At 34.6% G+C, this 57,671-nt stretch carries 55 protein-coding genes and 1 other RNA gene (1 of these 56 running past the window's edge); 35 read left to right on the forward strand and 21 right to left on the reverse strand.

What is annotated here, in order from left to right:
* The 3 genes from KCG49_RS14815 to fahA all read right to left on the reverse strand — a co-directional run.
* The coding region (locus KCG49_RS14815; RefSeq protein WP_218547614.1) for a hypothetical protein at positions 1-914 on the reverse strand (914 nt) is incomplete at its 3' end.
* A 283-nt stretch (positions 915-1,197) separates the two neighbouring features.
* Entirely contained in the window at positions 1,198-2,379 is a 1,182-nt protein-coding gene (locus KCG49_RS14820) for a hypothetical protein (RefSeq protein ID WP_256260029.1), read from the reverse strand.
* 119 nt (positions 2,380-2,498) lie between these two features.
* Entirely contained in the window at positions 2,499-3,791 is a 1,293-nt protein-coding gene (gene fahA, locus KCG49_RS14825) for a fumarylacetoacetase (protein WP_218547615.1), read from the reverse strand.
* 113 nt (positions 3,792-3,904) lie between these two features.
* Between fahA and glyA the strand changes: the two genes are divergently transcribed.
* On the forward strand, positions 3,905-5,179 hold the full coding sequence (gene glyA / locus KCG49_RS14830; RefSeq protein WP_218547616.1) for a serine hydroxymethyltransferase: 1,275 nt from the start codon (positions 3,905-3,907) through the stop codon (positions 5,177-5,179).
* An 87-nt stretch (positions 5,180-5,266) separates the two neighbouring features.
* Here the strand turns inward: glyA and KCG49_RS14835 are convergent, their stop codons facing one another.
* From KCG49_RS14835 to KCG49_RS14850, 4 genes are all read right to left on the reverse strand, one after another.
* Positions 5,267-5,860, reverse strand: a complete 594-nt coding sequence (locus tag KCG49_RS14835) for a hypothetical protein (protein WP_218547617.1) — start codon at positions 5,858-5,860, stop codon at positions 5,267-5,269.
* Between the two features lie 77 nt (positions 5,861-5,937).
* On the reverse strand, positions 5,938-7,512 hold the full coding sequence (locus tag KCG49_RS14840) for a hypothetical protein (protein WP_218547618.1): 1,575 nt from the start codon (positions 7,510-7,512) through the stop codon (positions 5,938-5,940).
* A 167-nt stretch (positions 7,513-7,679) separates the two neighbouring features.
* Positions 7,680-8,447 (reverse strand): peptidase associated/transthyretin-like domain-containing protein, encoded by a 768-nt coding sequence (locus KCG49_RS14845; protein ID WP_218547619.1) that lies wholly within the window; start codon positions 8,445-8,447, stop codon positions 7,680-7,682.
* Positions 8,448-8,589: 142 nt separating this feature from the next.
* On the reverse strand, positions 8,590-9,618 hold the full coding sequence (locus KCG49_RS14850; protein WP_218547620.1) for a glutaminyl-peptide cyclotransferase: 1,029 nt from the start codon (positions 9,616-9,618) through the stop codon (positions 8,590-8,592).
* Between the two features lie 100 nt (positions 9,619-9,718).
* Here KCG49_RS14850 and ffs point away from each other — a divergent pair.
* From ffs to fsa, 3 genes are all read left to right on the forward strand, one after another.
* An RNA gene (gene ffs, locus KCG49_RS14855) (signal recognition particle sRNA small type) lies at positions 9,719-9,817 on the forward strand.
* Between the two features lie 159 nt (positions 9,818-9,976).
* The gene (locus KCG49_RS14860) at positions 9,977-10,780 is read left to right on the forward strand and encodes an SDR family oxidoreductase (protein ID WP_218547621.1); all 804 of its coding nucleotides are present in this window, start codon (positions 9,977-9,979) and stop codon (positions 10,778-10,780) included.
* Positions 10,781-10,884: 104 nt separating this feature from the next.
* Positions 10,885-11,538, forward strand: a complete 654-nt coding sequence (fsa, locus tag KCG49_RS14865; RefSeq protein ID WP_218547622.1) for a fructose-6-phosphate aldolase — start codon at positions 10,885-10,887, stop codon at positions 11,536-11,538.
* A 28-nt stretch (positions 11,539-11,566) separates the two neighbouring features.
* Here the strand turns inward: fsa and KCG49_RS14870 are convergent, their stop codons facing one another.
* The gene (locus tag KCG49_RS14870) at positions 11,567-13,036 is read right to left on the reverse strand and encodes a TlpA family protein disulfide reductase (protein ID WP_218547623.1); all 1,470 of its coding nucleotides are present in this window, start codon (positions 13,034-13,036) and stop codon (positions 11,567-11,569) included.
* Positions 13,037-13,168: 132 nt separating this feature from the next.
* Here KCG49_RS14870 and KCG49_RS14875 point away from each other — a divergent pair, with 132 nt between their 5' ends.
* On the forward strand, positions 13,169-14,794 hold the full coding sequence (locus KCG49_RS14875) for an ABC-F family ATP-binding cassette domain-containing protein (protein WP_218547625.1): 1,626 nt from the start codon (positions 13,169-13,171) through the stop codon (positions 14,792-14,794).
* An 80-nt stretch (positions 14,795-14,874) separates the two neighbouring features.
* Here KCG49_RS14875 and KCG49_RS14880 read toward each other — a convergent pair whose 3' ends face one another.
* On the reverse strand, positions 14,875-15,117 hold the full coding sequence (locus KCG49_RS14880) for a putative signal transducing protein (RefSeq protein WP_218547626.1): 243 nt from the start codon (positions 15,115-15,117) through the stop codon (positions 14,875-14,877).
* 213 nt (positions 15,118-15,330) lie between these two features.
* Between KCG49_RS14880 and katG the strand changes: the two genes are divergently transcribed.
* The 3 genes from katG to KCG49_RS14895 all read left to right on the forward strand — a co-directional run bounded on the left by katG (position 15,331) and on the right by KCG49_RS14895 (position 19,077).
* On the forward strand, positions 15,331-17,547 hold the full coding sequence (katG, locus tag KCG49_RS14885) for a catalase/peroxidase HPI (RefSeq protein WP_218547627.1): 2,217 nt from the start codon (positions 15,331-15,333) through the stop codon (positions 17,545-17,547).
* A 132-nt stretch (positions 17,548-17,679) separates the two neighbouring features.
* Entirely contained in the window at positions 17,680-18,150 is a 471-nt protein-coding gene (locus tag KCG49_RS14890; RefSeq protein WP_218547628.1) for an ankyrin repeat domain-containing protein, read from the forward strand.
* Positions 18,151-18,273: 123 nt separating this feature from the next.
* Complete coding sequence (locus tag KCG49_RS14895) at positions 18,274-19,077, forward strand: prohibitin family protein (RefSeq protein WP_218547629.1); 804 nt, start codon at positions 18,274-18,276, stop codon at positions 19,075-19,077.
* A 79-nt stretch (positions 19,078-19,156) separates the two neighbouring features.
* Here KCG49_RS14895 and KCG49_RS14900 read toward each other — a convergent pair whose 3' ends face one another.
* Positions 19,157-19,795: a peroxiredoxin gene (locus KCG49_RS14900; RefSeq protein ID WP_218547630.1), complete on the reverse strand. Its 639-nt coding sequence runs from the start codon at positions 19,793-19,795 to the stop codon at positions 19,157-19,159.
* A gap of 174 nt (positions 19,796-19,969) precedes the next feature.
* A complete protein-coding gene (nhaC, locus tag KCG49_RS14905) occupies positions 19,970-21,442 on the reverse strand; it encodes a Na+/H+ antiporter NhaC (protein ID WP_218547631.1) in 1,473 nt (490 codons plus the stop codon).
* 84 nt (positions 21,443-21,526) lie between these two features.
* On the opposite strand from nhaC, the gene KCG49_RS14910 reads away from it, so the two are divergent.
* Positions 21,527-22,549, forward strand: coding sequence for a metal-dependent hydrolase (locus tag KCG49_RS14910; RefSeq protein WP_218547632.1), 1,023 nt, complete (start codon positions 21,527-21,529; stop codon positions 22,547-22,549).
* Between the two features lie 134 nt (positions 22,550-22,683).
* Here the strand turns inward: KCG49_RS14910 and KCG49_RS14915 are convergent, their stop codons facing one another.
* The gene (locus tag KCG49_RS14915; protein ID WP_218547633.1) at positions 22,684-23,898 is read right to left on the reverse strand and encodes an aminotransferase class I/II-fold pyridoxal phosphate-dependent enzyme; all 1,215 of its coding nucleotides are present in this window, start codon (positions 23,896-23,898) and stop codon (positions 22,684-22,686) included.
* A gap of 166 nt (positions 23,899-24,064) precedes the next feature.
* On the opposite strand from KCG49_RS14915, the gene KCG49_RS14920 reads away from it, so the two are divergent.
* The 3 genes from KCG49_RS14920 (at position 24,065) to lpdA (ending at position 26,844) form a co-directional block, all read left to right on the forward strand.
* Positions 24,065-24,520 (forward strand): Lrp/AsnC family transcriptional regulator, encoded by a 456-nt coding sequence (locus KCG49_RS14920; protein ID WP_218547634.1) that lies wholly within the window; start codon positions 24,065-24,067, stop codon positions 24,518-24,520.
* 3 nt (positions 24,521-24,523) lie between these two features.
* The gene (locus tag KCG49_RS14925) at positions 24,524-25,150 is read left to right on the forward strand and encodes a CPBP family intramembrane glutamic endopeptidase (protein ID WP_218547636.1); all 627 of its coding nucleotides are present in this window, start codon (positions 24,524-24,526) and stop codon (positions 25,148-25,150) included.
* Positions 25,151-25,443: 293 nt separating this feature from the next.
* Positions 25,444-26,844, forward strand: coding sequence for a dihydrolipoyl dehydrogenase (gene lpdA, locus KCG49_RS14930; RefSeq protein WP_218547638.1), 1,401 nt, complete (start codon positions 25,444-25,446; stop codon positions 26,842-26,844).
* Between the two features lie 71 nt (positions 26,845-26,915).
* On the opposite strand, the gene KCG49_RS14935 is transcribed toward lpdA, so the two are convergent.
* The 3 genes from KCG49_RS14935 to KCG49_RS14945 all read right to left on the reverse strand — a co-directional run bounded on the left by KCG49_RS14935 (position 26,916) and on the right by KCG49_RS14945 (position 29,371).
* Entirely contained in the window at positions 26,916-27,506 is a 591-nt protein-coding gene (locus tag KCG49_RS14935; RefSeq protein WP_218547641.1) for a hypothetical protein, read from the reverse strand.
* 70 nt (positions 27,507-27,576) lie between these two features.
* Positions 27,577-28,308, reverse strand: coding sequence for a LytR/AlgR family response regulator transcription factor (locus tag KCG49_RS14940; protein ID WP_218547643.1), 732 nt, complete (start codon positions 28,306-28,308; stop codon positions 27,577-27,579).
* Positions 28,301-29,371: a sensor histidine kinase gene (locus tag KCG49_RS14945; RefSeq protein ID WP_218547644.1), complete on the reverse strand. Its 1,071-nt coding sequence runs from the start codon at positions 29,369-29,371 to the stop codon at positions 28,301-28,303. Before KCG49_RS14945 ends, KCG49_RS14940 begins: the two co-directional genes overlap by 8 nt.
* A gap of 269 nt (positions 29,372-29,640) precedes the next feature.
* Here KCG49_RS14945 and KCG49_RS14950 point away from each other — a divergent pair, with 269 nt between their 5' ends.
* From KCG49_RS14950 to KCG49_RS14970, 5 genes are all read left to right on the forward strand, one after another.
* A complete protein-coding gene (locus tag KCG49_RS14950) occupies positions 29,641-30,039 on the forward strand; it encodes a MotA/TolQ/ExbB proton channel family protein (protein ID WP_218547645.1) in 399 nt (132 codons plus the stop codon).
* A gap of 93 nt (positions 30,040-30,132) precedes the next feature.
* A complete protein-coding gene (locus KCG49_RS14955; protein WP_218547646.1) occupies positions 30,133-30,537 on the forward strand; it encodes a DUF2721 domain-containing protein in 405 nt (134 codons plus the stop codon).
* Positions 30,538-30,625: 88 nt separating this feature from the next.
* On the forward strand, positions 30,626-31,213 hold the full coding sequence (locus KCG49_RS14960) for an RNA polymerase sigma factor (RefSeq protein WP_218547647.1): 588 nt from the start codon (positions 30,626-30,628) through the stop codon (positions 31,211-31,213).
* Positions 31,197-31,376: a hypothetical protein gene (locus KCG49_RS14965; protein ID WP_218547649.1), complete on the forward strand. Its 180-nt coding sequence runs from the start codon at positions 31,197-31,199 to the stop codon at positions 31,374-31,376. The genes KCG49_RS14960 and KCG49_RS14965 overlap by 17 nt, the downstream gene beginning before the upstream one ends.
* Before the next feature lie 43 nt (positions 31,377-31,419).
* A complete protein-coding gene (locus KCG49_RS14970; RefSeq protein WP_218547650.1) occupies positions 31,420-32,253 on the forward strand; it encodes a mechanosensitive ion channel family protein in 834 nt (277 codons plus the stop codon).
* A gap of 274 nt (positions 32,254-32,527) precedes the next feature.
* Here KCG49_RS14970 and KCG49_RS14975 read toward each other — a convergent pair whose 3' ends face one another.
* A complete protein-coding gene (locus tag KCG49_RS14975; protein ID WP_218547652.1) occupies positions 32,528-33,883 on the reverse strand; it encodes a DEAD/DEAH box helicase in 1,356 nt (451 codons plus the stop codon).
* 156 nt (positions 33,884-34,039) lie between these two features.
* On the opposite strand from KCG49_RS14975, the gene pabB reads away from it, so the two are divergent.
* Positions 34,040-35,341, forward strand: coding sequence for an aminodeoxychorismate synthase component I (gene pabB, locus KCG49_RS14980; RefSeq protein WP_218547654.1), 1,302 nt, complete (start codon positions 34,040-34,042; stop codon positions 35,339-35,341).
* Between the two features lie 58 nt (positions 35,342-35,399).
* Here the strand turns inward: pabB and KCG49_RS14985 are convergent, their stop codons facing one another.
* Complete coding sequence (locus tag KCG49_RS14985; protein ID WP_218547655.1) at positions 35,400-36,089, reverse strand: hypothetical protein; 690 nt, start codon at positions 36,087-36,089, stop codon at positions 35,400-35,402.
* A 117-nt stretch (positions 36,090-36,206) separates the two neighbouring features.
* Here KCG49_RS14985 and tilS point away from each other — a divergent pair, with 117 nt between their 5' ends.
* The 12 genes from tilS (at position 36,207) to KCG49_RS15045 (ending at position 49,193) form a co-directional block, all read left to right on the forward strand.
* A complete protein-coding gene (gene tilS, locus KCG49_RS14990) occupies positions 36,207-37,526 on the forward strand; it encodes a tRNA lysidine(34) synthetase TilS (protein WP_218547657.1) in 1,320 nt (439 codons plus the stop codon).
* Entirely contained in the window at positions 37,523-39,145 is a 1,623-nt protein-coding gene (gene ade, locus KCG49_RS14995) for an adenine deaminase (protein ID WP_218547658.1), read from the forward strand. The genes tilS and ade overlap by 4 nt, the downstream gene beginning before the upstream one ends.
* A 67-nt stretch (positions 39,146-39,212) precedes the next feature.
* A complete protein-coding gene (locus KCG49_RS15000) occupies positions 39,213-40,172 on the forward strand; it encodes a YheT family hydrolase (RefSeq protein WP_218547660.1) in 960 nt (319 codons plus the stop codon).
* 127 nt (positions 40,173-40,299) lie between these two features.
* Positions 40,300-41,838 (forward strand): YifB family Mg chelatase-like AAA ATPase, encoded by a 1,539-nt coding sequence (locus KCG49_RS15005; protein WP_218547662.1) that lies wholly within the window; start codon positions 40,300-40,302, stop codon positions 41,836-41,838.
* A gap of 92 nt (positions 41,839-41,930) precedes the next feature.
* Positions 41,931-43,043 (forward strand): DUF2891 domain-containing protein, encoded by a 1,113-nt coding sequence (locus KCG49_RS15010; RefSeq protein WP_218547663.1) that lies wholly within the window; start codon positions 41,931-41,933, stop codon positions 43,041-43,043.
* Positions 43,040-44,269, forward strand: a complete 1,230-nt coding sequence (locus KCG49_RS15015; RefSeq protein ID WP_218547700.1) for an Nramp family divalent metal transporter — start codon at positions 43,040-43,042, stop codon at positions 44,267-44,269. Before KCG49_RS15010 ends, KCG49_RS15015 begins: the two co-directional genes overlap by 4 nt.
* Before the next feature lie 40 nt (positions 44,270-44,309).
* Complete coding sequence (gene pxpA / locus KCG49_RS15020) at positions 44,310-45,056, forward strand: 5-oxoprolinase subunit PxpA (RefSeq protein ID WP_218547665.1); 747 nt, start codon at positions 44,310-44,312, stop codon at positions 45,054-45,056.
* Positions 45,057-45,065: 9 nt separating this feature from the next.
* The gene (gene pxpB / locus KCG49_RS15025) at positions 45,066-45,797 is read left to right on the forward strand and encodes a 5-oxoprolinase subunit PxpB (RefSeq protein WP_218547667.1); all 732 of its coding nucleotides are present in this window, start codon (positions 45,066-45,068) and stop codon (positions 45,795-45,797) included.
* A complete protein-coding gene (locus tag KCG49_RS15030) occupies positions 45,790-46,641 on the forward strand; it encodes a 5-oxoprolinase subunit C family protein (RefSeq protein WP_218547668.1) in 852 nt (283 codons plus the stop codon). The genes pxpB and KCG49_RS15030 overlap by 8 nt, the downstream gene beginning before the upstream one ends.
* Positions 46,642-46,771: 130 nt before the next feature.
* Positions 46,772-47,161, forward strand: a complete 390-nt coding sequence (locus tag KCG49_RS15035) for a hypothetical protein (protein WP_218547670.1) — start codon at positions 46,772-46,774, stop codon at positions 47,159-47,161.
* A 43-nt stretch (positions 47,162-47,204) separates the two neighbouring features.
* Positions 47,205-47,717 (forward strand): hypothetical protein, encoded by a 513-nt coding sequence (locus KCG49_RS15040; protein WP_218547672.1) that lies wholly within the window; start codon positions 47,205-47,207, stop codon positions 47,715-47,717.
* 651 nt (positions 47,718-48,368) lie between these two features.
* Positions 48,369-49,193, forward strand: coding sequence for a sensor histidine kinase (locus KCG49_RS15045; RefSeq protein ID WP_218547673.1), 825 nt, complete (start codon positions 48,369-48,371; stop codon positions 49,191-49,193).
* Here the strand turns inward: KCG49_RS15045 and KCG49_RS15050 are convergent.
* Together KCG49_RS15050 and panB are read right to left on the reverse strand one after the other, a co-directional pair.
* Positions 49,190-49,888: an RluA family pseudouridine synthase gene (locus tag KCG49_RS15050; protein WP_218547674.1), complete on the reverse strand. Its 699-nt coding sequence runs from the start codon at positions 49,886-49,888 to the stop codon at positions 49,190-49,192. The two genes, KCG49_RS15045 and KCG49_RS15050, sit on opposite strands and share 4 nt — an antisense overlap.
* A gap of 47 nt (positions 49,889-49,935) precedes the next feature.
* On the reverse strand, positions 49,936-50,754 hold the full coding sequence (gene panB, locus KCG49_RS15055) for a 3-methyl-2-oxobutanoate hydroxymethyltransferase (RefSeq protein ID WP_218547677.1): 819 nt from the start codon (positions 50,752-50,754) through the stop codon (positions 49,936-49,938).
* Positions 50,755-50,863: 109 nt separating this feature from the next.
* Between panB and KCG49_RS15060 the strand changes: the two genes are divergently transcribed.
* The gene (locus KCG49_RS15060; protein WP_218547679.1) at positions 50,864-51,322 is read left to right on the forward strand and encodes a nuclear transport factor 2 family protein; all 459 of its coding nucleotides are present in this window, start codon (positions 50,864-50,866) and stop codon (positions 51,320-51,322) included.
* 64 nt (positions 51,323-51,386) lie between these two features.
* Here KCG49_RS15060 and KCG49_RS15065 read toward each other — a convergent pair whose 3' ends face one another.
* Together KCG49_RS15065 and KCG49_RS15070 are read right to left on the reverse strand one after the other, a co-directional pair.
* Positions 51,387-52,811, reverse strand: a complete 1,425-nt coding sequence (locus tag KCG49_RS15065; protein WP_218547680.1) for an L-serine ammonia-lyase — start codon at positions 52,809-52,811, stop codon at positions 51,387-51,389.
* Between the two features lie 113 nt (positions 52,812-52,924).
* The gene (locus KCG49_RS15070; RefSeq protein WP_218547681.1) at positions 52,925-53,422 is read right to left on the reverse strand and encodes a hypothetical protein; all 498 of its coding nucleotides are present in this window, start codon (positions 53,420-53,422) and stop codon (positions 52,925-52,927) included.
* Between the two features lie 214 nt (positions 53,423-53,636).
* Here KCG49_RS15070 and dnaK point away from each other — a divergent pair, with 214 nt between their 5' ends.
* From dnaK to KCG49_RS15090, 4 genes are all read left to right on the forward strand, one after another.
* Positions 53,637-55,544 (forward strand): molecular chaperone DnaK, encoded by a 1,908-nt coding sequence (gene dnaK / locus KCG49_RS15075; protein WP_218547682.1) that lies wholly within the window; start codon positions 53,637-53,639, stop codon positions 55,542-55,544.
* Positions 55,545-55,696: 152 nt separating this feature from the next.
* Positions 55,697-56,263, forward strand: a complete 567-nt coding sequence (locus KCG49_RS15080) for an RNA polymerase sigma factor (RefSeq protein WP_218547683.1) — start codon at positions 55,697-55,699, stop codon at positions 56,261-56,263.
* A complete protein-coding gene (locus KCG49_RS15085; protein WP_218547684.1) occupies positions 56,250-57,014 on the forward strand; it encodes a hypothetical protein in 765 nt (254 codons plus the stop codon). Before KCG49_RS15080 ends, KCG49_RS15085 begins: the two co-directional genes overlap by 14 nt.
* Before the next feature lie 27 nt (positions 57,015-57,041).
* A protein-coding gene (locus tag KCG49_RS15090) for a hypothetical protein (RefSeq protein WP_218547685.1) crosses the window boundary here: on the forward strand, positions 57,042-57,671 show its 5' portion. Its footprint extends 432 nt past the window's final position; 630 of the gene's 1,062 nt are visible here — the first part of the coding sequence; its start codon is at positions 57,042-57,044; its stop codon lies off the right edge, out of view.

Below are 57,671 nucleotides of genomic sequence, written 5' to 3' on the forward strand. Positions count from 1 at the left end.
TCCGACGGAAGGATGGAGGCGTTTCCTGTGGCATCGAGCTGTACGGTTATGTTTTGACATACTGCATTTGGGTCTACATTGTCCTCAACAGTAATGATAGCAGTACAGGTATCTGTTTGTCCTAAAGAATCTTCAACTGTTAAATTTACAGGTATTGCAGTTCCAATATCGTTACAATCAAAAGTGTTCACGTCGATTGTCAACAAAGGAGTATCGAAATCGTCGGTGGAACCACTATCTATATCTGCAGCAGTAATTGTCGCATTCCCAGATGCATCAAGTTGAACTGTAAGATTCGTAACACACATTGCTTCAGGCGGATTGTCTACTCTAAAAGTTGCTCTAAAATTATTTCCATTATTATTAACATAATGAGGATTTGTTTGTACTATTCCATTTACTGTGTAATCAGCTAGCGTAAATACTTCTAAAGTATAGTCACCAGAAGCAAGACCATTTAGGATATTGATATTCTGATTATTTGTAATCCAATCTTGATTATTTCCATTTCCACTACAAGCTGCCCCGGGAAAATCATTAACTATAGTATTTAGATTAATTCCTGTGAAAGTTGGACTTAATGGCCTATTGACAGTTTCATATATTGTGTAGTTTAAGTATCCAGATGTAATATCATCTGTGGCTATGCATTTAAAAACCCTGTTTTGACCACCTTTTAGAACCAGTGTTTCTGTAGATATGGCAAATACTCCTAAAGATGCACCATTAAAATCAGCAGCGGCAGTATTGGTTGCTAAATCTGTGGGCGAATACAGATCATAATCAATATTCCCGTTATTATTAATATCTAGTGTTACAAAGCTTTGATATATGCCCGATTGTTGAGCATGAAAAGCTATCGTGAAAAATAGCATTATGATTGAGGGCAGAAACTTTATGTAGGGATGTTTCATCAATTTTTGTTTATTAAAGTAGTATTATGTGTCCAAGCTAATTAATTATCGTAGGTTCTTGATAGAGCTTTGATAAAGGGGAAAGCTAAAGTACATATGACTAGAGGATAATGCTTAAAATAATCGTTGAAGGGCAGATAATAACTTTAAATTAAAAAGACTTACGATTTATTATATTTCCTACAGAGAAGAATACGGTATGAACATATTAATGTTCTTTGATTTAATATTTTCCTAAAAACAATTATAATAAAAAACCTCTCTAAATTGAGAGGTTTTTTATCTAGCTATTTAAACGATATGTACTTATGATATTTTTCAACTTAAGTTTTAGATCTTCACCAAAGTCATAGACCATTTGTTCATCACTAGGGAAATGAACTTCTCCTCGTCTTAATAGATTTCTATCATCCCTATTGAGTGCCCGCCTATCTCCTCTGTAATGTCCAAACAGATTTTCAAAAGTAAATCCGCTATCAATTGTATAGGTATCAATAATTTGGTTTAGTTTTGAATCTATATAAACTACATCTGCAATAACTTGAGATGACTTAGTTTGTAAAACTTCAAAGAAACGTGCCCTTACATTTATAATTTTATCGACTTTAATATCATTCCCAAGACTGTCTTTAGCCACATTGCCATTGTCGTCCAAGACATATTCCCAGCCGTCGACAATCTGTTTTTCTCTTAATAATTGACGTTCATTAATACGTTCTGGCGAGATATTAATTCGCTTTAGTTGTAATTCTATAGCGAAATCATAATTTATGCTATTATCTGTAGTTGCATGGTAGGTCGTCCAAAACTGATTTAAACCATAAGTGTTATAGTTTAGTAGATCTGCTTCTAAGCGTTCAGGTATAATTTGATGTGTTTCATTTTTTACCGATACAAGCACGTAATCCATACCCGCTTCATGCGCTTCATGCATTAAGCTTTTTACATTTTCAAAGCCTGGATTGATATTATCTATATAATCAAATAAGCTATAAGCTTCTCGCGCGTTGAGTTTATCTTCGGTGTCTAACAGATTCAAACCCTTGTCCATTAGGAAATCTGATGTTTTATATCTGTAATCGACTAAAGCTTCACTGTAATCTCTAAAAGTGAAATTTATATTTTTGCCATTTATTTTCAAAGGCATAACACGCTTTATAGCATTTTGTCTAGCCTCTAAATCTGCATAGCTTTCGTATATAGTTTTATACAATTCTGGATTTCCATCCTGCTTTAAATGTGCAATACGTGCCAAATCTTCTTCTAAGACTTTTTTATATGCATCCTTAAGCATTACAACATATGCTTGCTTACGCTTTTTATCTTTGTTGTGTTCTAATTTCCTTAAGGCTTCAGAAATAGCTTGGTCATAGTTTCCATGACTTATGGCTTGTTCTATTTGTTTTTTGGCACTACAAGATACGAGTACCGAAACAAGGACTGTAAAAAGTAAAATTCGTTTCATAATCTTGTGTTTAAAGGTTACAGCAATTAACAAATCCAAAGATTATGCCAAAAAAATAAAGCACTAATTGCTAGTGCTTTAAAAATTAAATTATACGCTGATGATTAAAAGTTTTGTGGTTACTTTTTCTTTTTAGGGTTAAACACGGGCAATAACTGTGTTTTTATTTGTCCAAAACCAATGCGTACGTCATCATTTTCACAATAACCTCTCATTACGACCGTATCGTAGTCATTAATAAATTTACGCTCAGTACCATCTTTCATTTTAATAGGTTTAGTACCTTTCCATGTCAATTCTAGCATAGAACCATAAGAATCTTCCGTAGGCCCGGAAATGGTTCCGCTACCCATCATATCACCAGAATTTACAGGACACCCGTTAACAGTATGATGAGCTAACTGCTGTGCCATATTCCAATACATGTATTTAAAGTTAGATTTACAAACGGTGGTTTCCTTGCCACCTTTTGGTATAATACCGGCTTCTAAATGAATATCGAAACTGTGCTTTCCTTTGGTCTGCAAATATTCCAAAGGTTTTGGATCTTGTTTTGGGCTAGCAACTCTAAAAGGTTCTAAAGCATCAAGAGTTACAATCCAAGGCGACATTGACGACGCAAAGTTTTTCCCTAAAAATGGGCCTAAAGGCACATATTCCCATTTCTGAATATCTCTTGCAGACCAATCATTAAAAACTACCAAACCGAAGATATATTCTTCAGCTTCTTCAACAGGAATAGGCTCACCTAAATCGTTTGCATCTGTAGTAATAAATGCCATTTCCAATTCGAAATCCACGAGTTTACTTGGCCCAAAAACAGGTTGGTCTGCACCTTCTGGCATGGTTTGTCCTTGTGGTCTATGAATAGGTATATGTGTGGTCACAATTGAAGAGCTGCGACCATGGTAGCCAACAGGAAGGTGTAACCAATTTGGCATCAACGCATTGTCTTTGCCACGAAACATAGTGCCGACGTTAGTGGCATGCTCTTTACTCGCATAAAAATCTGTATAATCACCAACATGCACAGGCATTTGCATTTCTATTTCATCTAATCTAAAACAAATAATTTCTTTATGCTTGGTATTGTTTTTTAAGGTTTCGTTGTTGGCATCAAAAATTTCAGCAACACGATTTCTAACAGCGCGCCAAGTTTTTCTACCATCGGCTATAAAATCATTTAATGAATCCTGAAGAAAGATATCGTCAGTTAACGGGATACCATCAAAATACCCTAATTGATGTAGAGCTCCCAAGTCTATAGCCGTGTCTCCGATTCGAGTTCCGATGGTAATAATATCTTCTCTAGTTAAGAAAACGCCGAAAGGAATATTCTGAATGGGAAAATCTGAGTATTTATTGACGTATAACCAAGAGGTTCTGTTTGGGTTATTTGCTGATAATGGCATATTGCTGTTGTTGATTAAATGTTCATTAATTTCTATCCAAACCTACATAATTTTTAATATTAAAACTAATGTAATTCGTATTTTTGATGCTCATTTAACATTAGACATCATATATGCAACGCGACGAACAAATTTTTGAACTTATAGAAGCTGAAAGAGAACGCCAGACTGATGGTATAGAATTGATTGCTTCAGAGAATTTTGTTAGCGACCAAGTTATGGAAGCGGCTGGTTCTGTATTAACCAATAAATATGCAGAAGGTTATCCTGGAAAGCGTTATTACGGAGGTTGCGAAGTTGTTGACGAAGTAGAACAGATTGCTATTGACAGAGCAAAAACCTTATTTGGTGCAGCTTATGCTAATGTACAACCGCATTCGGGTAGTCAGGCCAATACGGCTGTATTTCATGCGTGCTTAAAACCTGGGGATACTATTTTAGGATTCGATTTGTCTCATGGTGGACATTTGACACATGGATCTCCTGTTAATTTTTCAGGAAAATTATATCGTCCAACGTTTTATGGTGTTAAAAAGGATACAGGATATATTGATTACGATATGTTATCTGATGTTGCTGAAAAAGAACAACCAAAGTTAATTATTGCTGGTGCATCGGCCTATTCTCGAGATATGGACTTTGCTAAGTTTAGAGAAGTAGCTGATAATGTTGGAGCTGTATTATTGGCTGACATATCTCACCCATCAGGATTAATAGCTAAGGGTATTTTAAACGACCCTATGCCGCATTGCCATGTAGTGACAACAACAACACATAAGACGTTGCGTGGCCCAAGAGGCGGTATGATAATGATGGGTGAAAATATTGATAACCCATTTGGGATAACCCTAAAGAGCGGAAAACTTCGTAAAATGTCTGGCCTATTAGATTCTGGTGTTTTTCCAGGTAACCAAGGTGGACCTTTAGAGCATATAATTGCTGCTAAAGCGATTGCGTTTGGTGAGGCGTTGACGGATGAATTTATGCATTACATGTTACAAGTAAAACATAATGCAGACGCGATGGCCAAAGCATTCGTTACCAAGGATTACAATTTAATCTCAGGAGGTACAGATAATCATATGATGTTGATTGACCTTAGAAATAAAAACATTACAGGTAAAGATGCTGAAAATGCTTTAGTAAAAGCTGATATTACCGTGAATAAAAATATGGTGCCATTTGATACGGAATCTCCTTTTGTTACTTCTGGTATTAGAGTGGGAACTCCTGCTATTACAACCAGAGGATTAAAGGAAAATGATATGGCCTATGTCGTTGATTTAATTGATGAAGTGCTTATGAATCATGATAATGAAACAATTCTTGAAGGTGTGTCGGAAAAAGTAAATGATTTGATGGGTGGGAGACCTTTGTTTAATGCTTAATAGTATTTATGGTATCCTGAACGATTTTAGCTAGACGAATATAAAAATAAAAGCCTTTCAAACTAAATTGAAAGGCTTTTTTTAATGTTACAGTATAGCAAACAAGTCATTCAAAGATTTAAAATCTCTACGTTTATAATTAGAGTCATCTCTTTCGTTGATATAATTGATAATATCTTTTTTTGGGCCAGATGACCAAAAGTTATAGATATATTTTAGCTCGTCATCTTCCAATACGTAAACTCCACTCATAATTTTATTATCAAATGGTTTCTCCATAGAGTCATATATGGCAGTTTCATCGTCTTTTATGTAGAGTTCGCGAAATAATTTATCGTGTCCATCAAAAGATACAAATTTGGTTTCTAAGATCTTGCCTTTGTTTTCGTCAAATAATATTACTGAGTTTACATCTTTATTCGAAACATATATGTGACCTTTATCTGTTTTCAATAAGACAGCATATTGGTCATCATTAATGTGGTTTAGGCTAATTCGACCTTTAAGAGTTTCATTAGTCTTTAAATGTATTTCACCATTATAAAAACTATAATCATTACTATTTTCTATAACAGTGTTTAAATTAACGAGATTTATATCTAATTCTTGGGCGTTTATTACTGTTAAGACTGAAATAAAGAGTGTTAGAACAATACTTTTTCGAAAAATTTTATACATCATAATGTTTAGATTTTATGTTATAGAACTTTCACTAAACATCATCAAATAATATACCAAACTGCTGATTTTAAATTAGTTTAGTCTTCATCAAAAGTAATACTCTCGTAAGCACCAGCATCTGGTTCTGGTACATTTCTAGACATACCTAGGATGTCTTCTAAAAATGTAAAATCGGTATTAGCGAGTCCATTGGCACCAGAATCGTCACTAATACGCATCAAATTCTCAAATGGAGCTTCAAAATTAGGATCTTCGTTAAATAGGTTTTCTTCGTAGAACGTTGTGTCATTGAAGTCGTAGTTTCCTGTTCCGCTAAGATTATTGTTATTGAAGCGTATTAAGCAATTAGTGAATTTATAATTAAATATATTCCCTTCATCCTCCAACAACATCTCAGGATTATCATTGCCATAAATAATGCAATTCGTAAAGTTAGCTTCCGTGAGATCGTTAGTGACTGGAGTTCCGTTTTCGTCTAGCACAAAATCGTTTAGGAGTAGGGCAGGGAATTGTCTAAAACTACTGTTCCAGTAATTTGCAATGGTACAATGTGTAAAGTTGTATTTTCCACCTAAAGTCCCGGCAAAAGAGGATTGACCAGAATTATTAATAACCACATTCTGTGCAGAAACGGAAGTTGCTCTACCTAAAATTCCAAATCCACTGGAATTATAGATTTGACTATTGGTTATGGTCAATTTATCATTTGGCGCTGATTGATTACCTTCAGATAGAATGCCAATAGTTGCATTTTTTATGGTTGCATAATTAACACTGTTATTTTCGCTTCCATTAAATAACCAAATGGTGCCCCATTGTCCTGGCACATCTTCAAAAAGTGGTTCTAGGCGATCTCCTTCTAAAATGACTTCATTTTCTAACTCGTCTTGGTCTGTACTTAGTTCTCCATTAATATTGAGGGTTCCGCCATCGGTGATAATAATACCTGAATCTGCATGAAAGTGTACACGTGTACCTGCTTCCATAGTCAGCGTTTGTCCGGTGTCAACTCCAGCATAACCGTAAATAACATAAGGTTTTTCGTTGGTAAAGGTGAGCTCGTCATTTTCGAGAAAACGTCCTTGTAAAGTGGTTTCATCTGGTGTTCCGTCGCCATCAACATCAAAAGTTAGGGTTTCAATAATACCTGTATCTGCATCTCTGTTTGGATAGATAAATACGGCATCTTTGACTAAAGTTACTAAATCCACATCTTGCTGGTTATTTCCAGAATCAAACAAAATACGATCCGTATATAAAAACTGTGTGTCTGAATTGGATAGTATTTCTATATCTATTGTGGTCTCTATGAAAATGAACATGCTGTCTTTTGCCAGTAACTCAACATTTTCAAAGAATTTACCTTCTTGTGCGCCTCCCAGTCCCGTAGTTCCGTCCACATTCATTCTGTAAAAAGAGTTGACTCCGTTTTCGAGCTGTATAGTGGGAATCACAATATCATCATCACTTCTATTGTAGACTTTGAGGTTGTAAGTACTAGAACCTATGTTTGTAAAAACGGTATCTAAATACACCGTGTCCCTTTCAAATCTAAGATTTCCTTTGCTTGGTGAGAATTCAAAATCCTTTCGGCAAGAACTCCAAAATAATAATATAATTAAACAAATTAAGAATGTTAGCAATCGCTGCATAAGAGATAAATATAATTTTGGCTTAAAAATATAACTTTTGAAGTTAGGATTTATTATGAAGCGGAATTAATAATTTAATTTGTCGTTCTGAGGGAAGTATGACCGAAGAATCTTTGTATTAATAGCTATAGAGATTCTTCACTCGTACCTCGTTCTGAATGACAGGGCTAATCCTTGACTTTAGATTTCTCTCCATATTCTTCGAGTAGAATTAAAAACAATTGGCTGTTCAATACCAATTGCTCTAAGAGCTCCATTTTCTTTTCCTCTTTTAGCAATTCTGAGCTGATACCTTTGGCTTCACAAAAATTATAAAACAGTTTAACGTTAGTTTCTGGTATTTTTAAATCTTCAGTGACCAAACGTTTTTTGAAAAATGAGCTTTTATCGAATAAAGAATCTATCTGTTCATAGGTTATAGGCTGATAGGTTGGTGCTCTATACTTATCCTTTTTTTTGAATAATTTAGCCACCAAACCAATTATTGCTATAAAGTCTACACCATAGGTTGCATTAGCGGGTTGATAAAGTCCGGGATTGTTCTTTATGTCCTCTTTAATTAAGTTACGCAGTTCCGTATTGTAAGTCTCAGCTTCAAAAACAGGTTGTTCTGGTTCTGCTTTAATCTCAACTTCTTCTAATTCGTTGATGATCTTTTCGACCTCAAAAACATTAAGCTCTTCAAAATGAATTTGTTTTAGTACAATTTCTTTGGGGTAATAGAATACAGATTTAAACGAAATAGTATCATTTACTTTGCCTTCGATACTAAAGTTACCTTCAGCATTAGTGACCGTTAATCTGTTTTGTGTTTTATTTAAAACCTTTATGTTTTTTACTATAGATTTTGAATCGTATACCTTTCCTTTTAATGTCTGCCCAAAAATACTAGAGTGGGAGCACAAGAGAATTAATATACTAAATAAGTAACGCATTGAAAGTTGATTGATGCGTTAAAGAAAAGGCTTTAAAACAAGATACAATATGGCGTTAAATAAACTTTAACCTAAATAAATGTTAATCCAAAAGTTTAGAGGTTAAAAAATTAACACAGTGATTAAAACCATAGAATACAAATCACGGCTTCTTTATTTTTACTTCAAAAAGCTTATCCCAATTTTTACCAGTTACAAAAATGGTTTTACGCTCTGGGTGGTAGGCAATTCCATTTAAAACATCTAGTTTATCGTGTTGTTTTACAAGTTGTTTGAGTGGTTTAAAGTTTATAACACCTTCAACACCACCTGTTTTTGGATTAATAATAACAACTCCATTACGATGATAGATATTGGCATAAATCTTTCCGTCAATCCATTCGAGTTCATTTAAAGCGGGAATTTTACCTTTTTCTGTATAAACTTCGATATGGCCTTTTTCAGTTAGGTTGTCTGCATTTAATAGCCAAATTTTATCCGTACCATCAGATTTATAAAGTGTGTTACCATCGTTACAAATTCCCCAACCTTCCTTACTTTTTCCGTAATTAAAAGTGCTTACTTTTTCAAAAGTATCGACATTATAAATAAAGCCTCTATTTTCTTTCCATGTGAGTTGGTAAATCTTATCGTTTAAAATGGTTAACCCTTCGCCAAAATAGTTATCCTCTAAATCTAGATTTTGTAACACCTCACCAGTTTCAAAATCTAGTTTTCTTAACTTAGATTCTTTGTATTGTCCTGTACTTTCGTACAAGTCTCCATAATAAAATTCTAAGCCTTGCGTATAAGACGTAATATCGTGCGGATAGGTATTTACAACTTCATAGGTGTAAATCGCAGGTATAATGTTGTTAAATACTTTAATGGATTTAGTTAGCGTTTCGGTTTTATCACCATAACTTACGGTTGCCGTAATGGTTTTCTCACCAAGAGTTATATCATTTAAAACCTCGTCCTTATCGATTGATTTCCCATCAAGTTCGTAGCTTACGTTAGTGATGTCTATTTTTTTGGGATTGTCAATGGACAATGCTAACGTGTCCCCAAGCATTAATGATTTTACTTTGGTATTAATGCTAAGACCAGTTTTTTTTTGGGTATTTGCATCTCCACAACTGATTAAAATTGCACTTAAGTATAGGAGAATGAAATATTTAGAAATTTGCATAAGTAGTATCAGATTTTTTAGCAAGTTATTAAAAAAAATCAGTTTAAAAATCATTATGCAAATGGTTGTAAAAGTTTTAAAAGGTTGTATCTTTGCCGCCGGGCAAGTCCTACACAACCAGCTCCTGCTTAATCCTCCAGGACGGGAACGTAGCAAAGGTATGCGGTCGTAGCGGTGTGATGTAGGTAGCTTGCCCTTTTTTACGCAATATATCTAAATCTTGAAAGCTCTACAGATTCAAGATTTTTTTAGTTTAAACAGGTGTTAACATATTGTGCTGAATTTGTAGTAATAGCGATTTAAAATTTTATTATTTTGAAACTTTGTACATTTAACTTCAAACTTTTAACTCAAAAAAATGTCTAAAGTTGTTTTAATAACGGGAGGATCTTCGGGTATTGGAAAATCTGTTGGTGAGTTTCTTCAAACCAAAGGCTACAAGGTCTATGGAACGAGTCGAAATCCCCAAAACTATCCTAAAAGTCAATTTCCTATTATTGCTTTAGATGTAACTCAACCAGAAACCATTAAAGATTGTGTTGCAACGGTTCTAAAAGATGCCTCTAAAATAGATGTTTTAATAAACAATGCTGGGGCAGGAATTACGGGCCCTGTTGAGGAAATTCCAGATGCCGAGATTAAGCGCAATTTCGAAACCAATTTTTTTGGACCAATCAATGTTATTAAAGCGGTTTTACCAACTATGCGAAGTCAAAATTCAGGTTTAATTATTAATGTTACTTCTATTGCTGGCTATATGGGTTTGCCTTACCGAGGTGTTTACAGTGCTACTAAAGGTGCATTAGAGCTAATTACTGAAGCTTTTAGAATGGAGCTTAAAGGGTTCAATGTTGAAATGACTAATGTAGCCCCTGGTGATTTTGCAACTAATATTGCTGCTGGTCGTTACCACGCTCCGGTTTTAAAGGATTCTCCATATAAAGAAAAATATGGGGAGGCTTTAAAAACTATGAACGATCACGTAGATGATGGCAGTGATCCTAAGCAAATGGCAGAAGCGATATATAAAATTATTGAAACCAAAAAGCCTAAAATACATTATAAAGTAGGTGCTTTTATGCAAAAATTCTCCATTGTATTAAAGCGCATATTACCAGATAAGGTTTATGAAAAAATCCTTATGAAGCATTATGATATGTAAAATAAGGTTGTGTTAATATATTCTGAAAAATAATTATCCTCTAAGGCTGTTAAAATTCGTAAATTCGCGACAACTTTAAACACAACAATTCAAATTTAAATTAGATGAAATTTTTTATTGATACAGCTAATCTCGACCAGATTAAAGAAGCTCAAGATATGGGCATTTTAGATGGTGTTACTACCAATCCATCTTTAATGGCAAAGGAAGGCATTACTGGTACAGATAATATTATGAAGCATTATGTTGACATTTGTAATATTGTCGATGGTGATGTGTCTGCAGAAGTTATCTCAACGGATTTTGACGGTATGGTGAGAGAAGGTGAGGCTTTGGCTGAACTTCACGACCAAATTGTTATAAAATTACCAATGATTAAAGATGGCGTAAAGGCTTGTAAATATTTTTCGGATAGAGATATAAAAACCAATGTAACATTAGTGTTTTCGCCAGGACAAGCCTTATTGGCAGCAAAAGCGGGTGCTACTTATGTATCTCCATTTATTGGCCGCTTAGATGACGTCTCTACAGATGGTTTAAACTTAATTGCGGAAATTCGTCATATCTATGATAACTATGCATTTGAAACTCAAATTTTAGCAGCTTCGGTTCGTCACACTATGCATGTTATAGACTGTGCTAAATTAGGTGCAGATGTTATGACAGGTCCATTAAAATCTATTGTAGGATTGCTCAACCACCCACTTACAGATATAGGTTTAGAAAAATTCTTAGCAGATTATAAAAAAGGAAATTAATAAGATTGATATTTATTTGAGAAGCATCTTATTGTTTAGCGGCAATAAGGTGCTTTTTTCGTAATAATCCCTCAAGTGTTTCTTTAAATTCTGAACTAAATATATTGGCATTGGGATGAAGAATCATTGAGTTTTCATCAACAATAATGGCTTTATTTAAATAATTTACGGCAAGTATCTTACGTGCAGCTTTAGAGTTTTTAAACTTAAATTCGTTTATCGTCGAGAAGTTATAATTATTAATGATATTCTTCCAGAATTTATCATCATTATCATTAACGTTTATCGATATAAAATCCATCTGCGGAAACTGCGCTTTTAATTCCGTAACCATGTAATGACTGTTTCGGTACTGACTTTTAGAATTAGAAGACCAAAAGTAAATAATTGTTGGTTTGGTAATTATAGAATTTAAATAATGAACTGTATCATTATAATTTACAACCGCCAAATTTGGCAATGGATTTCCTTGGCGTAGAGATTTTAACGATGTCACCAAGTCTTTCATATAAGCCTTATCTTCTTCATTTGTACTTTTAGACAAGTAATAATTCAATATTTCATTGGCTTCAGACTCAGTATGGTTATGGCTAATAAAGTCTCTGGCTTTGTACTTTAATAAGTTATTCTTAATGGTTTTGTCCGTGATAATGCTATCAATCAAATCCATTTTAGAAATATTGTAATCCATAGCGTGCCTATCAAATTTACTATGGTAAGGATTATTCTTGTAATACGATTTAATAGCCAAATTATCTATATGCGAAAACAAAAACCTATTGTAAGAGAAAAAATGGCTTAGATGATTGGCATTGTAATCTATGTTTGCTCTATGGTTATAAAAATCTTCAGGTAGATCTTTAATATGAATAAGTTTATTGTTCCCAAAATAAGCGAAGGGATAAATTTCCTTATCTGCATAGCTGTTGTAATTAATGTTTGCTTCAATGACAGATTTAAAGAATTCTGATTCGTTACTCTTGCTCAAAAATCTATGGAATTCCTCAAGCTGATGTTTACGTCTTTTTTCAACAAACGCATTAAAATCTTCAGGATTCATCTTAGCATACTTCACCAACTTCTTAGCTTCCTTTTCGTTAGTGAGATAGGTTTTAATGAGGTAGTTGTTTTTTTTGGCACCATTTCCGGTAAAAACCAACGATTCGTCAAAATCATAGGTATTGAGCCTAAACATAATACTGTCCGAAGGTTCTAATAACACCGTTTGGTATTCACCTCCGTGTCTAATTAAATAAAGACCAGATTCTAAATTCTCTATTTTATGGATAAACCTATTGTTGGCATCAAGGCTAAGCGTGTCAAAAACTTTGCCCTCGGTATTGTGAAGTATGATGTTTTTATTCTTAGGATTTATAATTTCACCACCAATGTATGCGTAGTCACCATTACCACTACCGTTAATTTTACATCCAATGGTAATGGATAACAAAACACAAGTTATAGCTATATATCGAGTTAACATGGGCAATTTCATCATAGTTTAGCTAAACAAAAATATAGGTTGAAAACCTCAAGTCTTGTTAATGCCACGTTAAATCTTGTTATACGGTCTATTTATTTCGTCTAATGGCTATAATTTTCTACTTTTGCACTCTCAAAAAATAAAGATATGTTATCAGTTTCAAACCTTTCTGTTCAATTCGGAAAACGCATACTTTTTGATGAAGTCAATACCAGTTTTAATTCAGGTAATTGCTACGGAATCATAGGTGCAAATGGCGCAGGGAAATCTACATTTTTAAAGATACTTGCTGGTAAAATGGATCCAACATCTGGTCATGTACATTTAGAGCCAGGAAAGCGTATGTCTGTTTTAGAGCAAAATCATAACAAACATGATGAAGATACTGTTTTAGAAACCGTTTTAAAAGGTAATAAACCACTATATAAGTTAAAGTCTGAAATTGATGCACTTTATGCAGACTATACCGATGAGAATGCAGAAAAAATAGGAGAATTACAGGTAGAGTTTGAAGAAATGAATGGCTGGAACGCAGATTCTGATGCTGCTGCCATGCTATCAAATTTAGGGATTAAGGAAGATTTACATTATTCGTTAATGGCAGATTTAGATGGTAAGCAAAAAGTACGAGTATTGTTAGCACAAGCTTTGTTTGGAAACCCTGATGTGTTGATTATGGATGAGCCTACCAACGATTTGGATTACGAAACCATTTCTTGGTTAGAGAATTTCTTGGCAAATTACGATAACTGTGTCATTGTTGTATCTCACGACAGGCACTTTTTAGATGCGGTTTGCACGCATATTTCTGATATAGACTTCGGAAAGATTAACCACTATTCTGGCAACTACACGTTTTGGTACGAGTCATCGCAATTAGCCGCAAAACAGCGCGCGCAACAAAACAAAAAAGCTGAAGAGAAGAAGAAGGAACTTGAGGAATTTATCCGTCGTTTTTCTGCCAATGTAGCCAAGTCTAAGCAGGCCACAAGTAGAAAGAAAATGATCGATAAGTTAAACATCGCAGACATAAAACCAAGTAGTCGCCGTTATCCCGCCATTATTTTTGAACGTGAGCGAGAAGCTGGAGATCAAATTTTACATGTTGAAGGCTTATCAGCAAGTTTAGATGGTGAAACTTTATTTAAAAGTATTGACATCAATTTAGCAAAAGGTGATAAGGTGGTTGTATATTCCAAAGATTCTAGGGCTACCACTGCATTTTATGAAATTATCAACGGCAAGCAAAAGGCAGACTCAGGTAAATATGCATGGGGAGTGACCACTACACAGTCTTATCTGCCATTAGACAACAGTGAATACTTTAATAACAAACTATCGCTTGTAGACTGGTTGCGTCAATGGGCAACAACTGAAGAAGAGCGTGAAGAGGTTTACATCAGAGGGTTTCTTGGTAAAATGATTTTTAGTGGTGAGGAAGCTTTAAAAACTTCAGATGTTTTATCTGGTGGAGAAAAAGTACGTTGTATGTTAAGCCGAATGATGATGATTAGGGCTAATGTCTTAATGGTAGATGAACCAACAAACCACTTGGATTTAGAAAGTATTACGGCTTTTAATAATGCACTTAAAAACTTTAAGGGAACCGTACTCTTAACAACACACGATCATGAATTTGCCCAAACCGTTGGTAACAGAATTATTGAGTTAACACCAAACGGAGTTATTGATCGCTACATGACATTTGACGAATATATGAGTGATAAAAAAATCAAAGAACAACGCGAGAAGATGTATGCTGTTATAGCTTAGGCTATTCTTTTATTGTTAAAATCTTTTCATAGGATTCTTCATTGATGTAGTGATAGCTTTCTAGTAATGAAAAACAGCTACTAGGAGGAAGCCTCCATCTCGGCCTTAATCTGTTCCACTATGGCAATTGCTTTGTCTAATTCATCATTAAGCACAAAAACTTCTTGAAACCCTTGGTTCATACTACCATAACCAGCAAGTCGTTGCGATTCACCTTCGTCTTTTATAATGGGAATTATACCTATACGTTCTAATTCATTCTTAATGCGCGTGACTAAAATAAAGTTGCCGTTGTATACTTTTTTATATTCGGAAGTGCTCATATCTATAGGTTTTAAATTATAAGTAGAAGTTACAAAATTTTGCTAAGATTTCCTAGTGTAAAATAGCTTCAATATTTAATAACACTATTAAAATAACAGCTACAATAAGTTTTGGCTATTAAAATATAATTTTAAAAAATATTGGGACTGTGTTTAAAGCACATAATTTCATAATTTTATAGTCAAAGAAATACTAACTTAAAAACTTACAATATGAATAGTAATCATGGTGAAGCTTGGGACATTAATAATTCAGACGCAAGTCAGTGTCCTTTTCTAAGTGGAGACCAAAAGAAGACTGCAGGTCGTGGAACAAGCAATAGAGACTGGTGGCCAAACGAATTAAAGCTAAACATTCTGAGGCAGCATGCAGCTAAAAATAACCCAATGGGTGATGATTTTAATTACGCAGAGGCTTTTAATAGTATTGATTTTGCTGCGTTGAAGCAAGATGTAATTGAATTAATGACAGATTCTCAAGATTGGTGGCCAGCAGATTATGGGCATTATGGGGGATTTATGATTCGTATGGCATGGCACAGTGCTGGTACATACAGAGTAGGTGACGGTAGAGGAGGAGCAGGAACAGGAACACACCGTTTTGCACCATTAAATAGTTGGCCAGATAACGGTAACTTAGATAAAGCACGCTTATTATTGTGGCCAGTAAAAAAGAAATACGGCAACAAAATTTCTTGGGCAGATTTAATGGTTCTTGCCGGTAATTGCGCTTTAGAGTCTATGGGATTCCCAACTTTTGGTTTTGCAGGAGGACGTGAAGATGTTTGGGAACCCGAACAAGATATTTATTGGGGAAGTGAAACGGAGTGGTTGGATAATGATGAGCGTTACGATACATCCGATGGCGATTTAGAAGGCCATTTAGGTGCTGTTCATATGGGATTAATCTACGTAAATCCTGAAGGCCCAAATGGTGAGCCAGACCCTTTGAAATCGGCGCATGATATTAAAATTACATTTGGTCGTATGGCAATGAATGATGAAGAAACTGTAGCCTTAGTTGCTGGTGGCCATACCTTTGGAAAGGCACATGGTGCCGCAGACCCTGAAAAATACGTAGGAGTTGAACCTCATGGAGCCTCCATTGAAGAAATGAGTACGGGTTGGAAAAACACTTACGAATCTGGCGTATTACAGCATGCCATAACAAGTGGTATAGAAGGTGCTTGGACACCAAACCCAACAAAATGGGATGCCGACTATTTTAATGTATTGTTAAATTATGATTGGGAATTAACCAAGAGTCCTGCTGGTGCACACCAATGGACACCAACCGCAGAATCCAATGCACGCATGGCACCAACGGCTGATGGTAGCGGTAAGCAAGCTCTTATGATGACGACGGCAGATATGGCCCTGAAAATGGATCCGACATACAGAGAGATTTCTGAGCGTTTCCACAAAGACCACAAAGCATTTGAAGATGCCTTTGCAAGAGCATGGTATAAATTAACGCACAGAGATATGGGGCCGATTGATCGTTATTTAGGTCCAGAAGTGCCTACTGAAGAATTGATTTGGCAAGACCCGATTCCGAAAGTGGATTATACCTTGAGTGATTCTGATATTGAATCGTTAAAGAAAATGATTTTAGCTTCTGGTCTATCTGTTTCAGAATTGGTTAAAACGGCTTGGGCTTCAGCTTCTACATTCAGAGGTTCTGATATGCGAGGTGGAGCAAATGGCGGACGACTAAGATTGGAGCCACAGCGTAGTTGGGAAGTCAATAATCCTGAAGAACTAAACAAAGTATTGAGTGTTCTTGAAGGGATTCAAAAAGAATTTAACGGAACAATTTCTATGGCAGATTTAATCGTTTTAGCTGGTAATGCTGGTGTAGAAGAAGCTGCTAAAAATGCAGGTCATAATATAAATGTTCCTTATACGCAAGGTAGGGGTGATGCTTCACAAGAACAAACGGATTTAGAATCGTTTGGATATTTAGAGCCATTGGCTGATGGATTTAGAAACTATATGAGTGCTAAATTAAATGTGGCTGCAGAAGATGTATTAGTAGATAAAGCAAATTTATTAACACTTTCAATACCAGAAATGACAGCTTTAGTTGGTGGACTTCGTGTATTGGGTGCTAATTACGATAATTCAAATTATGGTGTATTTACAGATAATGTAGGGCATCTTACAAATGATTTCTTTACCAATGTTTTAGACTTTACGTATACATGGAGTGCAACTTCAGATGACGATGCCATTTTTGAAAGTCGTGACCGTAGAACTGGTGAAGTAAAATTCACAGGAACACGAGCAGATCTCATTTTTGGATCTAATACAGAATTAAGAGCAGTTAGCGAAGTTTATGGTGCAAATGATGGAGAAATCCGTTTTGTAAACGATTTTGTGGCAGCTTGGGCAAAAGTGATGAATTTAGATCGTTTCGATTTAAAGTAATTCAAATCTAAATTTTTTTAAGACCTGTCAGGTTTCAAAACTTGGCAGGTCTATTCTTGAACTCATTTTAAACTTTTTTAATTTTCGCTTAAACCCAAAAGTTGAAATGAGTTCATTTTAAAAGACAATAGTATGAATGCACAAGAACTATTTTTTAGAACCATTCAATCCGGAAACCTTGAAAACCTAAAATTACAATTGCAAAATAATCCGCATTTGGTAAATAGTGAAGATGCCAGAGGATTTACACCTTTAATCTTTGCAACGTATTTTGATAAGGAAGCGATTGCTCAACTTTTAATAGAACACAAAGCAAATATCAATGCTAAAGATGCTTCTGGTAATACGGCTTTAATAGGTGTTTCTTTTAAAGGCAATGTTAAATTGACACGCCTTTTAATTAAAAATGGAGCAGATGTAAATGCCCAAAACAACAAAGGAACTACAGCTTTGAGTTTTGCTACGCAGTATAATCAAGAGGCTGTTGTCAAAATTCTGCTAGAGTATAATGCAGACAAATCCATTAAAGATGCTGATGGTAAAATAGCTTTGTATTATGCAAAAAGCAAAGAATTTTATAACTTAATACCCTTGTTGGGTTAACAACCCCTGGCATGGGTTTTTAAACCTCAATTTTACTTAAAATTTAGGATATTTATAACAGTTCTAAATAGCGTTTTTCCCTTGTCTGGTGTATCTTTATAGAGTAATCAAAAAAAGTAGACTATGAAATCACTCTATTATTTATTATTGTTTTTATTCTTATTCAGTTCATGTGTTGTTGTACGTCAAGATGAGGTTGCTGTAAAACGTCGACAAGGAAAATTAATTGGCGAGCCCATAAGTCAAACAGCTAAAATTTATAACCCTTTAGTTACGACTTATATAAAAGTGCCAACACGTATTGTTAATTTCAAGATTAATTTAGAAATCCCTTCAAAAGAAGGATTAACAATTGGTTCTGAAATGTCAATTTTATATCGCGTAAAGTCAACTGAAGTAAAGTCTTTGCTTGAAAACGTAGGGATGAATTATGAGCAAGAATTAATTGCTCCTGTATTTCGTTCAGCGCTAGCAGATGTAAGCGCTAGGTTTATGGCAAAAGATATGCATACAGGAAACCGAGCTTCTATTGAAGAAGAAGTTAAAAACATGATTAATGAAACTCTAGATAAGAAAGGAATCGTTATAGAGCAGGTGTTAATGAAGCGTATAGTGCTTCCAGCATCATTATCAACAGCAATTGAACAGAAACTCACGGCAGAGCAACGCGCGCAACAAATGCAATTTGTTTTAGAAAGAGAACGTTTAGAAAATGAGCGTAAACTTATTGAAGCGCAAGGTGAAGCACAAGCTAACATTGTTGCTGCTGAGGGAAAAGCAAAGGCAAATGAAGTATTGAGCTTAGGTTTAAACGAGCTTATATTACGTTTGCGAGCTATAGAAGCTTTTGAAAAGCTTAGCAACTCACCAAATGCTAAAGTGATTGTTACTAATGGGGAAACACCTCTAATTATTGGTGATAAATAAAAAGACCAACATTTCAATACAATAGGCTGTCTCAAATGCGCTGGAAATCAGTTTGAGACAGCCTATTTATGATACGGTTCTAGTTCATGTGGTTTTCTAAAAATTGGGCAACACCTTCATGTGTGGCCTCCATACCAGAGTTTCCTTTATTCCAATTCGCAGGGCATACTTCACCATTCTCTTCTACAAATTGTAAAGCATCTACCATGCGCAACGCTTCATCAACATTTCTTCCCAACGGCAGATCATTCACAATTTGATGACGAACGATACCTCCTTTATCAATTAAGAACAAACCTCTGTAGGCAACCAATTCTCCTTCAGCTTGCAACATGTCATTGTCATCATAGTAATAATCTCCGGCCAAAACATCAAAATTCCTGGAAATGGTTTTGTTGGTATCTGCAACCAGAGGATAAGTAATACCTTTAATACCTCCCTTGTTCTTCTCTAATTGCAACCAGCCAAAATGTGACTGCTCAGTATCTGTAGAAACAGCAACCACTTCAGTATTTCTAGATTTAAATGCTTCTAATTTTTCTTGAAATGCATGAAGCTCAGTTGGACAAACAAATGTAAAATCCTTGGGATAAAAGAACAGCACAACGTGCTTTTTGTTAATAAATTGATCTAACGAGAAATTCTCAACAAATTCGCATCCATTAACTACAGCTTGCGCATTGAATTGAGGTGCTTTTTTTCCTACTAATACAGCCATTTTTATAATAATTTTTTAGTTAAATTTTAAAATCGGCTGCAAAGATACATATACACTCAACATTTAACAATGATAAATGTTTTAAAAATAAGAAGTCATTTTAGCTTTTTGTTTTTAGACGAATTTTATGTGTTTTTTAGGAAATAGAAAAGGTCAAGCTGACCTCTAATAAGTTTATACCGTTTTACCAGCTAGCATTCTAATCTTAATTCTAAATGCAGCAAATAGTAAGGTCGTAAATGGACTGAGCCAGTTAAATATAGCATAGAAAAAGTATTCACCAACTCCGACACCTAATACGCCGCTTTGATAAGCTCCACAAGTATTCCATGGAATAAGTACAGAAGTAACCGTTCCTGAATCCTCAAGTGTTCGACTTAAATTTTCTGGTGCTAGACCCTTATCTTCGTAAGCTTGCTTAAACATTTTTCCTGGGATGACTATTGCCAAATACTGATCTGAAGCAATAACATTCAAGCCCAAACAACTCATAACTGTACTGGTAAATAACCCAAATACCGAAGAAGCTATGGATAATAGGGCTTTAGTAATTCTGGCTAAAGCTCCAATACCATCCATTATACCACCAAATACCATAGCACAAACGATTAGGAATATGGTCCATAACATGCCTTCCATTCCGCCAGAACTAAATAAATCATTAAGTTTTTCGTTGTCTGTTGCAACTGCTGTATCTGTTAGGATTGAATTTATTATTGCATAGAAACTAGAATCAGATAGGCTTTGCAAAACTTCAGGCTGAAAAATAACAGCAAAAACAGCCGCAAGAATTACACCTGTAGCTAAAGCAACCAAAGGTTTTGTTTTTAATAAAATTAAGCCAATTACCGCAGCAGGAACAAGAAATAGCCACAGTGTAATACTAAACGTTTTATCAATCGAAGCTAGTAAATTACTAATATCTGCATTTCCTGTTGGCTCTATTGTAGTGCTTATAATTCCAAATACAATCAAGGTTACGGTGATAGTAGGTACTGTTGTAAATGCCATATGCCTAATATGTGTAAACAAATCTGTACCGGCCATTGCAGGAGCCAAATTAGTAGTATCACTAAGCGGTGACATCTTGTCTCCGAAATAGGCACCAGAGATTACGGCACCAGCAATCATTCCAGGGTTAATGCCTAAAGCAGTACCAATACCAACTAATGCAATACCTACTGTAGCTGAGGTTGTCCAAGAACTTCCTGTTGCAATGGAAATTACTGCAGCAATAATCACAGAAGCTGGCAAGAATATTTCTGGGCTTAAAACTTGTAAGCCATAATATACCATTGCGGGAATGACACCACTTATAAGCCATGTACCAGCCAAAGCACCTACTAAAAATAAAATCATAATTGGGATAAATACACTTTTTAAGTTTTCCCAGACTTCTTTTACCATAACAAGTGGTGATACTTTGTTGAGCAGACCTCCAATAAAGGCTACGAAACCGCCTATTAATAATATATATTGATTAGAATAGCCACCAAACATCTCACCATTTGCAAAAAAGATATTATAAGCTAATAAACCCATTAATATGACGACAGGCACAAGTGCTTCAAAAATATTCAGTTCTTTGTTATCAATTATTTTTTGATCTTCAATTTTAACTTCAGAGATATTGTCGTCGTCTTGCATTTCAGTTGAGTTTGTTTCCGTAATGTTACGATTTTGTTAAGCCATTTGCAAATGGATTAAATGTGTACTTTTACATTCAGTTTTATGGATTCAATAACTCAAATTGTTTTAGGAGCCGCTTGTGGTGAGGCTGTTCTTGGAAAAAAAATCGGAAACAAGGCCTTATTGTTTGGAGCTATTGGTGGTACAATTCCAGATTTAGATGTCTTCATTGGTGCTTTACTTTATAACAATGAGATTGATGCTATGCTCTTTCACAGAGGATTTATGCATTCTATTTTGTTTTCAATATTAGGGGCTTTTTTACTGGGTTGGTTGGTGCATAAACTCTATGATACCGGTAAGCGGTTGCATTCCACAACACAGCGAGATTGGATTCAACTTTTCTTTTGGTCATTGTTTACACATCCGATTTTAGATTGTTTTACCCCTTATGGTACGCAACTCTTTGCTCCGTTTTCCAATTATAGAGTTGCTTTTAACAATATTGCTGTAGCCGATCCTTTGTACACGGTTCCGTTTTTTATATGTATCATCGTTTTAATGTTTTTTAACAGACAAAGTAATAGGAGATGGTTGTGGTTAAAATTGGGAATTGGTATAAGTTCGGTGTATATGCTATTCACCATTTTCAACAAGTTGTATATTAACAGTGTTTTCAAATCTTCCCTTAAGGATAAAGCTGTAATGTATTATAGGTATAGTGTGCAGCCCGCAATTTTAAATAATGTACTTTGGTATGGTATTGCTGAGACCGAAGATAATTATCATGTAGGTTTTTATTCCTTATTGGATGCGTCCAATCGTTTTTCGGATTGGCAAACTATTCCAAAGGAAAGAGTTTTAAAAGCTTCAGAATTTAGTGATATAAAAGACTTGGCTTGGTTTAGCGATGATTATTATAACGTTGAATTTTTAGAAGATGGAAATTATCTTTATAAAGATCTGCGTTATCCGTTGGTAGAGACAAGAGAAGGTTTTAAAGCTGTATTCAACTTAAAACTCTTTAAAGATAGTGAGCGTTTAAATATGCTTCCGTTTGAACCAGAAATGAGTGATTTTAGCTTTACAATGTCTGCACTTTGGATAAGATTGAAAGGGAAATAAGGCTGTCTAAAAAATGGTATTCTGAATAAAATGAAGTATTTAAATGACTAAAATTCTTCGCTTTGGCTTCTACAAGTTCTGCTTAACAGCTCTGAATAAAAAGCCAATTCATTTTTCAGACAACATTATCAAAATTAAACGGTTTCGGCTTTAAAAACCCCAATTTCTACCATACAAGCTTTCATCATTTTATAAGTGCGTTCTATGTCGGCATCTAAACCTATGGAGAAGCGTATCAGTCCATCACTCAAACCCATAGCTTCCTGCTCATCTTCAGGAATTTCAGAAGATGTAGAGCTTCCCGGGGCACTGAATAAAGTCTTATAAAATCCTAAACTCACAGCCAAATAACCTAAGTTACGTTCTTGCATTAATTCCATAAGCGCATTGGCTTTATCCAAAGAACCAACATCTATAGTAAGCATACCGCCAAATCCATATTTTTCATTCATCATGGATTTGAATAGCTCATGGGATGGGTGAGAGGCTAAACCTGGATAAACGGTTTTTAAACCGTCACTTTCAAACTTCTCAGCTAAATACGTGGCATTATGACTGTGTTGCTGCATTCTAATATGCAGTGTTCTCAAGTTTTTCAATACTGAAGCCGAACGTAGACTGTCCATAGTAGAACCCAACAACATAGCGGCACCATCATTTACATTTCTAAGTTGATCGATTAACTCTTGAGTACCGCAAACAACTCCTCCAACGGTATCTGAAGAGCCGTTAATAAATTTAGTAAGACTGTGAATAACAATATCTGCACCAAGTTTTACGGGAGAAATTGATAAGGGTGAAAATGTATTGTCAACCACCAATTTAAGATTATATTTTTTAGCTAATATTGCTAAGCCTTTTATATCAGCGACTTCTAACAACGGGTTACTGACCGATTCACAGTAAAGAACTTTCGTTTTTGGTGTAATTGCAGCTTCTACAACCTCTAGTTTGGTAATGTCCACAAACGTGGTGTCGATTCCCAAACGTGGTGCAAAATTCTTTAAAAAAGCGTAAGTGCCACCATAGATTGTTCTACTGCTCACAATGTGGTCGCCAGTATCGCATAATTGCAATAATACTGGGGTTATGGCTCCCATACCAGAAGCTGTGACCGTGGCTGTTTCCGTACCTTCCATAGCAGCTAGGGCTTCGCCTAGATATAAGTTTGAAGGTGAAGAATGACGAGAATATAAATAGCAACCATCAGCATTGCCTTCAAACGTGTCAAACATTGTTTTTGCCGAAAGGAATGTATAGGTTGATGAATCTGAAATTGATGGATTTACTCCACCAAATTCTCCAAAATATTGTAAATTTTGAATATGGTTTGCAGGTTTGAACTTCATAATGAAAATGATTTAATTGATCATTACAAAAATCCATAAGATTAGATTAAAATTCAATATAAATCTTATAATTTAGAAAATTAATCTAATTATTTAACTAATTTTAGATAAATAATCTATATTTTTATCTGTAATTGGATTTAATCAGAAAAAAACATAGACCAATATGCTTGATGAAATAGACAGACATCTACTAAAATTACTCCAAAACGATAGTAAGCAGACCAATAAAGCCTTGTCATATGCTTTGGGATTATCTGTCACGGCTGTATATGAGCGTATAAAGAAGTTAGAAAATAATGGTATTATTAAAAAATATGTGGCATTAATTGAAAAGAAAAAGGTTGATAAAGCTTTTATTGCATTTTGCCATGTAAAATTAGTTCAGCATTCTCAAGATTATGTTATTAAATTTGAGCGAGAAGTACGCAAATTAGATGAAGTATTGGAGTGTTATCATATTAGTGGAGATTACGATTACCTCATAAAAGTCTTGGTTGAGGATATGGAGGAATTTAGGGAGTTTATGGTAAAAAAGTTAACGAGAATAGACCATATTGGTAGTACACATAGTATGTTTGTAATTAATGAGGTGCAACACACCACGGCAATTTCTGTTTAGTATATGAGAAGTATTCGGTATAGGCTCATGGAGTTTTTTATAATCTTTGTTGCAATTCCTGTAAGCTTTGCTTTAGAATTTTCTATCTGGTTTAAGATGATAATTGCAATCACCGGATTTATCTATGTAGTATATGTGCTCTTAAAAATAGAAAACAACAAATTCAAAATCACACAACAACTCAATTGGAAACAATTTTGGATACGTACGGTATTAAAATTATTGGCAATAGCTTTATTGACAACAATTTATATGTATTTGGTAGATAAAGAAAACCTTTTTATGGTACTTATAAATAAGCCTTTAATGTGGATAATGATTTTATTTATCTATTCACTTTTTTCAGTATATCCTCAAGAGCTCATTTACAGAACATTTTTCTTTCAACGTTACGAGTCGTTATTTAGAAGTAATACGCTTTTTATGTTTACCAATGCAGCACTTTTTTCCTTAGCCCATATATTTTTTAAAAACACTTTGGTAATGATATTGACCTTTATCGGAGGCATTTTGTTTGCGTTAACCTTCAAAAAAACAAAATCCACACTTTTGGTATCCATAGAGCATGCTATCTATGGCTGTTGGTTATTTACTGTCGGAATGGGAGAGATGCTGGGGTTTCCATCGTAGTTAAATTTTGAAAACCATGTTAATTATATGCTAATTATCTGATTAATATAATTTTATATTTATGTATTTATTTAGTAACGCCGTACTTAAATTTAGATTCTACGCTGGTTTGTCTTCCCATAAAACATTCGTATTTTTGTTATTTATTTTAAAGTTCGAATCGGGTATTCTATAATGTTAAACTAGATTAATAGGCATGCAAATACATTAACTTAGCGGTTATGGCTTACTATAAGAACTAAAAATTAATAGATCATTTTCAATTAGCAATATAAAATAAATTAATATACAATATGAAGTCATACGATGTAGCGATAATAGGTTCTGGTCCTGGTGGTTATGTAGCAGCAATTCGCTGTGCGCAATTGGGAATGACAACTGCGATAATAGAAAAATACTCAACACTTGGCGGTACATGTTTAAATGTAGGTTGCATACCAAGCAAAGCTTTATTGAGTTCTTCGCATCATTACGAAGAGGCCACAAAACATTTTGAAGATCATGGTATTGAGATTCCAGGTGAAATAAAGGTGAATCTCGAAAAAATGATTGCACGGAAGCAAGCCGTTGTTGACCAAACTACTGGTGGCATTGATTTTTTAATGAAAAAAAATAAGATTGATGTCTATGAAGGCTTGGGTTCTTTTAAAGATGCAACACATATACAGATAGAAGGCAAAGATGCTGGAGAAATTGAAGCGAAGAATATTATTATAGCAACAGGTTCTAAACCATCTAACTTACCATTCATAGAATTAGACAAAGAACGTATTATTACGTCTACAGAAGCTCTAAAACTTAAAGAAGTTCCTAAGCACCTTATGATTATTGGTGGTGGAGTTATAGGTTTGGAGCTTGGTCAAGTTTACCGTCGTTTGGGCGCTGAAGTCACGGTTATCGAATACATGGATAGAATTTTGCCAACTATGGATGCAGGCTTATCTAAAGAGTTGAATAAAGTCTTTAAGAAAGCGAAGTGTAAAATGATGATGTCTCACAAAGTACAATCTGTTGAGCGTAAAGGAGATGAGGTCATTGTGAAGGCTGAAAACAAAAAAGGTGAAGTTGTAGAGTTTAAAGGTGATTATTGTTTGGTATCTGTTGGACGACGACCGTATACTGATGGATTAAATGCCGAAGCCGCTGGAGTAAAAATTAACGATAGAGGACAGGTTGAAGTCAACGAACACTTGCAAACATCTGTATCTAATATCTATGCCATAGGAGATGTTGTTAGAGGGGCGATGTTGGCACATAAGGCTGAAGAAGAAGGTGTGTTTGTGGCTGAAACGCTTGTAGGACAAAAACCACATATAGATTATAACTTAATTCCAGGTGTAGTGTACACATGGCCAGAGGTCGCAGCTGTGGGTAAAACCGAAGAAGAATTAAAAGCAGATGATATAGAATATAAAGTAGGTCAGTTTCCGTTTAGAGCTTTAGGTAGAGCTAGAGCTAGTGGAGATATCGATGGTTTTGTAAAGATCTTAGCCGATAAAACAACAGACGAAGTATTAGGTGTACACATGATTGGCGCACGTTGTGCAGATTTAATTGCCGAAGCAGTAACGGCAATGGAATTTAGAGCCTCTGCCGAAGATATTTCAAGATACTCGCATGCGCACCCAACATTTGCCGAAGCGGTAAAGGAAGCGGCTTTAGCGGCTACAGATGACAGACCTTTGCATGTATAATTATCATTCGCATGGGCGGGAATCTTATTATTAAAAAAAGCGAACATATAATGTTCGCTTTTTTTATAAAATTATAATTCTTGCATCAAATCCGCAATACGAAGTCGCTTGGAATAATCCCCTTCATTTACATCACGAACAAAGCAGTAGGCGCTAATCTCTTCGTTCTTCACCTTTTCTGAGAGCTCTTCAACTGTATTTGGTCCAAATTCTTCAGATTCTGAGATGTAATAGAACTCGTGATCGTAGATAATATTGCTAACTTTCTTTTTATACTTTTCTTTTAAAAAGGACTGAATATCTTCAACAGAGTTGAGATCATCTTTATAATTCGTGGTGTTGATATAGAGCGCAAACTCTTGCCTGTCTTGATGGTTTAGCACTAAGATGTCATCATCCTTAAAATAGGCTTTAACCGTAATAATACCATCTTCGGTTTCGATAGTAAATATATTTTGAATATTCAGCGTCCAGGATGTTTTAATGGAGGCATCTTTCCGTTCAATCTCTAGAATATTATTTTTCCGAAACGTGTAAACGGCTTTCTTTTTTGAAATTCCATTTACTAAAACCCATTGTTGATTTATAAAATGGGAATCGTGGTGACGCTCATAATCAAAAGGTTTTAAATTAGGAATTGTGTTGTGTAGATAAGCACTCATAGTAAGCGGTTAATAAATAATAGTAAGGGCTATTATAACGTTGAATTTGGGCTTTTAATATCTACTAAAGTTAAAATTTTTCGAGATGTTTCAAAACTTCTTTCTTATAACTTCGACTAATGGGCAGAGCTTTTCGATTAACTGTAATATCCTCATTCGTAAAGGATTGAATTTTCGATAAATGAACAATATAAGATCGGTGAATTCTTAAGAATTGATGACTTGGAAGTTTGGCTTCAATTGCACTTATAGTTTCGCGGGTTACAATAATGTTTTCTGTGCTGGGCGCAATCGAAGTGTCAGTGTGAATTTTGATATAATCACTATAGCTTTCTACATATAGTATGCTAGCGAAATCTACTTTTAGCATTTTTCGGTTAGATCGCACAAAAATAAAATCATTACGATCTGTAGTTTTATTTACCGAATCTTTTGAAACGATAGTTACTTCAAAATAGCGGTTTACAGCTTTTAATAAACGCTCAAAAGCAATCGGTTTTAAAAGGTAATCTACTGCTTGTAAATCAAAACCTTCAACAGCGTAATCCCTATAAGCAGTTGTAAAAATGATTTTTATGTCTTTGTTTATGGATTTTGCAAAAGCAATACCTGATATTTCGGGCATATTAATATCTAAAAATATAAGATCGACCTTGTGATTGCTTATAAAATTAAATGCCTCAATAGCATTTTTGCATTGAGAGATGACTTCTATATTATCAATTCCTGATATATGCGTAGCTATGACATCTCTTGCTATGGCTTCATCATCAACAATTATACAAGATATGGGTTTAGTCATTTGCCAAGTTAGATTTAATATTAAGTTGTAATACAACCGTAAATTCTGATTCGCTATTCGTTATTTGCAAATAGTATTGATCGGGATAGAGTAATTCTAAACGTTTTTTAATATTGTCTAAGCCAATACCATCAGTATGGTTAGAGTCTTTAGAGCTGGTGTTTTTTATACGGAACATTATAAAATCTGGCTGTGCTTCAATAGAAATGGTAATGTGCAAAATTCCATTTGTAATGGTACCGTGCTTGAAGCTATTTTCAACAAAGGGAATAAAGAGCATCGGTGCAATTTCAATAGCATTGGCACTTATGTTTTTTTTAATGTTGACTTTCAACGTTTCATTAAAGCGCATACGTTCTAAACTTACATAATCCTCAATATGATTTATCTCTTGTTCCAAACTCACAACGGGCTTATCGACTTGGTATAAAAGATAATCTAAAAGGTTAGAGAGTTTCAAAATCATTTCTGGAGTTTCTTTGGCTTTTTTTAAGGCAAAGCCATACATAGTGTTTAGTGTGTTGAATAAAAAATGCGGATGAATTTGCATCTTTAGATATTTCAACTCTTGTTCTTTTAGTTTAAGCTGCGCTTCTAAGATTTTTGCCTTAAGTGATTTGGTTTTATTGGAAGCTATAATGTTTAGTTTCATAAGCTTAAAACCACTCACTATAAAAGTCACAAGATATATTCCTGTCATTACAAAAAGTATGTTTCTCGTAATGGGATTCATGTTATTGTACTCAAAATTTGATATATAAATAAGGCTAAAAAAAATAGATACCATTACTAGGTAAGCAGAAATAATGAGCGTGTAAATACTATAAAGAATAAAGTGATAATAACGTTTTGTAATTAGGTAATCTGGAATCAGCTTGTAAATGGAAACATAAGTTAAAGCAATAGTAATGGGCATTAAAAAGAGCGAGTATACCAAAGTGTCATTAAAATTATTGCTGCCTACACCAAAAAAATAAGTAAAAAATAGAAGCACAACACACCAAAACAGAACGTGAAGTAAACCCTGCCCAATTTTTATTATTATGAATTCTCTAGTTAACATGCATTAAACTTGTCACTACAATAATACTATATTTTTAAACTGAATGGCTAGTTCGTAGACGAATGACAGAATTAGTTATGGATTTAACATTTGGTTATATCGAGTGCTAAATGGGTCGTCTACCGCAAAATTTAATTTTGCATCAAAGTTGTTCATAGATTTGAGGCAGTAATCAAAAAACGACAGCACATGATAGTATTAATAGGAGTCTTGTCTCTAATTATCCTAATCGTATTATTTTAAAAAAACAATAACTAAATTTATAAACTATGAATTCACTGGTAATTACAAATCAATTTGCGGATCGTTTTTCAGAAGGCGGCCCCTTTTTTATGACGCTTATATTATTATGTCTTTTATTATCCATTATACTTTTGGTAATAGGGTTTCTAAATGTGAGGAAGAATCCACGGAAGTCTCATAAGATGTTAAAACTTGTTGTGGATGCTAGTCTGTTGGGCTTAGTAATAGGATTTTTGGCTTCGGTAATTGGCCTAATTTCTGCTTTTGATTCTGTAGAGGCGATAGGTGATCCAAGTCCAGCTTTATTCGCAGGCGGACTTAAAGTATCTTTATTGACGGCAACATTTGGGCTTTTCAGCTTTATTATTGCTCGAATAGGTATTTTATTTTTAAGGTGGCGACTTAATGCAGAAATGAGCGAATAAAACTATAAACATAATATAGTAAAGGCGAACTTTTAAAGTTCGCTTTTTTTATGCCAAGCAGTTTTATTCAGTAATTTTGCATAAAGCTTTACAATGGAAGAACTTACACTGACCACACCTGCACTTTTATTCTCAGCAATATCTTTAATAATGTTGGCCTATACCAACCGGTTTTTAGCTTATGCAGCAGTTATCAGAAACTTAAGCGATAAGTATTTAGAAAAGAAAGAAGATTCGTTAATACGGCAAATAGATAACCTAAAACTAAGACTTAACTTAACACGTTGGATGCAAATTTTTGGAATATCAAGTCTTTTGTTATGTGTACTTACAATGTTTTTAATTTATATAGACCAGCACACATTTGCTATTTGGACTTTTGGTATTGCCCTGATATTGCTTATATTATCACTAGCATTTTTAATTAGGGAAATTCAAATTTCCACAAAAGCGTTAGCACATCATTTAAGCGATATGGAGGATAATTTAAAAAAGTAAGAATTTTTTTAAAATTTATGTGACTTATTAAAAATATCTGTGTCTTAAAGGAGTAACTAACGAAGTTAAAACGAACTAAAAAAATAAATTGACAACAGACGCTGTTCATACCCTAACCGATGAAGCGCTAGTAGAAGCAATCGTAAAAACCAACGATACCTTGTTGTTTGAGGTTCTATACGATAGATATGCTACTATGGTTTACAACAAATGCTATGGGTTTGCCAATAGTGTTGATGAAGCCAAAGATCTGACACAAGATGTTTTTTTAAGAGTCTTTGTAAAACTGGCAAGTTTTAAGGGGAAATCAAAGTTTTCAACGTGGTTATATGCTTTTACTTATAATCATTGTGTAAATTACGTAACTAGAAACACAGCCAAAAAGATTGAAAAGAAAGCGATAAGTTCTGATAGTATTGAAAATATAAGAGAAGACATAGACTCTACACGCGAACTAGAAACTATGCGCGCAGAAAAGTTGAAAAAGGTAATGGAGTTGATTTCGCCAGAAGACAAGATGATCTTATTGCTAAAGTATCAAGATAGTTTATCAATCAAAGAATTATCTGAAGCATTAGATATTGGTGAAAGCGCAGTTAAGATGCGTTTAAAAAGAGCAAAAGAAAAACTTGTACATAAGTACGATAACTATACGAAAGATGGAGAATCCATTTAAGCAAATAAATCAACCTTTAAAAGAGGTTCCGGCAGAACTCAAAGGTAAAGTCATGCACGATATTGCTATGGCAAAGCTATTTATGGAATTAGCTGAGTTGTTTTCGTATAATATTGGCCATGTGATTGATAGTGTAACAAGCAAAAGAAAAAATAATACTTAAATATACCCTAACATTATAAACCCTAACATTATAATTATTTAGTATGGAAAAAATAACAAATTTTAAAGATTCAGCTATGCAATCGTTGTCTGCAATGTGGCCAGAAGTATCTGCACTTGTTCTCAAAGCTTTGGGAGCAATTCTTATTTTGATTATAGGTTGGTTAATAACTAAGCTTATAGTTAAAGCGATAAGAAAAATTTTAAAATTAGCCAAAGCCAACAAGCTTGATAATAGACTCAACGATATTGAAATTATTGAAGGTAAGAAGCTCAATTTTGACACCATCAAGATTGTCTCAAAGTTTGTGAAATGGATCATGTATATTATATTACTGATTATGATTTCTGATACTTTGGGATTAGAGGTTATATCTAACAAAATAAGTGAATTATTATCCTACTTACCTCAGTTGTTTACAGCTCTAGTAATATTTATACTAGGATTGTTATTTGCCAATTTTATAAAGAACAGTCTTAAATCTCTGTTTGAATCCATGGACTTATCCGGTAGTAAAATAATAAGTCAGGTTGTATTCTTTTTAATATTAACATTTGTTTCTATTACAGCACTGAATCAAGCAGGTGTTGATACAGAGATTGTTACAAGTAATATTACAATGATAATGGCAGCTTTCCTTTTGGCATTTGCAATTGCTTTTGGACTCGGAGCTAGAGAAGTTGTCGGCAAATTATTGAGATCTTTTTATGCGCGTAAAACGTTTGAGGTGGGTCAAAAAATTATATTCAATGATAAAGATTATACTATAGATGAGGTAAAAAGTATATCTGTAGTATTAAAAAATAAAAGCGGTAGATTAATAGTGCCGATCAATGACATTACGGAGAATCAAGTACAATTACAGGACCAACTATAAGGTTAGGGTTATAGATTATTTTATTATTATTTCTTCAGATAAAATATGTGTGGTCCTGTCGTACTTGACGTATAAAACCTCTTCATTTCGAAGAGGTTTTCTTTTTACTTAAAACCACCAGACCAGCTACATTAAGATAAAAAGTATGTTATTTACTGTCTGTTCGAGTGATTTTGAGGCACGAAAAATTATATCGAGAACTATTTTTTGTAATGAATAATAGACAAGTATTATGCAACTTTTCCAAGGGGATATTTTCTACCTAGAATAGCAGTTACTTTCTTCTTTTATTTCGCCTATTGTAATTTTTATCACCACGTGTTTTGGGTTTTTTATATTTTTTGGCAATTTCCAGTCGATAAGATCCACCTAGGTTTTCCTTTTTATTTTTTTCCTTCTTTTCATGGAAAGCAGGTCCTGGCGCATCTTCGTCACGTCGTTTTGTAGGGTTATAGTGCTCTTTAATCTGTGGACGCTCCTCTTCGATCAGCTCCTTAGATATTTCTATGGTATCAGGGATATTTAGAGTTTCAATGGTCATGTCCATTAACTCCTCGATACGCTGACACGCTTCTTGTTCTTTTTCGGTTGAAAATAAAATAGCCACACCTTCTTTTTCTGCACGACCAGTTCTACCAATTCTGTGCATATAGTTTTCAGGATAATCTGGCGTATCAAAATTTATAACGTGTGTTACATCATCAATATCCAAACCCCTTGCCATAACATCTGTGGCAACAAGCAGTCTATGTTCACCTTCCCTAAATTGTTCTATACTACGTAATCTGTAATTCTGCGTTTTGTTCGAATGGATGACGCAAGTCTGATTAGGAAATAATGCTTCAAGTTTATCGAACAAGCGATCTGCCATTTTTTTATAGGCGACAAAAATTAAAACTCTAGAAAATTCATCTTCATTTTGAAGCAAGTTTTCGAGTAAATTTACTTTGGTGTAAAAATTAGGAACATCGTAGCGTAGTTGTTTAATATTCTCTAGTGGTGTTCCCGAAACAGCGATAGAAACTTTAGTTGGATTAACAAAAAAGTCTGAAATTAAATCATCAACATCTTTGGTCATTGTTGCAGAGAACATGATATTTTGGCGACGTTCAGGAAGAATATCAAAAATGTTCATAAGCTGATGTCTAAAGCCTAGATCGAGCATTACATCAACTTCATCAATCACTAATTTCTGAATGGACTTTAATTGTAAAACTCTACTCACTGCTAAATCATAAAGTCTGCCTGGAGTAGCAACAATAATATCTTGTCCTTGAGCTACTGCCTGTTTCTGTGTATTAATATTTGTGCCACCATAAACTCCCAACACGCGATTATTTATATATTTTGAAAGTTTTTCAATTTCATTGACGACTTGTACCACCAACTCTCGTGTAGGTACCAATACCAATACCCTTGGATTATCTTGTCTAGAGTATTTAAGATTACGCAAAATGGGTAGCATGTAAGCAAACGTCTTACCAGTACCAGTCTGGGCAATACCGACAACATCTTTACCAGAAGCTACAACACTAAAGGATTCTGCCTGTACCGGAGTTGGAGTGGTAAAGCCCAAATCTTCTAAAGCGTTATATAGAGGAGTATTTAAGTTTAAATCTTGAAAAGTCACAATATCATTTTATGTCGCAAAGATACACTTCTTTCCTGCAAGAGGAAGTTTTGAATTCTTTACAGAATACAAAAGGCCATTCAGGTTTTTAAAACCCCTGAGCCCTAACTTCATTTTTGTGTTAAAATTCGGTAAATTGCGTCAATAATTTTTCTATTGAGGACAATACATCGGCATTCACTAAAGCATTCTGAAAAGCTTAAAGAGCAGCTCTTAAGTTGGAGCCAGCAATTTGATGATGTGGTTTGGTTAGATTCTAACAGGCATTCTGATAAATACAGCAGTTACGATGCAATTTTGGCTGTCGACGCTTTTACAAGTTTAAAAACCGATTATTATGATGCTTTTGAACGTTTGCAAGAGTATCAAGCATTAACAAAGGATTGGATTTTTGGCTATCTCACATACGACTTAAAAAATACGACCGAAGACTTAAAATCTCAAAATTTTGATGGTTTAGAATTTCCTGACCTATACTTTTTTCAACCTAAAAAGTTGTTTTTAATAAAAGATAATGAGTTGGAAATTCAATATCTAAAAATGGTAGATGATGAGCTTGAAGAAGATATTTCGGTCATCAGTTCTATTGTCATTCCCAAGCAAAGCGAGGCATCTCATAAAGAAAATCCAATTAAAATTAAACTTAGAATCCATAAAGACGAGTATTTTGAAAAAGTAAATAAAATGCTCAATCACATACAACGAGGAGATATCTATGAAGCTAATTTTTGTCAGGAGTTTTATGCTGAAGACAACGAGATCAACCCACTACAAACGTTTAAAAAACTTAATGATATTTCAAAACCACCGTATGCAACATTTTTAAAAGTGAATGACAACTATCTGTTATCGGCTTCTCCAGAGCGTTACATTAAAAAAGAAGGAAATACAGTAATTTCTCAGCCGATAAAGGGTACGGCTAAGCGTTCCGAGAATAAAGTGGAAGATGCCCAACTTGCTAAGAATTTATCAAACGACGAAAAAGAGCGTAGCGAAAACATAATGATAGTAGATTTGGTACGTAACGATTTATCACACACAGCAAAAAAGGGTAGTGTAAAGGTAGAGGAATTGTGTAAGGTCTATTCATTTTTGCAGGTGCATCAAATGATTTCTACGATTTCTTCAAGAGTTGCTGAAGAGGTTAAGCCTGTTGAAATTTTAAAAACCACGTTTCCAATGGGAAGTATGACGGGAGCTCCGAAGATTTCAGCAATGAAAATCATCGAAGATATAGAGGAAACTAAACGTGGTTTGTATTCAGGTTCTGTTGGCTATTTCACACCTCGTGGAAATTTCGACTTTAATGTTATTATACGTAGCATTCTATATAATGCATCAAAGCAATATATTTCCTATTCTGTCGGTAGTGCTATAACCGCAAAAAGCGACCCTCTAAAAGAATACGAAGAATGCCTTATTAAAGCTAAGGCTATGCGAGAGGTACTCGAAAATTAGCTTTCGTGATTATACGTTATAGTTGGAAATGCTTTGTCTCGTTATATTTTGAAAGCGCTCATTCCAAATGACTTCTAAAACTTTTCTTTACCCTATCAAAAATCAGTGTTACACGTTCGGTAGTAATATGTTTTATTTTGGCGATTTCATCAAAATCCAGATTTCCAAAAATGTATAAATCCACAATGTTAGAAATATTAATGGGCAACCAATTGTAGAATCGACCGAATACTTTTGGGGATTCTGTTGGAGATAAATTTTCCAACTCAAAAGCTTTTAAAATTGAAGTTTCTTTATCTTCATACAAATACAAAGGATTGCCTTGGTCTTGTTGATATGATATATCACTTAATTCTGTATTTAAGATCAAGTCCAAGTCTGCATCAATAGTATAGTCTTCACCTAATTTTGACAATTCGTCTTTTAAAATAACATCTGTACTTATAGTGTTTTTATGATAGGCTTCCTTTTTAAAAAGGGTATTCATATAATTATCTACCAATTTAAAAAGCTCAAGTTTTACGGCCATTTTTTCAGCTTCAATATTAAAACCATTACTGTACAGTTTAATTATACAATCGTCTATAATACCATTGGAAGAGTACATGTTTTTTGGTAAAATACCAGTCGTTTCGGCAATATAAATGCGGTGTTTTACATAAGGGTGTAAATGTGAAACTACAGAAAGTACCTTTTTGTCAAAGGTAGTCTGTGCAGATTTTGATGAAAGTTCTTTAAATGTGCTCATAACCTATAATTTTAATGTTTCTTAAAGCTATAAATATTGACAGTATAATTTTATGACAAATATCATTTTGCCTTAAATAGTACTGGCAGGGCTCTATCAATATTGTATCTTTACCAGATGTTAGACGCTTTTAAAACACAGATTAAATTACGTTTTGCGTACTTACAACAGGCCAGAATTGTTATTGCTATTTCTGGTGGAGTTGATAGCGTGGTTTTGGCATATTTGTGCAAGGGTTTAAAGCTGAACTTTGCTTTGGCACATTGTAATTTTAATTTACGCGGAGACGAAAGCAATGCTGATGAAGACTTTGTGTTAGAGTTGGGTGAGCATTTGGATGTAGAAGTTTTTATTCAAAATTTTGATACACAAGCCTACGCAGATGAGCATAAACGCTCTATCCAAATGGCAGCAAGAGAATTGCGTTACAATTGGTTTAGTGAGCTGGCTAAACAGTTACATTTTGCCTATATCCTTACTGCGCACCATGCAGATGATAATCTCGAAACCTTTTTAATCAATTTTACACGAGGAACCGGATTAAATGGTTTAACAGGAATTCCAGAAATTAATGATAATGTCGTTAGACCTTTACTGAAATTTTCAAGAGAGCAGATTGAGGATTATGCCAAAACTAATGATATAGAATGGAGAGAAGACAGCAGCAACTCATCTAGGAAATACCTTAGAAATAAACTACGTCACGAGCTGGTGCCAATTCTAAAAGAAATCAACCCGCAGTTATTGGACAGTTTTCAAAGCACATTAAACAATTTAAATGACACTGCAGATATTGTAGAAGAGAGTCTTAATGCCGTTGCAAAACGAGCCATTGTAAGTATTGGTAAAAATGGTATTACCTACAAGGTTTCAGAATTTAAAAAAGTGAATAATCCTAAAGCTTACTTGTTTGAAATGTTTAAGGATTATGGTTTTACAGAATGGAAAGACATACTAAACTTATTAGATGCTGAAACTGGTAAATACGTAAAATCTCATACACATAGACTGATAAAACACCGTGAGTTTTTAATTCTAACACTTCATAACTCAAATACATTAGATGCTATTGCACTGAGTGCAAACGAAGTGCAATCTGGTAAATGCGAAACATCGATTGGAAATTTCTTTTTCAATGAAGTAAATGTTGGTCTAAAAAATTCGAAAGATTGTATTTATGTCGATAAAGACAAGTTGAGTTTCCCTTTAGAACTAAGAGTTTGGCGGAACGGTGATATGTTTTATCCATTAGGTATGAAAGGCAAGAAGAGAGTGAGTAAATATCTCAAGGATGAAAAACTGTCAGTAGTAGAAAAAGAAAATACTTGGGTTTTGACTTCAGAAGACAAAATCATTTGGGTTGTAGGGTTGAGAGCAGATAATCAATTTAAAGTGACCGGAGATACCAAGCAAATTTTGAAAATAGAATTGAGTTGATTTTAAAAGGAAACATAGTAGATATACTTAACCGTAAAATATTCAAAGGAGAAATTACCATTGAAGACGGTAAAATAAAAAGTATCGACGAAAGAGATTGCACAGAGAATCATTACATACTTCCCGGTTTTGTAGATGCCCATATACACATTGAAAGTTCAATGTTAGTACCTTCTGAGTTTGCTAAAATAGCCGTAAAGCATGGCACTGTAGCTACGGTTTCCGATCCTCATGAAATCGCTAATGTACTTGGAATAAAAGGTGTTGAATTTATGATAGAGAACGGCAAGCAAACACCTTTTAAGTTCAATTTCGGTGCGCCTTCATGTGTGCCAGCGACAAGCTTTGAATCTGCTGGTGCCGTAATCGATTCAGATGCTATTAAAACCCTAATGGCAAATCCAGATATTAAGTATTTGGCAGAAATGATGAATTACCCGGGAGTTGTTTATGATGATGCCCAAGTCCTAAAAAAAATAGAATGGGCAAAATATTATAATAAGCCCATTGACGGCCATGCACCAGGGTTAAGAGGAGATGATTTAACCAAATACATTTCAACAGGTATTTCTACGGATCATGAATGCTTCACGAATGAAGAAGGTTTGGAAAAGCTTCAAAAGGGAATGAAGGTTATTATAAGAGAGGGAAGTGCGGCTAAGAATTTTGAAGCTTTAATCGGTTTATTGGATGAGCATTACGAACATATGATGTTCTGCTCAGATGATAAACATCCAGATGATTTATTACTAGGTCATATTGATCAATTGTGTGCAAGAGCGGTCTCAAAAGGTATTGATATTTTTAAAGTATTGCGAGCAGCTTGTGTTAATCCGGTAGCCCATTATAATCTAGATGTTGGTTTGCTGAACGTTGGTGATAATGCAGATTGTATCGTAATTGAAGATCTAAAGGATTTTAAAACGCTTCAAACTTACATTGATGGAGAATTGGTTTATAACGATGGTGTTTCAAGAATAAAGCACGTTGAATTTAAAAACCTAAATAACTTCAAAACTGATAAAAAAGAAGTTTCAGATTTTAAATTTGAATCTAAGGCTGAACAAATTCGAGTCATTGAATGTTTGGATGGTGAATTGGTTACTAATAAGATTATTGAAAACGCTAAAAATGAAGATGGAAATTTAGTTTCCGATACCGAAAATGATGTTCTAAAAATAGCCGTTGTTAATCGGTATAAGAATGAAAAACCAGCAATAGCCTTTATTAAGAATTTTGGACTTAAAGAAGGTGCGATAGCTTCTTCTGTTGCTCATGATTCGCATAATATCATTGCTGTTGGAGTTTCTGATGCGGCGATTTGCAAAGCAGTTAATCTTTTGGTTCAACATGAAGGTGGCATATGTGCTGTCAGCGATAAAGTACAAAAGGTTGTCGCATTACCCGTTGCTGGAATAATGAGTGATAAAGATGCGGAAACTATAGGGAAACAATATTCAGAATTAGATGATATGGCAAAGCAATTGGGAAGCCAGCTTCATGCTCCATACATGAGTTTGTCGTTTATGGCTTTACTGGTAATTCCTTCATTAAAATTAAGCGATAAAGGTTTGTTTGATGGAAAAGAATTTAACTTCATTAAAGTAGAAGTAGCTTAATGTTACAGTTGGCAACAAATTTATTTATAGATCATTTTCCGCTTTGGGAAATTAAAAAGGCTTTTTTATGCCAGTAATACAATCTACGTATAAACCACCATTTTGGGCTAAGAAAAGTTTTGTGTCTACAGTTTTTTCAGGATTAGCTCGAAAAGTTGTTGGAGTAGTGCAAACACGAGAGCGCATAATACTGTCTGACAATGATTTTTTAGATTTAGATTGGAGTTACGCTAAAGAAAAATCAGGTAAAGTTATCATTTTACTCCATGGCTTAGAAGGCCATGCACAGCGACCATACATAACAGGAACAGCTAAACTGTTTAATGATAATGGTGTTGATGCTTGTGCCGTAAACTTTAGAGGTTGTAGTGGGGAACCTAACAAGCTATACCGCAGTTACCATTCTGGTGCTACAGAAGATTTAGAAGCTGTTGTTAATCATATTTTAGAAAAAAACCAATATCAGGAAATTTACATCAAAGGTATTAGTCTTGGTGCTAATATGGCTTTAAAATATGTCGGTGAACGTAATGTTGTACCCAAAGAAATAAAGGCGGTAATTGCCATTTCTACACCATGTGATTTAAAAGGTTCGTGTGATGAATTATTGAGTTTAAAGAATAAGCATTACGCCATTCGGTTTTTGCAACATCTAAAAGAAAAACTAAAACCTAAATTAATTCAGTTTCCTGATAACATATCTATTGCAGATTTTAATTCAATAAAAAGTTTAATTGATTTTGATCATGTTTATACCTCAAAAGCACATGGTTTTAAAGATGCTTTTGACTATTATGAACGGGCCAGTAGTTTACAGTTTCTAACTAATGTAAAAGTTCCGAGCTTGATTATTAATGCATTAAATGATTCTTTTTTATCTGCTTCATGCTATCCTGTAAAAGAGGTCAAGCAAAATTCAAATTTGTATTTAGAAATGCCTAAATATGGCGGACATGTTGGTTTTATAGATAAACGAAATATTTATTATAATGAATGGCGTGCTTTGGAGTTCGTTACTGGTTTATGATTATATAGTTTTAGCAAAGTCGTAAGTGAAGCCCTCATTTTATAAATACAAAACCTTACAAAATTTAATTTTGTAAGGTTTTTTTTATTAACACCAATTTTCCTACATTTAAAAAAACTAATTATCAATGCTCAAAAAAGTATTTGCAAGTGCCGTTTTCGGTGTGGAAGCTTCAACCATAACTGTTGAGGTCAATGTAGACAAGGGAGTTGGGTATCACTTAGTGGGGCTTCCTGACAATGCGATTAAAGAAAGTAATTATCGAATTGCTGCTGCACTTCAGAATAACGACTATAGAATTCCTGGGAAAAAGATAACCATAAATATGGCACCTGCCGATTTACGTAAAGAGGGTAGTGCGTACGACCTAACTTTGGCAATTGGGATTTTGTCAGCATCAAATCAGGTTAAAGCTGAAAACTTAGAAGATTATTTAATCATGGGCGAATTGTCACTAGACGGCTCACTACAACCCATAAAAGGAGCTTTGCCTATTGCCGTAAAAGCTAGAGAAGAAGGCTTTAAGTATTTCATACTGCCAAGTCAAAATGCCAAAGAAGCTGCTATCGTTAATGATTTAACAGTCTATGGTGTAGATAATATTACTCAAGTTATAGAGCATTTTGATAAAGGGGAACCTCTGGAGCCGACCATCATAGATACACGAGCCGAATTTTCAAAAAGCCTTAACTTTCCTGAGTTCGATTTTGCCGATGTCAAGGGGCAAGAAAGCATAAAACGCTGTATGGAAATTGCAGCGGCAGGTGGGCATAATATTATTCTTATTGGCCCGCCAGGAAGTGGAAAAACAATGTTGGCAAAGCGCCTACCAAGCATTTTACCTCCCATGACGCTGCACGAAGCTTTAGAAACTACAAAAATTCATTCTGTAGTTGGTAGGGTGAAAGCACACGCAGGTTTGATGGCACAACGGCCATTTCGCAGTCCGCACCATACCATTTCAAATGTAGCTCTAGTCGGTGGAGGAAGCTACCCACAACCAGGGGAGATTTCCTTATCGCACAACGGTGTATTGTTTTTGGATGAATTGCCCGAATTTAAGCGCGAAGTTTTAGAAGTAATGCGTCAACCCTTGGAGGATAGAGAAGTTACAATTTCTAGAGCGAAATTTACGGTAACTTACCCAAGTTCGTTTATGTTGGTGGCGAGTATGAATCCAAGCCCTGGGGGTTATTTTAACGATCCAAATGCACCTGTAACGTCCAGTCCAGCTGAAATGCAACGTTATTTAAGCAAAATTTCAGGACCGCTTTTGGATCGTATCGATATTCATATTGAGGTGACACCGGTTCCATTTGAAAAATTATCTAATGACAGAAAAGGAGAATCTTCGGTTGAGATAAGAGCGCGTGTCACTGAAGCCAGACAAAAACAAACTGAACGCTTCAAAGATTTAGAAAATGTGCATTATAATGCACAAATGAATACAAAACAAATTCGTGAGTACTGTAAGTTAGATGAAGCTTCCCTTCAATTATTAAAATCTGCTATGGAACGTTTAAATCTCTCTGCAAGAGCTTACGACAGGATTCTAAAAGTGGCCAGAACCATTGCAGATTTAGAAAGCTCTGAAAATGTTTTGGGCAATCATATCAGTGAAGCGATTCAGTACCGTAGTCTAGACCGTGAGGGTTGGTTGGGGTGAATTAGTCTGTTTATACATATTAAAATATTAAGTGAAACTTTCTAATTGATTACCTTGGCAAGGTCTAATAACCCATCTTTAAAGTAAAACTTATGAAAAAACACAACTCTATTTTTATAATATTCATAGTTTTGTTGAGTTGTAACACTCCAAAAAAAGAAAAACTCGAAACAGCAACAGTTGAGGTTAAAAAAGTCGAAATTCCAGCACTAAATCTGAGGCAAGCCAATCGTTTAGCCGAATTACCTTTAGCATGTGTCAATACAGAATATCCGAATAAACTAGGTCAAACACTAGGAAGTGATAACGATTTAAAATCACCAAAAGCATTACATCCTACATTTTTTGGTTGTTTCGATTGGCATTCTGCCGTACATGGGCATTGGAGTATGGTAAGTTTAATGCGCCAGTTCCCAGATTTAGAAAAGCGAAGAGAGATTAATCAGTGGTTGTTAGAGAGCATTTCTAAAGTTAATATTGAAAAAGAGGTTGAATACTTTCATGGCAAACACAACAAGTCCTATGAACGTACATACGGTTGGGCTTGGTTATTGAAACTAGCAGAAGAATTGCACAAGTGGGATCATGTTGTGGCAAGAAAAGCTGAAACCAATCTACAGCCACTAACAGATGTAATTGTAGAGCATTATATAGAGTTTTTACCAAAGCTTAATTATCCGATAAGAGTAGGTGAGCATCCTAATACAGCATTCGGACTAAGCTTTGCATACGATTATGCAGTGACTTTGAATCATACAGAATTAAAATCCCTAATTGAGCAGCGTGCCAAAGATTTCTATATGAATGATGAAGATTGCCCATTGAGCTGGGAGCCAAGTGGATTTGATTTTTTATCGCCATGTTTGGAAGAAGCGGCTTTAATGAAGCGTGTATTGTCTAGGGAGGAATTTAAAACTTGGATAGATAAATTTTTACCTCAGCTAAAAGATAAAGCGTTTAATATTGAAACAGGGAAAGTGTCAGATAGAACCGATGGAAAGTTAGTACATCTCGATGGTGTTAACTTTTCTAGGGCTTGGAGTTTAAACTATATTGCTAAAGATTTACCAGAGTTTCAACATCTTAAAAATATTGCCAATCAACATATTAATTATTCGTTACCAAGCATTGTTGGCGATAGTTACGAAGGAGGGCATTGGTTGGGCAGTTTTGCCATATACGCCTTGAATTCTATAGATGAATAATGAAGAAATTCTTTAAAAACATTGGTCCGGGGCCATTGGTCGCAGCTGCTTTTATCGGTCCAGGAACGGTTACGGTCTGTACTTTGGCTGGCGTTAATTTTGGTTATGCGTTACTTTGGGCAATGGTGTTGTCGGTTTTTGCGACCATGGTTTTGCAAGAAATGGCTGCGCGATTAGGTATTGTATCCCAGAAGGGGTTGTCCGAAGTTATCCGAGAAGAAATTAAAAACCCGATTACAAGAGGATTGGCTATTATCCTAATATTGTCAGCCATAGTGGTTGGCAACGCTGCTTACGAAGCAGGAAACATTAGCGGAGGGGCTTTGGGAATACAAACTATTTTTGGTAATCCCAAAATTGCTATTGGTAACTCAGATTTTGCACTCCTCCCAATTATAATAGGTGCTATTGCTTTTGTTATATTATATATAGGGAATTATAAAGTTCTTGAAAAAACCTTGGTGTCTTTGGTTATTTTAATGAGTTTGGCGTTTTTGACTACAGCTATTATTACAAAACCGAATCTATTGGAGATTTTTAAAGGAATGGTGGTTCCTAAAATTTCAGAAAAAAGTGTACTAACTATTATTGGATTGATTGGTACAACCGTAGTGCCTTATAATTTGTTTTTACATGCTTCATTGGCTAAGACCAAATGGAGAGAACAAAGCGATTTACATCACGCCAGAAAAGACACCATAATTGCTGTTGTTTTAGGTGGCATAGTATCTATGTGTATTATCGTTTCGGCTTCAGCAATTCCATCGCAGAATATATCTAACGCTGCCGATTTAGCAAAAGGACTAGAGCCTTTGTTTGGTATCAATGCCAAATACTTTTTATCAATTGGTCTATTTGCAGCAGGTATTACAAGTGCTATAACCGCACCTCTTGCTGCAGCTTATGTGGCAAGTGGGTGTTTGGGCTGGAAAACAAATTTAAAATCTGCTCGCTTTAGAGCCGTTTGGATTTTTATTCTGGGTTTGGGTGTGCTATTCTCTTCAATGGGATTTAAATCTATAGAAATCATAAAATTTGCTCAGATTGCAAATGGTTTGCTGTTACCTGTTATTGCTGGGTTTTTATTATGGATAGTCAATAAATCATCAGTTTTGGGAACTTATAAAAATTCCAAGCTTCAAAATATTTTAGGAATTCTTATTTTGATTATCACTATCTTTTTAGGTGTAAAAGGAATTTTAAGTGTTTTTAAAGTTTTTCAATAACATCACTAAACTATTCCCTTGAGAAGACTTTTGGAATATAATGGAAAAGCAATATAAAATAGTTGATATAAATGCAGATGTAGGCGAGGGCTTAAACAACGAACCTAACTTAATGCCTTATCTGTCTTCTTGTAACATTGCTTGTGGTGGCCATGCGGGCAATTTAGAAACCATGACCAAAGTTGTTAGATTGGCGAAGAAGCATAGCGTTAAAGTTGGCGCACATCCATCATTTCCAGACAAGGCTAATTTTGGAAGAATAGTGGTAGATATGATTGCGGCAGATTTGTATTCTAGCTTAAAAGCCCAAATTAGAGCTTTACAAGATGTGCTCTATGCCGAAAGTGTTCAGCTGCATCATATTAAGCCACATGGTGCATTGTATAACTTAGCGAACAGAGATGAAAAGGCTGCAAAGGTTATAATCGAAGTGATAAAAAGTATAGCATTGCCTTTAGCACTTTATGCGCCTTATAGATCAGTTATTGCTGAATTAGCTACTAAAGCAAAAATTAATGTTATTTATGAAGCGTTTGCTGATAGAAACTATAATAATGATTTATCACTGGTTTCTAGAAAAAAGGATAATGCAATTTTGAGTCATACGAATGAGGTTTTGAAGCATGTATTAAAAATGATAAACCAGCGAAAAGTGATATCCATAAATGGGGTAGAAGTAGAGATAAAAGCTTCTACATTTTGTGTTCATGGCGATACCAAAAATGCATTGCAAATTCTAAAATACTTGAACGAAGAATTGCCCAAAAAAGGTATTAAAATTCAGTAACTTTTTTTCATGGATTATAGTCTTAAATATTTTCAATATAATGAACATTCAATTTTAATAGAATGGCCTGCGATTATCGATGAAAATATTTTAAAGTCTATCTTAAATTTTAAAAATAGTATTCAAAAAAAATATATTAAACAAAAAGTTGAGGTAATCAATTCATATAACTCAATATTAATTATTTATAATTTTACTATTGATAGTGTCAATGATAAATTTTTAGAATTAAAGTCATTATATGAAGCGCAAAAATCAATATTAGATTTTCAATCTTCAATTTGGGAAATCCCTGTTTGTTATAATCGGAAATTTGGTGAGGATTTGGATGGATTTTCTAAAGAAAAAGGGCTTGAAATTCCAGAACTTATAAAATTGCATTCAGAACAAATTTACACTGTTTTTTTTATTGGTTTTTTGCCTGGGTTTTTATACTTAGGAGGACTGTATAATAAGTTACATTTAGATCGGAAAGCTACTCCGAATTTGAATGTAAAAAAAGGATCAGTCGCTATAGGAGGACAACAAACGGGAATTTATCCCCAAGATAGCCCAGGAGGATGGCATATTATTGGAAGAACCCCTATTGAGCTATTTAATGCTAATGTCAACCCGCCATGTTTTATTGAATCTGGGGACAAAATAAAATTTAAGCCTATTGATAAATCCGAATATATTGATATAAATGAGCGTATCACAAAATCTTCATTTCAATTAAAACCAGTCAAAAAAAATGTTTAAGGTTTTAAAATCAGGGTTTTATTCTACGATTCAGGATAATGGACGATTTGGATACCGTAAATATGGTGTTCCAATCTCTGGAGCTATGGATTTGTATTCTAGTCAATTTGCTAATGCGCTTTTAGGCAATAAGAATGATGCTGCTGTTTTGGAAATGACCATGCTTGGTGGTGCATTTCAATTTTCAAAACCTAGTTTAATAGCTATTTCTGGGGCATATATGAATCCGAAATTGAATGAGAAGGTGATAAGGCAGAATACTGTTTTTAAGGTTAAGACCAGTGATATATTAAGATTTGGACAAGTAACCAAAGGATTTAGAACTTACATGGCAGTTAAAGGTGGCTTAAAGTCAGATTTTGTTTTGGAAAGTCGAAGTCAGTACAGCCCAATTACCAAATTCAGATCGATTAGTAAAGGGGATATTCTTAATTACAATGACTATGATAATGAATTTATAGAATCGAATGTTTCTGTTAAATATAATGCTTCAATTTTATCAGATAAAACTTTAGAGGTTTATACTGGGGCCGAGTTCAATTTGCTTTCTAATAATCAAAAAGAGCTTTTATTAAATATGGAATTGAGAGTTTCGAAGCAAAACAATAGAATGGCCTATCAGCTAGAACCTTTATTTAGTAATGCTTTTGCACCTATGATAACGTCACCTGTATTGCCCGGTACAGTACAATTAACGCCAAAAGGAAATTTAATAGTTCTAATGCGCGATTGTCAAACTACGGGAGGATATCCAAGGGTATTGCAACTAACAGAAAGAGCAATCAATATTTTAAGCCAAAAAACAACAGGAAATACTCTAAAAATCAGACTAAAAGATAGGTAGCGTAAGAAAAATTATAATAAAAGCTTGTAGTCTGCAATAAATTGTATAATTTTAGACAAATCCAATAATCCCTAAACCCTTCAATTAGTACACTCAATACTAATAAATTAACTTCTAAACTAACAAAAAAATGAGCAATCCTAAAGGCTTAATTACTCCTGAACAGGCAAAAATTTTAAATGATACTTACACACCACGTTGTGAACTTGTAAGCAAAGACATTACAAAACGCCCAGACAACAGATCCATTTGGTACTCTCTCGAAGAAATCGAAAACTTTTTGAGTTATGCTAAAGAACAGGCAAAAGAACTCGGTTACGAAATGGATGGTATACGTATTTATTGCGGTGCTTATCCAGAAGAGGAAGGTGAAGCTGGCTATTCAACATCGTTTATCATTCCAACGTCAAGCAATGAAATTGGTAAGGAAAGTAATGGACAAAGCCATGACATTAAACAAGCTAGTGGACTGAATAAAGGAAGTCAAGGAGATCCACCTAATGCAAATTACCCACAGTAACACTTACATCTATTTAATATTAACCAATTTAAATTGACTTATTATGAAAAATTTCGGATTACTTATTCTAGGTATCATATTAGGTGCCCTAGCTATGTATTTTTATTGCTGTAATGATGGTATTACTGAACCACCAGAAATTTTAAAACCTGCAGGTTTAATTTCATCAAAAGAGGCCAGGACCTTAGATAGAGCTTATGATATTAGACATAAAATCATTAGCGATTCACTCTTTAGAAATACTAAAGAAAAAGATAACAGGTCTTCTTGGTGGTCAATTGAAGACATTCAAAATTATATTAATTATGCTGAAAACCAAGCTGGAGAACTAGGTTATACCATGGACGGTTTAAGACTATATTTGGGGGCTTATCCAAATTCTAAAGATAAAACAGGATTAACAACCATGTTTTTTGTACCTACAGGAACTAAGAACACATCTGAAGGGAATATGGTGCCCTCTTTGCAAGGAGGTAATAGTAATGATATACTGCAAGCCGATGGTTTAAATAAAGGTGGGCATGGTGATCCGCCAAGTGCTAATTACCCGCAATAAATATATGTCTAATTACATATTAGCCATACATATTATAGAGCTAATAGCTGCATTAGCAGGGACTTATTATTATTTAAAAACTATGGATAGCCAAATGAAAATCTTCATTTGGTATCTATGGTTTGTTGTTTTTATTGAAACCATTGGAATGTATGGGCATTTATTTCAAAACAATTATGACAATAAGTGGTTTGTTTGGATAAAGAATAGCGTTTTCTGTTCCAACATATGGATTTACAATATATATTCTTTTGTATCTATACTGATATTTGGGAAGTTCTATTCGCAAGTATTACATGATACATTATCAAAAATTATTGTAAAATCTGCAGTTGTCGTTTATGTTGTATGTTCAATTTTATACTTTGCAATAAGTGGCACATTCTTTTCTAACTCTCTACCATATGATGTTTTATTGGAAACATTTATAGTGTTTATTTTCGTAATGCTTTATTATAAACAGTTATTAAAAAGCGATAAAATTTTACGCTTTTATCGATTGCCGGTATTCTATATTAGTTCTGGTTTGCTTTTATGGTACTTATGTGTAACACCTTTGTTTATTTTTGATGGATATATTTATGCAGTCAATAAAAACTTTATCGAATTTAGGCACATTTATCTATTTATAGTTAATATCTTTCTCTATTCATGTTTTACATTTGCCTTTCTATATACAATACGCTTCAAAAGTCAATAAGTGACGAAGAGATTGCTCTTTTGGCTTATGTTGCCTTTTTTTTATTTACTATAGTTGTAGTTTTTGTGATTTTTTTCCTGACATTTCAAAAACGAAAAAACCAGCTATTAATAGATAAGCTAAAACAACAACAAAGGTTTGAAGAAGAGCTTTCCGATGCACAGCAAGAGATTCAAGAAGAAACCTTAAAACATGTAGGTAGAGAGCTGCATGATAATGTTGGTCAGCTCTTATCATTTGCTACAATGCAAATGAATGCTGCCGGTAAATTGGTTGAAGACGATGTAAAATCCAAAGTCAATAATGCCTCTGATGCTTTAAAGGAAAGTTTATCTGAGGTAAGAGCGTTATCAAAATCTTTAAATAGTGATGTTATTTTTAATTTAGGTTTTGATGCCACGGTTAAAAATGAAATTGATCGTTTAAATAAGTCTGGATTGATAGAAGCAAAGTTTATCGTCAGGGGAGAAAAATTGAATTTTGAAAACAAAAAAGACGAGATCATCTTGTTTAGAATTTTACAGGAATTTATTTCAAATACTATAAAATATGCTAATGCCGAAAATCTGAGCGTAACGATAGATTATGATAAGGAATTTCTGAAAATTAAAATTGAAGATGACGGTATTGGTTTTGATATTGCGGAAGCAGAACTGGGTTCTGGTATGACCAATATGAAAAAACGTGCCGAGCTTATTAATGCTGATTTTCAATTAGTTTCCCAACCAGAAAGTGGAACTATACTTAGTTTGGCATACCCATATAGAATGGACTAAACTTCGCAAGCTTGCCAAAGTGTATTTTTTGGTAATGGAGCTGTAATGCTGAGGCTCTCTTTTTTTACAGGATGTACAAACTCTAGTCTTTTTGCATGTAGACTTATGCTCGCATCCTTATTACTGCGATCGAAACCGTATTTTAAATCACCCTTTATGGGGCATCCAATTTTAGATAACTGACAGCGTATTTGGTGATGTCTACCGGTTTCTAAATTAATCTCTAACAAGTAAAAATTATCTAGTTTTTTAATCAGTTTGTAAGTTAGTATTGCCTTTTTGCTACCTTCTACTTCTTTGTTGTATGCGGTTGATTTATTGTTTTTAGGATTTTTTTTCAGCCAATGCACCAATCTCTCCGAAGCCTTTGGCGGTATATTTTTCACTAATGCCCAATAGGTTTTTTTAGCTTTTTTTTCAGCAAACAATTTGTTAAGTCTCGGTAATGCTTTGCTAGTTTTGGAGAAAAGAACAATCCCTGTAGTAGGTCTGTCTAAACGGTGTACCACACCAAGATAAACATTTCCAGGTTTGTTATATTTATCTTTAATGTATTCCTTTACAACATTGCTCAAAGGCTTATCTCCAGTTTTATCACCCTGTACAATATCACCTGCGCGCTTATTCACTATTATGATGTGATTGTCTTCGTAAAGTACCTGTAGGTTGGATTTATGGGATAAAGCTTTAGACATGTTAAAAGAACTAAGATTTTGTATTAACTGTATATAGCCGCTGTGAGTTAATACTGTTCCTTATCGTTTGGAAAATCTTTCGATTTTACATCATCAACATATAGCCCGATAGCTTTGGTCATATCTTCGTACAGATTCATATAGCGACGTAAAAATCTTGGGTTAAATTCGTGGGTCATACCAATCATATCATGAAGCACTAAAACCTGCCCATCCACACCATCACCGGCACCGATGCCAATTACAGGAATAGATACACTCTCCGCTACTTCCTTGGCTAGAGCTGCTGGGATTTTCTCTAACACAATAGCAAAACAACCTGCTTTTTCAAGCATAACGGCATCATCTTTAAGTTGTTGCGCTTCTTGTTCTTCCTTGGCTCTTACGGTATATGTTCCGAATTTATAAATGGATTGTGGTGTCAGGCCCAAATGTCCCATTACTGGGATTCCCGCATTGAGAATACGTTTAATGGAATCTTTAATTTCCTTTCCGCCCTCAAGTTTTACTGCGTGTCCACCAGATTCTTTCATAATACGTATAGCAGAGCGTAAAGCTTCTTTAGGGTCACTTTGGTATGTTCCAAATGGTAAATCTACAACAACCAAAGCTCTGTCTATAGCTCTTACTACTGAAGAGGCGTGGTATATCATTTGATCTAGTGTTATAGGTAAAGTCGTTTCATGACCTGCCATGACATTACTTGCAGAATCACCGACCAAAATTACATCTACACCAGCACCGTCAACAATTTTTGCCATGGTATAATCGTAAGCGGTGAGCATAGATATTTTTTCACCTTTAGACTTCATGTCAACTAAAGTTTTCACGGTAATTCTTTTGTATTCTTTTTTTGCTACGGACATTATGAATAAATTATGTGGGTTGTAAAAATAATGAGATTTGTTAAACTTTTGTTTAATCTATAACAGAAATACCATTGAATCTTTACTTTAAGGCAAAACTTTATCAATCATGAAAAAAATAACACTCATCTGTATCGTATGCCTAGGCTACAATATCAATGCTCAAAATGCTGAAGTTGAAGCTGTAAAGGCAACTATTGTCGAATTCTTTGAGGCTTTCCACAAAAAAGATACAACAATGTTAAAAACGATGGCTAAGGGTAATATTAAAATGCAATCCATATCAGTAAATGCCGAAGGTAAAACAGTTTTACAGGAAAGTGATTATAATCAATTCGTCAAAATGTTAGCCAGCATACCAGAGGATGCAAAATTTGAAGAAAAACTTTTGGATTTTAATATTCAAATAGATGGCCATATGGCAAATGCTTGGACACAATATGAATTTTGGTTCAATGGAAATTTTAGCCATTGTGGAGTCAATTCTTTCCAACTCATTAAAGAAGACGAAAAATGGAAAGTTTTTTACATGGTAGATACAAGACGACGAGAAGGATGTAAAAAATGAAAACCTTATCTAATCCATATCCGCATGAGTAAAAGTCTTCCCTTTTATAAGGTTTAGAAGGGTTTTAGCAATCCGTTAAATTTACACCAATTGCAAGACCACCTTCTGAGGTTTCCTTGTATTTAGTATTCATATCCTTGGCAGTTTCCCACATGGTATTAACGACTTTATCCAATGGGACCTTTACATTGTTTGGATCTGTGTCTAAAGCCAGTTCTGCGGCATTAATGGCTTTAATGGCTCCCATAGAATTACGTTCTATACATGGTACTTGTACCAAACCACCAATAGGATCGCAGGTTAACCCTAAGTGATGTTCCATGGCAATTTCAGCAGCTACTAAAACCTGTTCTGGTGTGCCACCAAGTAATTCGCATAATGCTCCAGCAGCCATGGCAGAGGATACACCAATTTCTGCTTGGCATCCTCCCATGGCAGCACTTATGGTTGCTCCTTTTTTAAAGATACTTCCAATTTCACCCGCCACTAACAAGAACCTTTTAACGTGTTCGAAGTCAGCATCATGGTTTTCAATGACCATATAATACATTAATACTGCGGGAATCACGCCAGCACTTCCATTGGTTGGTGCTGTGACCACGCGACCCAATGAAGCATTAACTTCATTTACGGCTAAAGCAAAACAGCTTACCCATTTTAAAATTTGCCGAAATTTAACTTCCGTTTTTCTTATGGTTTTTAGCCATTCCTCATGATTTTCATATTTAAAATCACCAATCAAGTTTTCGTGTATGTCGTAAGCACGTCGTCTAACATTGAGCCCTCCTGGTAAATTTCCTTCTGTATGGCAGCCGGTATACATACATTCTAGCATGGTATTCCATACACGATTTAATTCAAAATCAATGGAATCCATATCACGAATGGATTTTTCATTTTCTAAAACAACTCCAGAAATGGGTAACTCTAATTGTTTGCAAAACTTTAATAGTTCATCACCATAAGAAATAGGATAAGGAAAGGTACAGTAGAAGATAATTTTATTAGCCTTTGAAATTTTACGTTCTTCCTGTACTACAAATCCGCCACCAATAGAATAGTAGGTTGATTTATAATTTCTACCATTAATTAAGGCTGAAAATGTCATTCCATTGGCATGGAAGGGTAAAAATTTTCGATTAAATACAATCTGCTGTTTTACATCGAATAGCAATTTTTTTTCATTGTTGAAGAAAAGCGTATTCGTATTTTTTATGTCAGCAATAATAATATCAATGGTCTCAACCGGAATACGTTCTGGGTCAGCACCACTTAGCCCAAGTAAAACAGCATAATCAGTTGCGTGCCCTTTTCCTGTTAGAGATAAAGAACCGTATAAATCAACAGTTATCTTTTCAACCTTATCAAAACGATTTTTAACTTTCAATTCTTGTATCCAACGCTCAGCAGCTCGCCAAGGTCCTAAGGTGTGAGAACTCGACGGGCCTATGCCAATTTTAAGCATATCAAAAACCGAGATACATTCCATTTAATTTATTGATTTAGTGTTTCACAAATATACATTTTGTTTGGTTGGATTTATACATAAAAAATAGCCTTGGTTTAAACCAAGGCTGCTAACTAATTTATATATAGGTTAAGTTAACGTCTTGTGAATTCCTCGATTCCGTACATATTCATTACAGCATCTAAATCGGACAGGTCTAAACGTCCAATATTATCGGCAGGCACAACAACAACTCTAAATACCTGAGCTTGTGTCCACTCTGGACCTAAGATGTCTAAATTAGAGCCTTCTAAGAAAAAGCGAACATCAGTTTGTGTAAAATCGTAGTTGTAAACTAAGTCATTGCCATCGTCAAAAATTACAGTCTGTGGTACTAGCCTCCACACATCTTGGCCGTTGTCTATGTCCCATGAAATGTAGACTAGAGTTACATCAGTGGGTAATACTTCAAAACCGTAAGGTTCAATAAAATCGTAGTTAGGTGCTGTAAAGTCTAATTGAATTTCAAATGCTGCTGGTATGGCTATTCCATCTCTTCCATCAAAACCAGGTGGACCTTGAGGTCCAGGATCACCTTCGCAGGCTGTTAATAATAATGCAAATACTGAAATGAAGGATAATATACGTCTCATAATTAATAGTTTTTCTTTTACCTTATCAAAGGGTGTTCCAAAGTGTAATAAATGAGAGTTTATTTTTTATTGATGTTATTGATTTTTACTTCAAATTCAACTTCAGTTTCTGTTTCAACGTGACATCATGTCACAATTTCTGTCATGGCATAAAACTTGACTTATATATGGCGAGTTTAAAAATAAAACACAATAAAATATATACACTAATATTATGAGTAAGATTATTGGAATTGATTTAGGAACAACCAACTCTTGCGTTTCTGTAATGGAAGGTAATGAGCCGGTTGTCATCCCAAACGCTGAAGGTAAACGAACAACTCCTTCAGTTATCGCTTTCGTTGAAGGTGGTGAAATTAAAGTTGGTGATCCAGCAAAAAGACAAGCAGTAACTAACCCAACAAAAACGGTTTATTCTATTAAGCGTTTTATGGGGAATAAATATTCTGAGTCTAAAAAAGAAGCAGAACGTGTACCATATAAAGTAGTAAAAGGTGATAACGATACGCCACGAGTGGATATTGATGGTCGCTTGTATACTCCACAAGAATTATCAGCTATGATTCTTCAAAAAATGAAGAAAACTGCTGAAGATTATCTAGGTACAGACGTATCTGAAGCTGTAATTACAGTACCGGCATATTTTAATGATGCACAACGTCAAGCAACTAAAGAAGCTGGCGAAATTGCGGGCTTAAAAGTAAGACGTATTATTAATGAACCGACAGCAGCAGCACTGGCTTATGGATTAGACAAAAAATCTACTGACCAGAAAATTGTAGTATTCGATTTTGGTGGTGGTACGCATGATGTATCTATCCTAGAATTAGGAGATGGAGTATTTGAAGTATTATCTACTGACGGTGACACGCACTTAGGTGGTGACGATGTAGACGAAAGAATCATTGATTGGTTAGCCGAAGAGTTTATTGCAGATGAAGATATGGACTTACGTAAAGATCCAATGGCTTTACAACGTCTTAAAGAAGCTGCAGAAAAAGCTAAGATTGAATTATCATCTTCTGCACAAACAGAAATTAATTTACCTTACGTTACCGCCACAGCTAGTGGACCAAAGCACTTGGTACGTACATTGACACGCTCTAAATTTGAGCAGTTAATTGACGATTTAATCAAGCGTACCATTGAACCATGTGAAACGGCTTTAAAAGCTGCAGGTTTATCTAAATCTGATATTGACGAGGTAATTTTAGTAGGTGGTTCCACACGTATTCCAGCGGTACAAGAGGCTGTAGAGAAGTTCTTCGGAAAGGCACCAAGTAAAGGTGTAAACCCAGATGAAGTAGTATCTCTAGGTGCTGGTATCCAAGGTGGTGTATTAACTGGTGATGTAAAAGATGTACTTTTATTAGACGTAACACCATTATCACTTGGTATCGAAACTATGGGTAACGTCATGACAAAGTTGATTGAAGCAAATACAACGATTCCGACTAAGAAATCACAAGTATTCTCAACAGCAGCAGACAATCAGCCATCGGTAGAGATTCACGTATTACAAGGTGAACGTCCAATGGCTGCGGACAATAAAACGATTGGTCGTTTCCACTTAGATGGAATTCCACCAGCAAGACGAGGAACACCTCAGATTGAGGTAACGTTTGATATTGACGCTAATGGTATCATTAAAGTATCTGCTGAAGACAAAGCAACAGGTAAGAAACAAGATATTAGAATTGAAGCTTCATCTGGATTGACAGAAGAGGAAATCCAAAAGATGAAAGCTGAAGCAGAAGCCAATGCAGATGCAGATGCCAAAGCTAAAGAGACTGCTGATAAGTTAAATCAAGCAGATGGAATGATCTTTCAAACTGAAAAGCAATTAGAGGAGTTTGGTGATAAATTATCTGATGATAAGAAAAAGCCAATCGAAGATGCACTTGAAGAGTTGAAGAAAGCTTATGAAACTAAGGATATTGCTGTTATAGACCCAGCTTTAGAGAAAATAAATGAAGCTTGGAAAGTAGCGAGTGAAGAAATGTACAAAGCACAAGCTGAAGCACAGCAAGGTGGCGAAGCAGGTCCTGATGCAGGAGCACAAGGTCAACCAGCTGATGAGAGCAGCGATGTTGAAGATGTGGATTTCGAAGAAGTTAAATAATAATTTCTCTCTTCCAAAAGAAGAAGGATTTACATAATAGAAACGCAATCATTAATTTGATTGCGTTTTTTTATTTTAAATTCTGTAATTTTTTCAATTTGCATCCAACCATTTTAATTTAAAAACCGTTTTTATTTATAGAACACCTAATAATGTCAAAGCTGATACCAATCTATAAAGATATTGACGAGTTGATTAGACAAGCAAAACAGTCCAATCAAAAAGCGCAGCTGGCACTTTATGATCAGTTTTCGGCAAAAATGCTGGGGTGTTGCAGACAATACATTAAAGATTTACAGTTTGCAGAAGATGTTATGATTATGGCATTTCATAAAGCATTTTTAAATATTAACAGGTATGAACCTTACGGCAGTTTTGAAGGATGGTTACGTCGTATTATGGTACGAGAATGTATTTCGCATTTACGTATTAAAAAAAATACTTTCAACACAGTAGAACTCGGTGATTACCACTTTAGTCAAACAAAATCAAATACACACCAAGATGATACACAATATATACGAGATGCCATTAATGGATTGCCTATAGGTTGTAAGACGGTGTTCAACCTTTATGTTATGGAAGGGTATAAGCATAGAGAAATTTCCGAGCTTTTAAATATAAGTATAGGAACGTCAAAGTCACAATTGGCACATGCCAAAAAGCTATTAAGGTTGCACCTTAAACATTTAAATTCTAATAAGTATGGAACCAAATAATATAGAGGAATTTGTAAAAATAAGCCTTAAGGAGTCCGAAATTACTCCAAGTGCTGAGGCAAGAGAACATCTTATTGCTGTACTAAATGGTAAGCCTAAAAAGAAAAAGACACCTTGGTTGTACTATGGTATTGCAGCTTCCATTGTTTTGTTCTTTTCCTTGTTGGGAGTTCGCTTGTTGTCTAACAATTTAGATGTTGAGCAACCTGCCCAAATTACAATTGAAAATCGCAAATCTGATATAAAGCCAAATGATGTATTGGTCGATCAAGAAATTAAGAAACAAGAAGATAGCCATGAGTTTAAAGTTTCTCCATCATCAAACAAACATGTGTTTACGCACAAAAATGCTAAAAATATAGCACAGATAAATTCCGAAATCTATAAAGATTCATCTAAGCCTATTCGCAAGGCAAATGAGCTGGTATTGAAACTACCTCTAAATTTGGTTGATTCGAGTAGAGTAGTCGCCAAATCAGAAATTAGAACAGATACAACAGAAAAAGAACCATTAAAACATTTTTCTTATATCACAGCTAAAGAATTGATGGCTACAGTAGTAAATGACAGCACAACGAAATTTTTTGAACCCAACACAAAGACTCCAGCTACTTATTTAAACTCTAATCAACTGCTGGTGGAAATGGAACGCCAATTATTTGATGAGGCAAACAAAAGTATTTTTAAGCGAACTGCCAGACAACTTAAAAAAATAAAGACCTCTGTGGCTAACAGAAATTTTAAAAATTAATTTTTAACCTTTAAAATTTATCTTATCATGCGAAATATTATTGTATTGTTTATTCTATTAGGTTTAACACAAAATGTCCTAGCTCAAAACTCCGTTTTTGAAAAGAAAGCATCTCAAATAGCACAACGTATCGATTCTATTACTTCAGTGGAAAAACGTGCATTAAAGAAAGAACTGAAAAAAATCGACAAGAAATTAGATAAGAAAGAATTCACTGCTGCAGAAGCAGAAGCTGAAAAAAAGCGAATTGCCGAGGTTTACGCAGAAAGAATTAATAATGCTGTAGCCTTAGAAGAGCAAAAATTGCAGACATTGATAAGAAACAAAGTCAGCGGTAACATAGCTATGAACGATGATGAAAGTAATACATCGTTTTCCTCAATTTTTGGTATAGACGATAATTATTATAAGGATAGTATTACAGGACTTAAAGTAGAAAAACGATGGACCAGTCAATTTGTTGTGGCCTTAGGTGCCAATATTATTAGTGGTGATACAGATGGGTTTTACGGTGATGGTTTTAAAACCAGTCCTTTTGGATATGGTGAAGTTGGCTTTTCATTTAAATATCGTCTTAAGGAATCTGACAACCTTTGGAATTTAAAATTAGGATTTTCAACCATGATCGATGAAATTCGACCAGAAAAGGATGATGAT

This window comes from Winogradskyella luteola (genome assembly GCF_019203985.1).
Lineage (GTDB): Bacteria > Bacteroidota > Bacteroidia > Flavobacteriales > Flavobacteriaceae > Winogradskyella > Winogradskyella luteola.

Coding starts and splice junctions, on each gene's coding strand:
- KCG49_RS14820 (WP_256260029.1), bottom strand. CDS start 2,379: ATGAAACGAATTTTACTTTTTACAGTCCTTGTTTCGGTACTCGTATCT.
- fahA (WP_218547615.1), bottom strand. CDS start 3,791: ATGCCATTATCAGCAAATAACCCAAACAGAACCTCTTGGTTATACGTC.
- glyA (WP_218547616.1), top strand. CDS start 3,905: ATGCAACGCGACGAACAAATTTTTGAACTTATAGAAGCTGAAAGAGAA.
- KCG49_RS14835 (WP_218547617.1), bottom strand. CDS start 5,860: ATGATGTATAAAATTTTTCGAAAAAGTATTGTTCTAACACTCTTTATT.
- KCG49_RS14840 (WP_218547618.1), bottom strand. CDS start 7,512: ATGCAGCGATTGCTAACATTCTTAATTTGTTTAATTATATTATTATTT.
- KCG49_RS14845 (WP_218547619.1), bottom strand. CDS start 8,447: ATGCGTTACTTATTTAGTATATTAATTCTCTTGTGCTCCCACTCTAGT.
- KCG49_RS14850 (WP_218547620.1), bottom strand. CDS start 9,618: ATGCAAATTTCTAAATATTTCATTCTCCTATACTTAAGTGCAATTTTA.
- KCG49_RS14860 (WP_218547621.1), top strand. CDS start 9,977: ATGTCTAAAGTTGTTTTAATAACGGGAGGATCTTCGGGTATTGGAAAA.
- fsa (WP_218547622.1), top strand. CDS start 10,885: ATGAAATTTTTTATTGATACAGCTAATCTCGACCAGATTAAAGAAGCT.
- KCG49_RS14870 (WP_218547623.1), bottom strand. CDS start 13,036: ATGATGAAATTGCCCATGTTAACTCGATATATAGCTATAACTTGTGTT.
- KCG49_RS14875 (WP_218547625.1), top strand. CDS start 13,169: ATGTTATCAGTTTCAAACCTTTCTGTTCAATTCGGAAAACGCATACTT.
- KCG49_RS14880 (WP_218547626.1), bottom strand. CDS start 15,117: ATGAGCACTTCCGAATATAAAAAAGTATACAACGGCAACTTTATTTTA.
- katG (WP_218547627.1), top strand. CDS start 15,331: ATGAATAGTAATCATGGTGAAGCTTGGGACATTAATAATTCAGACGCA.
- KCG49_RS14890 (WP_218547628.1), top strand. CDS start 17,680: ATGAATGCACAAGAACTATTTTTTAGAACCATTCAATCCGGAAACCTT.
- KCG49_RS14895 (WP_218547629.1), top strand. CDS start 18,274: ATGAAATCACTCTATTATTTATTATTGTTTTTATTCTTATTCAGTTCA.
- KCG49_RS14900 (WP_218547630.1), bottom strand. CDS start 19,795: ATGGCTGTATTAGTAGGAAAAAAAGCACCTCAATTCAATGCGCAAGCT.
- nhaC (WP_218547631.1), bottom strand. CDS start 21,442: ATGCAAGACGACGACAATATCTCTGAAGTTAAAATTGAAGATCAAAAA.
- KCG49_RS14910 (WP_218547632.1), top strand. CDS start 21,527: ATGGATTCAATAACTCAAATTGTTTTAGGAGCCGCTTGTGGTGAGGCT.
- KCG49_RS14915 (WP_218547633.1), bottom strand. CDS start 23,898: ATGAAGTTCAAACCTGCAAACCATATTCAAAATTTACAATATTTTGGA.
- KCG49_RS14920 (WP_218547634.1), top strand. CDS start 24,065: ATGCTTGATGAAATAGACAGACATCTACTAAAATTACTCCAAAACGAT.
- KCG49_RS14925 (WP_218547636.1), top strand. CDS start 24,524: ATGAGAAGTATTCGGTATAGGCTCATGGAGTTTTTTATAATCTTTGTT.
- lpdA (WP_218547638.1), top strand. CDS start 25,444: ATGAAGTCATACGATGTAGCGATAATAGGTTCTGGTCCTGGTGGTTAT.
- KCG49_RS14935 (WP_218547641.1), bottom strand. CDS start 27,506: ATGAGTGCTTATCTACACAACACAATTCCTAATTTAAAACCTTTTGAT.
- KCG49_RS14940 (WP_218547643.1), bottom strand. CDS start 28,308: ATGACTAAACCCATATCTTGTATAATTGTTGATGATGAAGCCATAGCA.
- KCG49_RS14945 (WP_218547644.1), bottom strand. CDS start 29,371: ATGTTAACTAGAGAATTCATAATAATAAAAATTGGGCAGGGTTTACTT.
- KCG49_RS14950 (WP_218547645.1), top strand. CDS start 29,641: ATGAATTCACTGGTAATTACAAATCAATTTGCGGATCGTTTTTCAGAA.
- KCG49_RS14955 (WP_218547646.1), top strand. CDS start 30,133: ATGGAAGAACTTACACTGACCACACCTGCACTTTTATTCTCAGCAATA.
- KCG49_RS14965 (WP_218547649.1), top strand. CDS start 31,197: ATGGAGAATCCATTTAAGCAAATAAATCAACCTTTAAAAGAGGTTCCG.
- KCG49_RS14970 (WP_218547650.1), top strand. CDS start 31,420: ATGGAAAAAATAACAAATTTTAAAGATTCAGCTATGCAATCGTTGTCT.
- KCG49_RS14985 (WP_218547655.1), bottom strand. CDS start 36,089: ATGAGCACATTTAAAGAACTTTCATCAAAATCTGCACAGACTACCTTT.
- tilS (WP_218547657.1), top strand. CDS start 36,207: ATGTTAGACGCTTTTAAAACACAGATTAAATTACGTTTTGCGTACTTA.
- KCG49_RS15000 (WP_218547660.1), top strand. CDS start 39,213: ATGCCAGTAATACAATCTACGTATAAACCACCATTTTGGGCTAAGAAA.
- KCG49_RS15005 (WP_218547662.1), top strand. CDS start 40,300: ATGCTCAAAAAAGTATTTGCAAGTGCCGTTTTCGGTGTGGAAGCTTCA.
- KCG49_RS15010 (WP_218547663.1), top strand. CDS start 41,931: ATGAAAAAACACAACTCTATTTTTATAATATTCATAGTTTTGTTGAGT.
- pxpA (WP_218547665.1), top strand. CDS start 44,310: ATGGAAAAGCAATATAAAATAGTTGATATAAATGCAGATGTAGGCGAG.
- pxpB (WP_218547667.1), top strand. CDS start 45,066: ATGGATTATAGTCTTAAATATTTTCAATATAATGAACATTCAATTTTA.
- KCG49_RS15030 (WP_218547668.1), top strand. CDS start 45,790: ATGTTTAAGGTTTTAAAATCAGGGTTTTATTCTACGATTCAGGATAAT.
- KCG49_RS15035 (WP_218547670.1), top strand. CDS start 46,772: ATGAGCAATCCTAAAGGCTTAATTACTCCTGAACAGGCAAAAATTTTA.
- KCG49_RS15040 (WP_218547672.1), top strand. CDS start 47,205: ATGAAAAATTTCGGATTACTTATTCTAGGTATCATATTAGGTGCCCTA.
- KCG49_RS15045 (WP_218547673.1), top strand. CDS start 48,369: ATGTTTTACATTTGCCTTTCTATATACAATACGCTTCAAAAGTCAATA.
- KCG49_RS15050 (WP_218547674.1), bottom strand. CDS start 49,888: ATGTCTAAAGCTTTATCCCATAAATCCAACCTACAGGTACTTTACGAA.
- panB (WP_218547677.1), bottom strand. CDS start 50,754: ATGTCCGTAGCAAAAAAAGAATACAAAAGAATTACCGTGAAAACTTTA.
- KCG49_RS15060 (WP_218547679.1), top strand. CDS start 50,864: ATGAAAAAAATAACACTCATCTGTATCGTATGCCTAGGCTACAATATC.
- KCG49_RS15065 (WP_218547680.1), bottom strand. CDS start 52,811: ATGGAATGTATCTCGGTTTTTGATATGCTTAAAATTGGCATAGGCCCG.
- KCG49_RS15070 (WP_218547681.1), bottom strand. CDS start 53,422: ATGAGACGTATATTATCCTTCATTTCAGTATTTGCATTATTATTAACA.
- dnaK (WP_218547682.1), top strand. CDS start 53,637: ATGAGTAAGATTATTGGAATTGATTTAGGAACAACCAACTCTTGCGTT.
- KCG49_RS15080 (WP_218547683.1), top strand. CDS start 55,697: ATGTCAAAGCTGATACCAATCTATAAAGATATTGACGAGTTGATTAGA.
- KCG49_RS15085 (WP_218547684.1), top strand. CDS start 56,250: ATGGAACCAAATAATATAGAGGAATTTGTAAAAATAAGCCTTAAGGAG.